This window comes from Streptomyces sp. NPDC030809 (assembly GCF_055572195.1).
On record NZ_JBVIDV010000024.1, the window covers coordinates 55689 to 111444 of the forward strand.

Below are 55756 nucleotides of genomic sequence, written 5' to 3' on the forward strand. Positions count from 1 at the left end.
CCCGAACGCGTGCCGGGGCCCGGCGGGGCCCGTTGATCACACCTGCGGGCGCAGCCGGGCCTTGTCGGCCCGGGTGTGGCCGTCGGGGGTGCCGCCCAGCAGGGCGCTGCCCTCGCGCCACTTCTTCCAGGGCACGTTCCAGTCGCCGAAGCCGTTCCCGAACGGGTCCATGTCCTCGCCGATGCTGTTGACGACCCGGACGATGTCGCCTTCGGTGATGTTCTCGTAGAACCAGGCGGCGTTGCCGGTGCTCATGCCGGTGCAGCCGTGACTGACGTTCTCGTAGCCCTGGGAGCCGACGGACCACGGCGCCGCGTGGACGTATTCACCACTCCAGGTGACGCGGGTGGCGTAGTAGACGGGCAGGTTGTAGTACTCGCTGCTGCCCTGGGAGATGCCGACGGTGTCCCCGCGCATCTGGACGTAGTACTGCTTGCCGAGGACCACCTTGTAGCCGTTGCGGGTGGAGAACCCGGGCTTGCCGGTGGTCACGGGGATGGTGTTGATCACTTCTCCGTTGCGCCGGAAGGTGAGCGAGTGGGCGGCGGCGTCGGTGACGACCTCCACCCGGTCGCCGATCTCCAGCTTCAGGGGCTTGCTGGCGGCCCCGTGGAGGCCGGGGGTGACCTGGATGCCCTCCAGGTTGCTGCGTACGGAGACGGTGGAGTGGGCGGGCCAGTACTCCTTGGGGCGGAAGTGCAGCTTCTTGTCGTCCACCCAGTACCAGGCGCCCTCGGTGCGGGGCGTGGACTCGACGACGAGGGCCCGTTCGACGACGGCCCGGGCGGCCTTGTCGGCGACGGGTTCGTTGAGCTCGGCGGTGATGGGCTGCCCGACCCCGTATTTGCCCGCGTCCGGGCCGAATTCGACCTTGAGGACCTTGTGGGCGGGGGTGGTGTCGAAGGACAGCGTGCGCTGCCCCGGGGCGCCGTCGCTGCGTTCGGTGCGGACGGTGACGGTGTAGCGGACGCCGGCGGCGAGCGGTGAGGTGCTGTGCCAGCGGTCGCCGTCCGCGGAGAGCTCGCCGGCGAGGCGGCGGCCGTGGGTGTCGACGGCGGTCACGTCGGTGATGCGCCCGTCCTTGCCCTTGACGGTCACCTCCAGCGGCCGGTCGGGATCGACGGGGCGGCTGCCGGCCTTCTGGTTGAACCCGACCTGCTCGGCCGCGTCATAGGGGCGGGCGGAGAGCGGGTTCCCCCGGGACCCGCACGCCGCGGCGCCGGCTCCGAGGGACGCGACCAGCATGGAGCAGCTGAGAACGGTCCAAAGACGCGGTGAGTGGCTCATGCCTCAAACGCTATGAAGATATGACTATTACTGCGCGCGGGGTGACTGCAAACGAGGGGCCCGGACTCCTCGTCACGAGGTGTCCGGGCCCCAACGCCTGGTGCCTGCGCGGCCCTCCGGCCGGGCCGGAACGGCTGCTCAGCCGGTGCTACTGGTTCTGGTTCTCACCGCGGTAGTACTCGTACACCCAGCCCCACAGACCCACGAGGATCACCGGAGCGGAGAAGTACAGCAGCCACCAGCCGAAGATGACGCCCATGAAGGCCAGGGCGCCGCCGATGGCCAGGGAGAGCGGCTGCCAGCTGTGCGGGGAGAAGAAGCCGAGCTCGCCGGCCTCGTCCGCGACATCGGCCTCCTTGTTGTCCTGGGCCATGGCGTCCACACGCTTGGCCGTGAAGGCCAGGTAGTAGCCGATCATGACGCTCAGGCCGAAGGCCAGGAAGAGCGCGGTGGTGCCCGCCGGCTCCTTCGACCACACGCCGTACACGACGGCCATGATCAGGATGAACGCGGAGAGCCAGAGGAACATCTTGCCCTGGATCTTCACTTGCCGGCCTCCTTGTCACCGGTGACGGCCTTGGCCGGCTCGCCGTGGCCCTCGAGGTGGTCGAGGGCGGCGATCTCCGGGTGGTGCAGGTCGAAGGCCGGGGATTCGGAGCGAATGCGCGGCAGCGTGAGGAAGTTGTGCCGCGGCGGCGGGCAGGAGGTCGCCCACTCCAGGGAGCGGCCGTAGCCCCACGGGTCGTCGACCTCGATCTTCTTGCCGTACTTGGCGGTCTTCCACACGTTGTACATGAACGGAAGCATCGACAGGCCGAGCAGGAAGGAGCTGATCGTCGAGATGGTGTTCAGCGCGGTGAAGCCGTCGGCGTCGAGGTAGTCCGCGTAACGGCGGGCCATGCCCTCCGCGCCGAGCCAGTGCTGCACCAGGAACGTGCCGTGGAAGCCCACGAACAGGGTCCAGAACGTGATCTTGCCGAGGCGCTCGTCCAGCATCTTGCCCGTGAACTTCGGCCACCAGAAGTGGAAGCCGGAGAACATCGCGAAGACCACGGTGCCGAAGATGACGTAGTGGAAGTGCGCGACGACGAAGTACGAGTCGGAGACGTGGAAGTCCATCGGGGGCGAGGCCAGGATGACGCCGGTCAGACCACCGAAGGTGAAGGTGATCAGGAAGCCGACGGCCCAGAGCATCGGGGTCTCGAAGGACAGCGAGCCCTTCCACATGGTGCCGATCCAGTTGAAGAACTTCACACCGGTCGGGACCGCGATCAGGAAGGTCATGAAGGAGAAGAAGGGCAGCAGCACACCGCCGGTGACGTACATGTGGTGGGCCCACACGGTCACGGAGAGGCCGGCGATCGCGATCGTCGCGGCGATCAGGCCGATGTAACCGAACATCGGCTTGCGCGAGAAGACCGGGATCACTTCGGAAATGATTCCGAAGAACGGCAGGGCGATGATGTACACCTCTGGGTGTCCGAAGAACCAGAAGAGGTGCTGCCACAGGAGTGCGCCGCCGTTGGACGCGTCGAACACGTGCGCACCGAACTTGCGGTCCGCCTCCAGCGCGAAGAGCGCGGCGGCGAGCACCGGGAAGGCGAGCAGGACCAGGACACCGGTCAGCAGCACGTTCCAGGTGAAGATCGGCATGCGGAACATCGTCATGCCGGGCGCGCGCATGCAGATGATCGTGGTGATGAAGTTGACCGAGCCGAGGATGGTGCCGAAGCCGGAGAAGGCCAGACCCATGATCCACATGTCGGCGCCGATGCCCGGCGAGCGGACGGCGTCCGACAGCGGGGAGTAGGCGAACCAGCCGAAGTCGGCGGCACCCTGCGGGGTGATGAAGCCGGCCACCGCGATGGTCGAACCGAAGAGGTACAGCCAGTACGCGAACATGTTCAGCCGCGGGAACGCCACGTCCGGCGCGCCGATCTGCAGCGGCATGATCCAGTTCGCGAAGCCCGCGAACAGCGGCGTCGCGAACATCAGCAGCATGATCGTGCCGTGCATCGTGAACGCCTGGTTGAACTGCTCGTTCGACATGATCTGCGTACCCGGACGGGCAAGCTCGGCGCGCATGAAGAGCGCCATGATGCCGCCGATGATGAAGAACACGAACGAGGTGACCAGGTAGAGCGTGCCGATCGTCTTGTGGTCGGTGGTGGTCAGCCACTTCACGACGACATTGCCCGGCTGCTTGCGCCGCACCGGCAGCTCGTTCTCGTACGAGGCGTCAGCTGCCGCGGCACCCTGAGGTTCGTTGAGGATGCTCACAGTTTGTTCGTCTCCGAGTTCCGGGCCGGGTTCGTCTGCTTGATACCGGCCGGGAGGTAACCGGTCTGCCCCTTCTCGGCCAGCTCCTTCAGGTGCGCCTGGTAGCGCTCCGGGGAGACGACCTTCACGTTGAAGAGCATCCGGGAGTGGTCGACGCCGCAGAGCTCGGCGCACTTGCCCATGAAGGTGCCCTCCTGCGTGGGGGTCACCTCGAAGACATTGGTGTGGCCGGGGATGACGTCCTGCTTGAACAGGAAGGGCACCACCCAGAACGAGTGGATGACGTCGTTGGACGAGAGGATGAAGCGGACCTTCTCGCCCTTGGGGAGCCAGAGGGTCGGACCCGGGTTGCCCGTCTGGGGGTTCCGGTCACCGGGGACGCCCTTGGTGTAGACGCCCTCGGCGCCCGCGGGGAAGTCCTTGGTGTACCTGTCCGGGATCGAGGCGAGCTCCTTGGGAACGCGCGGGGCCTCGGCCTCGCCCTTCCCGTGCTCCGCGCCCTCTTCCTCGGTGGCCGCAGGCAGCTTCGGAGTCGCGGCGTCGCCGTCGACGTCCTCGATGTAGTTGAAGCCCCAGCTCCACTGGAAGCCGACCACGTTGATGGTGTGCTTCGGCTTCTCGGAGAGGGTGAGGAGCTTCGACTCGTCACGCGCGGTGAAGTAGAACAGCACCGAGACGATGATGAGCGGGACCACGGTGTACAGCGCCTCGATCGGCATGTTGTACCGGGTCTGCGGCGGAACCTCCACCTTGGTGCGGCTGCGCCGGTGGAAGACGACGCTCCACAGGATCAGGCCCCAGACCAGGATGCCGGTGACGAGAGCAGCCGCCCAGGAGCCCTGCCACAGGGAGAGGATGCGCGGCGCCTCCTCGGTGACCGGGGTGGGCATTCCGAGGCGGGGGAAGTCTTTCCAGGTATACGAGCAACCAGTGGCGGTCGCCAGGACCATACCCGCAGTCAGCGCCTGCAGCAGCTTCCGCCGCATCGGGCGCCGCGGCGAGCGGTCGGAGCCGTAGGGACTCACGTAGCGCCTTCCCGAGAGTCTCGGCCCGCGTGACCGGCTGCGGCCGTCTCGCGGGTCGGTCGCCGGCCCTGACGCGGGCAGGGGTTTGGATGTTTATGCGGACCAAACCCTACTGGACGCTATTTGGGGTCGCGCGGGGAGGGTGCCCAACGCGCCGCGACAGCCCCCGAAGGGGTGGCTCCGCCTTCCGGGGGACACGCCCAACACCCCCGCAGGGCGGGCCCGGAGAGCCATCTGACGCCCCCTGACCCGGGGATGCGGGCAGGCGGGTTAGCGTGCGCGTATGCCGTACTTCGACTCCGCTTCCTCCGCTCCGCTGCACCCGGTGGCCCGCCAGGCCCTGGTGGCCGCGCTCGACGAGGGCTGGGCGGACCCGGCCCGGCTGTACCGGGAAGGGCGCCGGGCCCGGCTGCTCCTGGACGCGGCGCGGGAGGCGGCGGCGGAGGCCGTGGGCTGCCGCCCGGACGAGCTCGTGTTCACTCCTTCGGGGACACGCGCGGTTCACCTCGGCATGGCGGGGGTGCTCGCGGGGCGCCGGCGCGTCGGCGGGCATCTGGTCGTATCGGCAGTCGAGCATTCCTCCGTACTCCATGCGGCGGAGGCGCACGCGGCGGCCGGCGGGAGCGTCACGGAGGTGGCGGTGGACCGTTCGGGGGCGGTGGCGGCCGAGTCCTTCGCCGCCGCGCTGCGGGCGGACACCGCGCTGGCGTGCCTTCAGTCCGCCAACCACGAGGTGGGCACGGAGCAGCCGGTGGCGGAGGCCGCCGAGGCCTGCCGGGCGGCGGGGGTGCCGCTGTTCGTGGACGCGGCCCAGTCGCTGCCGTGGGGGCCGGTGCCGGGCGGGTGGTCCCTGCTGGCCGGGAGCGCCCACAAGTGGGGCGGGCCGGCCGGGGTGGGGCTGCTGGCGGTCCGCAAGGGGGTCCGGTTCGCGCCCCAAGGTCCCGTGGACGAGCGGGAGTCGGGGCGTTCGGCGGGCTTCGAGAACATCCCGGCCGTCGTGGCCGCGGCGGCCTCGCTGCGGGCGGTACGGGCCGAGGCCGAGGAGGAGGCGCGGCGGCTGCGGGTGCTGGTGGACCGGATCCGGCGCCGGGTGGCCCGGCTGGTCCCGGACGTGGAGGTGGTCGGGGACGCGGACCGGCGGCTGCCGCACCTGGTGACCTTCTCCTGCCTCTACGTGGACGGGGAGGTCCTGCTCCACGAGCTGGACCGGGCGGGCTTCTCCGTCTCGTCCGGCTCCTCGTGCACGAGTTCGACCCTGACGCCCAGCCATGTGCTCAAGGCGATGGGGGTGCTGTCGGAGGGGAACGTACGGCTCTCGCTGCCGCCGGGCACGACGGCGGAGGAGGTGAACCGCTTCCTGGAGGTGCTGCCGGGGGCGGTGGCGGGGGTGCGGGAGCGGCTGGGGGTGCCGGGGGCGGGCGAGCCGGTCCTGCCGCCGGCCGGGGAGTCGGCGGTGGTGGACGCGCTGGGGCTGCGGTGTCCGCAGCCGGTGATCGAGCTGGCGAAGGTGATCACCACGGTGCCGGTGGGCGGGGTGGTCACGGTCGTCTCGGACGACGAGGTGGCGCGGCTGGACATTCCGGCGTGGTGTGCGATGCGGGGGCAGGAGTACCTGGGCGAATCCCCTGCGGAGGGCGGGGGCGTGGCCTACCGGGTGCGGCGCCTGGTGTGACCCTGCGTGTGCGGCCGTGCGGGGCTCTCCCCCGCCGTCCCCTTCCCGGACGGGGGCTCCGCCCCGGACCCCGGCCCTCGAATGCCGGACGGGCTTCGTGTGCCGGCGAGGGGGGTCCGGGGGCGGAGGCCCCGGGGGTCAGACGGTCAGGTGGGCCTGGACCTCCGCGGCCGCTTCCTCGCCGTACGCCTTGGTGAAGCGCTCCATGAAGTGCGCCCGCGCGAGCGTGTACTCCTGGGTGCCCAGGGTCTCGATCACGAGCGTGGCCAGCATGCAGCCGACCTGCGCCGCGCGCTCCAGGCCGACGCCCCAACCGAGGCCGGTGAGGAAGCCCGCGCGGAACGCGTCGCCGACACCGGTCGGGTCCACCTTCGCGTTCTCCTCGGGGCAGCCGACGAGGATCGGCTCGTGGCCGGCCCGTTCGATCTTCACGCCCTGGGAGCCGAGGGTGGTGACCCGGGTGCCGACCTTGGCGAGGATCTCCTCGTCGGTCCAGCCGGACTTGGACTCGATGAGGCCCTTCTCGTACTCGTTCGAGAAGAGGAAGGTCGCGCCCTCCATCAGGGTGCGGATGTTCTCGCCGTCCATGCGGGCGATCTGCTGGGAGAAGTCCGCGGCGAACGGGATCTCCCGGCTGCGGCACTCCTCGGTGTGGCGCAGCATCGCCTCGGGGTCGTCGGCGCCGATCAGCACCAGGTCCAGGCCGCCGACCCGGTCCGCGACGGACTTGAGCTCGATGAGGCGGGCCTCGCTCATGGCGCCGGTGTAGAAGGAGCCGATCTGGTTGTGGTCCTTGTCCGTGGTGCACACGAAGCGGGCCGTGTGGAGCACCTCGGAGATGCGCACGGACTGGGTGTCGACGCCGTGCCGGTCGAGCCAGGCGCGGTACTCGTCGAAGTCGTAGCCTGCTGCGCCCACCAGGATCGGGCGGGCGCCGAGCTGCCCCATTCCGAAGCAGATGTTCGGGCCGACCCCGCCCCGCCGCACGTCGAGGTTGTCGACGAGGAAGGAGAGGGAGACCGTGTGCAGCTGGTCCGCGACGAACTGGTCGGCGAAGCGGCCGGGGAAGGTCATGAGGTGGTCGGTGGCGATGGAGCCGGTGACTGCGATACGCACGGCGTGGATGCTCCTGCGAGGGGCGGAAGGGGACGGTCAACGCTACCCGCTCCCGCCCGCCCGCGTGGACGGTGCGAAACTACCCCGTAGTAGCCCTTTCTCCGCATAGGCCCGCATGCATACCGTGCCCGCATGAGGACTTACCCCGACTCCGCCATGTCCACCGCCGAGCGAGCGGCCGGTTCCGGCCTCGCAGGCCTGATCGGCGAGGGTGCGCGGATGGCCCCGCACTGGGCCGCGCCGGCCGGCCCGGACCCCGTTCGGGTGACTCCCGACCGGATCCACGGGATCACCGTGCCCGCGTCCTCGGCCCGTCTCATCGCCGGCACGGCCGCGTACGGGTACTGACCGGCCGGGAACCGGATAGCCTCCGGCTCCGTCCCACCAGCACCACGGACGGCGAAGGAGCAATGCGGTGACCGGAGATTCCACCCCTCGGATGCGGCGGCGGCCCTCCACGGCCGTTGCCTCGATCGCGGCCGCGGTCCTGCTCGCGGGCGGCGGTACGGCGTACTGGGCGAGCACGGCCTACGGCGGCCAGGCCGCGCCCCGGAGCTCGGCGTCCGGCGCCCCCGTGCCGGGCCCCACCACTCCCCCGCCGGGCATCGCCCCCGGTGAGCCCGATCCCTCCGGGAACGGGGTGGTCTACAGGGCTGCCGTGAAGCTCCCGGAGGGGCCGGGGAAGGCGTACGCGTACCGGCTGACGGGCGAGGTGACGCAGGAGCGGGTGGCCCGGCTGGCCGCGGCGCTCGGCGTGGACGGCGCGCCCCGGCTGTCCGGGGGGCTGTGGCGGGCCGGGGTGTCCAAGGACTCCTCCGGGCCGCGCCTCCAGGTGGCCGCGCAGGCGCCCGGGGCCTGGTCGTTCACCCTCCACCAGACGGGCGGCGGGGACGACTGCGAGCGCGGGAAGGACACCTGCGGGCCGGCGGTGCTCCCGGAGGGCCCGGACGGGCCGTCCGGCGGCGGCCCGGTGAGCGAGGAGGCGGCGAAGGCGGCCGCGGCTCCGGTGCTGGAGGCCGCGGGGCTGTCCGGGGCGAAGCTGGACGCGAAGGCGGTGCTGGGCGCCGTACGGGTGGTCACGGCGGATCCGGTGGTCGGCGGGCTGCCCACGCACAACTGGTCCACGAAGGTGGAGATCGGCCCGGACGGCCGGGTGGCCGGCGGGAGCGGCGAGCTGTCGGCCCCGGTGCGCGGGGAGGGTCGGGACGTGGTGACGGCCGCCGAGGCGCTGGAGCGGCTGAACGCGGGCCCCGCCCGGCCGCCGATCGGCGGCTGCGCGACCCCGGTCCCGGACGCGGCCGCGGTGCCGGGCCATGCCGTGGACCTGGCGCCCTGCCTGCCGGAGGACCCCGGCCCGGGCGAGCCGGCGCGGACCGAGAGGGTCACGGGGGCGGTGCTGGGCCTGACGCCGTCCGCGGAGGGCGGCACCCGGCAGCTGGTGCCGGCCTGGCTGTTCCGCGTCGCGGGCCGGGACGGCGGGCCGGGGTACGTGGTGGCCCAGCCGGCCGCAGCAGGCGGGCAGACCCCGCCGAGGGCGCAGACGGTGCCGGGCTTCTCGTACGAGGAGAGCGGCCGGAAGCTGACGGTGCACTTCTGGGGCGGGGTGTGCAGCACGTACGCCCTGGAGGTGCGGGAGCACCCGCAGACGGTGACGGTGCGGGTCACGGACACCCCGAAGGACCCGGACCGGGCGTGCATCCTGATCGCGCAGGAGATGTCGCTCACGGCGACGCTGGACCAGCCGCTCGGCGGGCGGAAGGTGGTCGACGGGACCACGGGCGACCAGCTGCGCCGGCAGTAGCGGGCAGGGTCGGCGGGCCCGGAGCGGGGGCCGGGCAGGGGCCCCGGCGGCCCGTGGAAGCGCGCAGGGGCGGCACCGGAGGGATCCGGTGCCGCCCCTTTTCAGCGCGGTGGCGCGGGCCCTGCAGGCCCGGGCGCGGTTTAGCTGAAGGAGTCGCCGCAGGCGCAGGAGCCCGTGGCGTTCGGGTTGTCGATCGTGAAGCCCTGCTTCTCGATGGTGTCCACGAAGTCGATGGAGGCGCCGCCCAGGTAGGGGGCGCTCATGCGGTCGGTGACGACCTTGACCCCGTCGAAGTCCTTGACCACGTCGCCGTCGAGGGAGCGCTCGTCGAAGAAGAGCTGGTAGCGCAGGCCGGAGCAGCCACCGGGCTGGACCGCGACGCGGAGGGCCAGGTCGTCGCGGCCTTCCTGCTCCAGCAGGGCCTTGACCTTGGCGGCGGCGGCGTCGGACAGGAGGATGCCGTCGCTCACAGTGGTCTTGTCGTCCTGAACGGACATCTGCATTCACTCCCGAAGTGGGCGGCTCCCCGCGGGGCGGGGAAACGTCGGACTCTTGCCGTCGGTGGCAACCGACGGGGCCGCGGATTCATTCCGGGCCTGACGCTTGTTTCAGACATTCATGCTCGCACACCGGGACGGAGGGGTGGACCCCCTCTTGAGCGGCCTGCGAATTCGTCACATCGACACTTATCGGCATCGTCAAAGTGACGTGAAGCGGTTATGATAGATAACGTCAACTAGACGAGAAGTCGCGTAGTCGCAGACCACAGACTGAAGTCGCAGAACAGAAAGGGTGCGTGTCGTGACCACCGCCCAGCCTTTGGACGTCCAGCCGACGCCCCTTGCCCTGCTGCTGCTCGGCCGTGAGGCCGACCCCAAGAGCGAGCGGGGCGTGGAGTGTCCGGGCGACCTCCCCTCGCCGTCCGACCCGGACCTCGTGGCGCGCGCCCGCGCGGCCAAGGAGAAGCTCGGGGACAAGGTCTTCATCCTCGGCCACCACTACCAGCGTGACGAGGTCATCGAGTTCGCCGACGTCACCGGCGACTCCTTCAAGCTGGCCCGCGACGCCGCCGCCAAGCCGGAGGCGGAGTACATCGTCTTCTGCGGCGTGCACTTCATGGCCGAGTCGGCGGACATCCTGACCACCGACGACCAGAAGGTGGTCCTGCCGGACCTGGCCGCGGGCTGCTCCATGGCCGACATGGCCACCGCCGAGCAGGTCGCCGAGTGCTGGGACGTGCTGACCGAGGCGGGCGTGGCGGAGGTCACCGTCCCCGTCTCGTACATGAACTCCTCCGCCGACATCAAGGCCTTCACCGGCAAGCACGGCGGCACCATCTGCACCTCGTCGAACGCGAAGAAGGCCCTGGACTGGGCCTTCGAGCAGGGCGAGAAGGTGCTGTTCCTGCCGGACCAGCACCTGGGCCGCAACACCGCCGTCCGCGACATGGGCATGTCCCTGGACGACTGCGTGGTCTACAACCCGCACAAGCCGAACGGCGGCCTGACCGCCGAGGAGCTGCGCGCCGCGAAGATGATCCTGTGGCGGGGCCACTGCTCGGTGCACGGCCGGTTCAGCCTGGACTCGGTCAACGACGTCCGCGAGCGGATCCCGGGTGTGAACGTGCTCGTGCACCCCGAGTGCAAGCACGAGGTCGTGGCAGCCGCGGACTACGTGGGCTCCACGGAGTACATCATCAAGGCGCTGGAGGCGGCCCCGGCCGGCTCCAAGTGGGCCATCGGCACCGAGCTGAACCTGGTGCGCCGCCTGGCGAACCGTTTCGCCGCCGAGGACAAGGAAGTCGTCTTCCTCGACAAGACGGTCTGCTTCTGCTCCACCATGAACCGGATCGACCTGCCGCACCTCGTGTGGACCCTGGAGTCGCTGGCCGAGGGCAACCTCGTCAACCAGATCCAGGTGGACAAGGAGACCGAGAGCTTCGCGAAGCTGGCGCTGGAGCGCATGCTCGCGCTGCCGTAGCGGCTCCGCTCCCCCGGCCCGCCCGGGACCGCGCCGAAGGGGCGCCCCTCCTGCGAGGGGCGCCCCTTCGGCGTACGGCGGCAGGCCCGGCGGCCCCGGTGGCTACCGGTCCTGCCCCTGTTGCGGTACGGCCTCGCCGCGCGGCCGTACTAGGCCGGACTCGTAGGCGATGACGACGAGCTGGGCCCGGTCGCGGGCGGACAGCTTGGCCATGGCCCGGTTGACGTGGGTCTTGACGGTCAGCGGGCTGACCTCCAGGCGTCCCGCGATCTCGTCGTTGGACAGCCCGGCGGCCACGTGGACGAGGACCTCGCGCTCGCGGCCGGTGAGGGCTTCGAGGCGTTCGGCGTGGCCGGCGGCGTCCGGGGCGGGGCCGGGGCCGCCGCCCTGGGCGAGGAACCGGGCGATGAGCCCCTTGGTGGCGACCGGGGAGAGCAGGGCCTCGCCGGCGTGGGCGATGCGGATGGCGCCCAGCAGGTCCTCGGGCTCGGCCCCCTTGCCGAGGAAGCCCGAGGCCCCGGCGCGCAGGGCCTGGACCACGTACTCGTCCACCTCGAAGGTCGTCAGCATGACCACGCGGACCCCGGCGAGCTCCGGGTCGGAGCTGATCGCGCGGGTGGCGGTGAGGCCGTCGGTGCCGGGCATGCGGATGTCCATGAGGACCACGTCGGCCCGCTGCTCGCGGGCGAGTTCCACGGCCTGGGCGCCGTCGGAGGCCTCGCCCACGACCTCCATGTCGGGCTCGGAGTTCACGAGGATCTTGAAGGCGCTGCGCAGCAGGGCCTGGTCGTCGGCGAGCAGCACCCGGATGGGGCGGTCGTCGCTCATGCTTCCTCCCTGGCGTTGTCGAGGGGCAGGATCGCATGGACCCGCCAGCCGCCCCCGTAACGGGGTCCGGCGGCGCAGCTGCCGCCGAGGGCGCCGGCCCGCTCCCGCATGCCGAGCAGGCCGTGGCCGCCGCCGGGGTCGGCCGGGACGGCAGTGGCGGTGCCGCCGTCGTCGAGGACGGTGACCTCCAGGGCGGAGCCCACCCGGACCACGCTGACCTCGGCGCGGGCGTCGGCCCCGGCGTGCTTGCGGACGTTGGTCAGGGCCTCCTGGATGACCCGGTAGGCGGCCAGGTCGGCGCCGGCCGGGAGCGGGGGGCCGGCGGGGTCGAGGGCCACGTCCACGGGCAGGCCGGACTGCCGGAAGGTGTCGACGAGCTCGTCGAGCACGGCGAGGCCGGGGGCGGGTTCGGTGGGGGCCTCGGGGTCGCCGGACTGGCGCAGCAGGCCGACGGTGGCGCGGAGTTCGCCGAGTGCCGAGCGGCTGGCGTCGCGGACGTGGGCGAGTGCCTCCTTGGCCTGGTCGGGGCGCTTGTCCATGACGTGGGCGGCCACTCCGGCCTGGACGTTGACCAGGGCGATGTGGTGGGCGACCACGTCGTGGAGGTCGCGGGCGATGCGCAGCCGCTCCTCGGCCACGCGGCGGCGGGCCTCCTCCTCGCGGGTGCGTTCGGCCCGTTCGGCGCGCTCCCTTATGGCGTCGACGAACGCGCGGCGGCTGCGGACGGCGTCTCCGGCGGCCGCGGCCATGCCGGTCCAGGCGAAGATGCCGAGGTTCTCCTGCGCGTACCAGGGCATGGGGCCGGCGAGCATGGCGGCGGCGGTCAGGCCGGTCATGGTGAGCAGGCCGACCCGCCAGGTGGTGGGCCGGTCGGTGCGGGCGGCCACGGTGAACAGGGCCACCACCGCGCTCATGGCGACGGGGGCGCGGGCCGGGCCGGAGAGGAGTTCGACCAGGGTGACGGCGCTGGTCGCGGCCAGGACGGTGCGGGGGCGGCGGCGCCGGAAGGCGAGTGCGGCGGCGCCGAGCAGCATGAGGCCGAAGCTGGGCAGGTCGGGGGTGCGGGTGCCGAAGTTCGTTCCGTGCGGGTCGGCGAAGGATCCGACGACCATCGCGACGAGGACGGCCGACGCGAGCATGGCATCGGTCGCGGAGGGGTGCGCGCAGAGCCATGCGCGGATGCGGGCCGGTCGGGGGGCCTGGAGGGCCGGGGGTGTCGCCGTCACGACGGGCTACGGTACGCGCCCGGGCGGGCGGAGGAACCCCGGAGGGTCCTCGTCCGGTTCAGCCGCCCGCATCCCGCCGGAGTTTCTCCGGGCCGTCCGAGGGGGCGCTGCCGGTGCGTCCGCCGGGGTGCGGGGAGCCGCCCGCGGGGGCGGGCGGCCGGGCCGGGCCCCACTTGGTGCGGACCGCGCACACGGCGAGGACGGCCGCGATCGCCGCGAGGTGCTCCTTGCCCGCGAGGTTGTTCTTGACCAGCACCTCCGCGATCATGACGAGGACCACGAGGGTGCCGGTGAGGCGGGCCCGGTAGCGCCAGCAGACGTAGACGGCGAGGCCCACGACCGCGGCGGAGGGCCCGGTGTCGTTGACCAGGCGGTCCGAGTCGGGCAGGCCGAGCGGGTGGTCGGGGCCCAGGGCCAGGCCGATCCGCGCGTACGTGGTGCCCGCGAGGGTGGCGATGTAGCCGACGAGCAGGGTCCGCCACCAGCCGATGCAGATCTCGGCGATGCCGAAGACGAGCAGGATCTGCGCGAGCGCCCCCCAGACCGGGAGGTCCAGGGCGGGCACGAACAGGGACAGCGGGGTGCGCAGCAGGGCCAGCCAGAGCGGGTCGGTGGCCTTGACGGAGCCGAGGTTCTGGACGAACTGGAAGCCCCAGCTCTGGTTCTGCACGATCTGGAAGACCGAGGTGAGCGCGACCGCTCCCAGGGTCATGGGGACGGCCCGCCAGGTGCGCCGGACGAGTGCGTCCTTCAGGGTCCCGTAGAGGGGCCCCCACTCGCGCCGTGCGAAGCGGGCCGCCGCACCGTTGCTCAACGCTTGGTCTCCAGGTGTCTGCGGTGCAGCCACTTCGGCAGTCCGGGGGCTTCGAGGAAGCCTTCGGCCCGGCCCGCGGCGATCCCGATGCGCAGCAGGTCGGAGCTCTTCTCGAAGAGCATGAACCGCGGCTCCCAGATCGGGCGGTATTTGGCGTTGGCCCGGTAGAGGGATTCGATCTGCCACCAGCGCGAGAAGAAGCTCAGCAGGGAGCGCCACATCCGCAGGACGGGGCCGGCGCCGAGCCGGGAGCCGCGCTCGAAGACGGAGCGGAACATCGCGAAGTTCAGGGAGACCTGGGTGACGCCGATCTCCCGGGAGCGTTCGAGGAGTTCGATGACCATGAACTCCATGAGGCCGTTCTCGGAGTCGCGGTCGCGGCGCATCAGGTCCAGGGAGAGGCCCTTGGGGCCCCAGGGGACGAAGGAGAGCAGGGCCCGCAGGTCCCCCTCGGCGTCGGTGCACTCCAGCATCACGCACTGGCCGTCGGCGGGGTCGCCGAGGCGGCCGAGGGCCATGGAGAAGCCGCGTTCGGTGGCGCCGTCGCGCCAGTCGTCGGCCCGGCGCAGGAGTTCGTCCATCTCGGCGGCGGGGATGTCGGCGTGGCGGCGGATGCGGACCTCGTAGCCGGCCCGCCTGACCCGGTTGTAGGCCTGCCGGACGGTGCGCATGGCCCGGCCCTCCAGGGTGAACTCGGCGGTTTCCACGATGGCCTCGTCACCGAGTTCGAGGGCGTCGAGTCCGTGCCGGGCGTAGACGGTGCCCGCTTCCTCGCTCGCGCCCATGACGGCGGGGACCCAGCCGTGTTCGCGGGCCTCGGCCAGCCAGGGTTCGATGGCGCCGGGCCATGCCTCGGGGTCGCCGAGGGGGTCGCCGGAGGCCAGCGAGACCCCGCCGACCACGCGGTAGGTGACGGCGGCCTTGCCGGTGGGCGACCAGATCACGCTCTTCTCGCGGCGCAGGGCGAAGTAGCCCAGGGAGTCGCGGTCGCCCTGCCGGGCGAGGAGGGCGCGCAGCCGCTCCTCGTCCTCCTCGGTGATCGGGTCCACGGCCCGGCGCGAGCGGAAGGCCGCGAACAGCACCGCGAGGAGCAGCAGCATGGACAGGAAGTTGATGGCGACGTCCACCCAGGCGGGGGTGGAGATCCCCGGGTAGGCGGAGTCGTCGGCGGCCAGGGTGACCAGCCGCATCACGCCGTAGCGCCAGCGGTCCATGAAGGAGGAGCCGTCGCCGTGGGCCCGGTTGGCGGCGCCGACGAGGAGGGCGGCGACGAGGGAGGTGGCGAGCAGTCCGAACACGCCGACGGCGGCGGCCAGCCGGGGGTTGGAGCGGTCGCCCTTGGCGTAGAACTCGCGCCGGCCGAGCAGGAGGGCGAGGACGAACAGGCCGGTGAGGAGCAGTGAGACCCAGTTCTGCGGGTGCTCGCGGATCCCCGGGAACTTGAACCCGTAGCCGAGCAGGAGCAGCAGCAGTCCGCCCAGGACCAGGTTGAGGATCCAGGCGGCCCGCTTGCGGCGGCCCATGGTCACGGCGAGGAGCAGGGTGAAGAGTCCGGAGGCGAAGCCGGCCGTGAGCATGTACGGGGTGTAGTAGTCGTCGATGTTGTGCCGGCGCAGGTCCTGCCCCAGCGACACCCAGACGGCGCTCAGGAAGTTGACGAAGGTGACCGCCCGCAGGTACCAGACGGCGAAGGCGGCGCTGCGGCGCGAGCGGACGGTGCTGCGGTCCGCGGCGCGGTCGGGCGCGCGCTCGGGCGTGCGGTCGCTGCTGCGGCCGGGGGCTTCCCGGCCGTCCCCCCGGCCCGGTTCCCGGCCGGTGTCCCGGCCGGGCTCTCGGCTCGATTCGACGGTAGCCAAACGGACTTCTCCCATGAAAAACGATGATATGGGGCATCGCAGTCCACAGAAGAGCAGGGGCGCGGCGTGGTCAGGGCCGTCCCCGAAGCTCAGACCGCCGGCTCTGCCGTCCCGTCCTCCTCGCGGAGCGGCAGCTCCGCCGCGAGCGCGGCAGCCGCCTGGACGAGCGGGAGCGCCAGCAACGCCCCGGTTCCTTCGCCCACTGAGACGCCGTGGTCGAGCAGAGGGTTGAGTGCCATCCGGTCGAGGGCCTTCGCCTGGCCCGGTTCGCCGCTCGTCTGGCCGGCCAGCCACCAGTCCGGGGCCCGGAACGCGGCCCGCTGCGCCACCAGGGCGCAGGCCGCGGCGACCACTCCGTCGAGGATCACGGGCAGCCGGCGCACCGCGCACTGGAGCAGGAAGCCGGTCATGGCGGCCAGGTCGGCGCCGCCGACCGCGGCCAGCAGCTCCAGCTGGTCCCCCAGCACGGGCCGGGCCCGGCGCAGCGAGTCGCGGATCGCCGCGCACTTGCGCATCCAGGCCAGGTCGTCGATGGGGGCGCCGCCGCGGCCGGTGACCACGGACGCGTCGGTCCCGCACAGGGCGGCGACGAGGGTGGCGGCGGCCGTGGTGCCGCCCACGCTGAGGTCGCCGAGGACGACCAGGTCGGTGCCGGAGTCGGCCTCCTCGTCGGCGATCCGCATCCCCAGCCGCAGGGCGGCCTCGGCCTCGTCCGCGGTCAGCGCGTCCTCGATGTCGATGCGGCCGCTGCCGCGGCGCACCCGGTGGCGCACGACCTCCTCGGGCAGCAGCTCCGGGTCGCAGTCCAGGCCCGCGTCGATCACGCGGATCCCGGCGCCGAACCGGCGGGCCAGCACGGCGACCGGGCTCTCCCCGTCGAGAACGGCGCGCACCAGCAGGTGGGCGGAGCCGGCCGGGCGGGCGGAGACGCCCAGGCTCGCGATGCCGTGGTCGGCGGCGAAGAGCAGCACCCGGGGGCGCTCGACGGGGCGCACCGGTACGGAGCCCTGGGCGGCGGACAGCCATTCGGCGAGCTCGTCGAGGCGGCCCAGGGAACCGGCGGGCACGGCCAGCCGTTCGCGGCGTTCTTCGGCGTCACGCCGCACCCCTGCGTCGGGGCGTTCGATCAGGTCGGAGAAGTCGTCGAGGTTCAGCCTGTCCATCTGCCGAACAGTACAGGCGGCCGGGGCGGGTTCCGGCCCCCGGCCGGGAGTCCGTCCCGGCTCCCGTGGCCGGGCCCGCACGGCCGCCCGTCCTCCCGCGCGGCCCGCCGCCCTGCCGTGCGGTCGGCCGTCCCGGCGTGCGGTCGGCCCTGTTCGCGAGCGGCCGGCCCTCCTCGCGTGCGGTCAGCCGTCCTTGAGTACGAGGGCCTGCCCGGCGACGACCAGCAGGACGTGCTCGCACTCGGCGGCGACGGCCGCGTTCAGCCGTCCCAGCTCGTCGCGGAACCGGCGGCCCGAAGCGGTCGCGGGGACCACCCCGGACCCCACCTCGTTGCTGACGGCCACCACCTGCCGGGAGGTGGCGCGCAGCGCGGCCACCAGCTCCGCGGTGCGCTCGGCCAGCCGGGCCCGGCCGCCGGCCGCCCAGGTCTCGTCGTCCCAGGCCCCGGCCCGGTCCATGGCGTCGGTCAGCCACAGCGCCAGGCAGTCGACGAGCAGCGGCGGCCCGTCCTGGGCGAGCAGCGGGACCAGCTCGCAGGTCTCGGTGGTGCGCCAGCTGCCGGGGCGGCGGTCCCGGTGCAGGGAGACCCGGGCCGCCCAGTCCGGGTCCCCCTCGCGGGTGCCGCCGGTGGCCGCGTACTCGACCTCGGGGAAGGCCTCCAGCCGGCGTTCGGCCTCCACGGACTTGCCGGAGCGGGCGCCGCCGAGCACCAGGGTGCGGCGGGGCAGGTCGGGCACCGCGCGGTAGTCCCCCACCACCAGCGTGCTGCCGTCGGGCACGGCACGGGCCCCGGCCGCCGCCAGCCGCCGGTCGAGCTCCCGGCCCGGCGGGACGTCGTGGTCGAGGTGGACGGCGACCACGTCGGTGGTCGGCCCCACCGCCCCGGTGGCGCGCAGCAGGGCGAGGGCGTCGGGCCGCCCGGTGACGTCCGCGAGGACCATGTCGTACGGGGTGGCGGTCCGCCGGTCGCGGGCCCCCGCCGGGGAGCCGCCGGGCGGCAGGTACAGCAGCCGGTCCCCGTCGGGGCCGGTGACCTCGTAGCCGGTGCCGGGGCCGTCCATCGGCACGGCCCGCACCCGGTGCCCGCTGATCACCGCGAGCTCCCGGCCGTCGGGCACCCGCACGGCGGCGGGCAGTCCCGGCGGGAGTTCCACGGCGGGCCCGTCGTGCGGATGGGTCAGCAGCACCTGGCGCACCCCGCCCAGGGAGTGCCCGGCGCGGGCCGCGGCCAGGACCGCGCCGGGGGTCAGGTCGAGCAGCACGGCGCCGTCGACGAGGAGGGCGGTCGCGGCGCGGCTGCGGCCGCCGACGGAGGCGGCGCACGCGGCGCAGGGGCAGCCGGGACGGGGGAGGCCTTCCGGGGCGCCGGTGCCGAGCAGAGTCAGTTCCACGAGGAAGATCCTCCCGCGTCGCCGCGAGTGATGCGCGCCCGGCTACGCTGCGGGGCAGTCTTACGGCTGAGACGACTGGACCTGAGGAGGCGGACATGGCGTGGACGTGGCGGTTCGAGACGGCCGACGGAGCGGAGACCTCGCCGGCGGTGGAGCCGGAGGAGTTCAGCACCCAGGGGGACGCGGAGTCCTGGATCGGGGAGGTCTGGCGGGAGCTGCTGGACGGCGGAGTGGAGCAGGTGAAGCTCTCCGACGACGCCGGGGCCGAGATCTACAAGATGAGCCTGCGCGAGGCCCTGGACGCCTGAGGCGCCGGGATCCGGGGACGGGCCGCGTGCGAGCGGCGGCCCGGGCCCCGGTGCGGACGGCCCCCTGCCGCGTGTGCGGCGGGGGGCCTTCGCCGTGTCCGGGCCGTCGCCGGGTCGCGCCCGTGCCGTCCGGGTCCCGCCCGGTGCCGTCGCCGGTGGTCCCGGCGCCGTCCCCGCGCTCGGCTGCGCGCCGGCGGCTGCGGCCGGTGGACCCGCACCGCGGACGGGTGGGCGGCTTCAGCCGCGTACGCCGCACAGGTGCAGGAGGGCGGCCACCGCCCGGTACGGGTCGGTGCGGCCCGCGCGGTCCTCGGCGGCCAGCAGCCGGTCCAGCTCGTCCTGCGGGGGCAGGGCGGCGCCGTCCTCGGCGGTGTCCGTGAAGACGCGCACGCCGTACCAGGACTGGAGCGGGGCCCCGATCCCGGCCAGGGTGGCGGTGAGGGCACCGAGCCGGTCGGCGCGCACCGGCAGGCCGAGCCGGTTGGTGTACTCGGCCGAGTCGAAGGCGGCGTTCGCGGTCTCCCAGTCCCCGGCGAGACCGGCCCGCATGGCGAGCGCGTCCCCGTTGCGGACGAGCAGGGACAGCAGGCCGCCCGGGGCCAGCATGCGGGCGAGCCCGGCCAGCATGGCGTCCGGTTCCGGCACGTACATGAGCACGCCGTGGCAGAGGACCACGTCGAAGCTGCCCGGCAGGAAGTGCGCGCCGGTCTCCCGGCCGTCGCCCGCCATCAGGCGGACCCGGTCGCGGATCCCGGCCGGCTCGCCGGCCAGCGCCTCCTGGGCGGCGGCCAGCATCTCGGGATCGGACTCCAGGCCGGTCACGAGGTGCCCGGCGCGGGCCAGGCGCAGCGCCTGGGTGCCCTGCCCCATGCCGACGTCGAGTATCCGCAGCCGCTGCCCCACGGGGAAGCGCTGCCCGATCTGCTCGTCGACCTGCCGGGCGACGAGCTCCTGGCGGACGGCATTGCGGAGGCCGCCGAGACCCGACAGCCAGGGGCCTGCGCCCCCCGCGAAGCCGTCCGCTCCGCTCAGGGCCGCTCTCCGCGCTTGACCTGCGGCTTGGGCAGCCGCAGCCGGCGCATCTGGAGGGTGCGCATGAGGCCGTACGCGACGGCGCCGCGCTTCGGCTCGTCCGGGAAGCGCTGGTTCAGGGCCTTGCGCAGGCGGAACACGATGCCGATGGAGTCGACGATGATCAGCGCGATCACCGCGAGCCACAGCAGCAGGGCGATGTTCTGGAGGGCGGGCACGCGGATCATGCTCAGGACGAGGATGACCACGGCCAGCGGCAGGAACAACTCGGCCACGGTGAAGCGGGAGTCCACGTAGTCGCGGACGAAGCGGCGGACCGGGCCCTTGTCGCGGGCCGGCAGGAAGCGCTCGTCTCCGCTGGCCAGGGCCTCGCGCTGACGGGCGAGCTCCGTCCGGCGCCGCTCGCGGGCGCGCTTGGCGTCCTCCTTGCGGTCGCCGGTCGAGGCCGCCACGCTGCGGCGCTGCGACTGGGCGACGGCGCGCTTCGGTGTGGGGCGGCCCTTCGGGGCCTGCGGGTCACGGGGCTGCTTGGAGAGGTCCGGGGTCACCTTGTCGGTGGGGACCTTCTCTTCCTTGGAGGAACGGCTACCAAACACAGAACCCAAGGGTACGGGGTGTGCGGCATGGACCCCACCCCTGCGGGGAACGATCCGGCAACGGCGGGCGTCTTCACCACTGCGTCTGCGGGCCGACTGCGGGTGACACCTACTCCTCAGGCCGGAGGGGAAGGGCGTCGCACTCGTCCTGGAGGAGGAGCGCAGAAGCGCAGGAAGAGTGAGCTAATGGAAGCAGCGCCCGCGTACTGTGGGAGCTGTTCGAGTCCGAGCCGGTGTCCGTCGAGAAGGGGGCGCGCGAAGCCCATGAGCGGTGTCATGAAGCGTATGGGGATGATCTTCCGCGCGAAGGCGAACAAGGCCCTTGACCGGGCCGAGGACCCTCGCGAGACCCTGGACTACTCGTACCAGAAGCAGCTTGAGCTCCTGCAGAAGGTGCGCCGCGGGGTGGCGGACGTCGCGACCTCGCGCAAGCGGCTGGAACTCCAGCTGAACCAGCTCCAGGGCCAGTCCGCCAAGCTGGAGGACCAGGGCCGCAAGGCGCTGGCGCTCGGCCGCGAGGACCTGGCCCGGGAGGCGCTCAGCCGCCGCGCCTCGCTCCAGCAGCAGGTCAGCGACCTGGAAGTGCAGCACCAGACCCTCCAGGGCGAGGAGGAGAAGCTGACCCTGGCCGCCCAGCGCCTCCAGGCCAAGGTCGACGCCTTCCGCACCCGCAAGGAGACCATCAAGGCCACCTACACCGCGGCCCAGGCGCAGACCCGGATCGCGGAGTCCTTCTCCGGCATCTCCGAGGAGATGAGCGACGTCGGCCTCGCCATCCAGCGGGCCGAGGACAAGACGGCCCAGCTCCAGGCCCGCGCGGGCGCGATCGACGAGCTGCTCGCCTCGGGCGCCCTCGACGACCAGTCCGGTCTCGGGGCCAAGGACGACATCCAGGCCGAGCTGGACCGCCTCTCCGGCGGCACCGACGTGGAGCTGGAGCTCGCGCGGATGAAGGCCGAGCTGGCCGGCGGGTCCGCGCCGCAGGCCATCGAGGGCGGGCAGAACGGCGGGGCGCAGCAGACGCGTCCGCAGCACCGCTTCGACAAGCAGTAGGAACGGGGCCCGTCATGATTGTCCGCATCATGGGGGAAGGCCAGGTCAGGCTGGACGACGCGCATTTCGCCGAGCTGAACCGGCTGGACGACGAGCTCCTCGACGAGATGGAGCAGGGCGACGGGGAGGGCTTCCGGCACACCTTGACGGCGTTGCTGGACAAGGTGCGCGAGCTGGGCTCCCCGCTCCCCGATGATGCGCTGGAGCCCTCGGAGCTGATCCTGCCGGCGCCGGACGCGAGCCTGGACGAGGTCCGCGCCATGCTCAATGACGACGGTCTGATCCCCGGCTGAGGTCCGGCCCTGCGCCGCCCTGGCCGGTGCCCCCGTCCGGGCCCGCCCCGGGGCCGGCCGGAGCCGCGGGGGCCGGCTCCCGGTCCGGGGCTCCGCCGATCCAGTCGTGGATCTTGCGGCCGGGCGCCGCCCAGCGGCGGTCGTGGTGGTAGGCGCGCAGGGCGGCCCGGGCCCGTGCCCGCGGCCGGTTCGCGTAGAACTTCCTGGCGTACGGGGACCCCGGCCGGGCCAGCCGGATCGCGCCCACCAGGGCGACGAACGGAATGACGGTGCCGAAGAGCGCCGTCCGCGCCTTGCCCTTCCAGAGGGCGATCAGGGCGAGGAAGAAGTTCGTGGCCGTGTTGATCACGACCACCCCCCGGTTGTGGCGCTCCTCCGCGGACAGCTCGTTCACGCCGAAGGGGAGGAAGCCGCCGAGGACCAGGGCCACCAGGGCGGCGGTGAGCACCACGATCTCCACGCTCTTGCGGCCCTGCTCGCTCCAGTACACGTCGTCCAGGTGCAGGACGAGGGCGAACTCGTCGAGCACCAGCCCCGCGCCGAGGCCGAAGAGCACGGCGGAGAGCAGGGCCCCGAAGCTGTGGTGGGCGCTGCCGATGGCGCCGAACCCGCCGATGACGGTGAGGATCACCCCGGGGACCACGTGGTGGACGTGCAGACCGCCCGGCGTGATGTTCTTGAACGGACCGCGGCCTGCCCGGATCAGCCGGGTGATGGTCCGCGTGACCAGGAAGGACATCACGAAGGAGACGAGCGCCAGCAGCAGCGGGAGCTTCCCCGGTTCCACGATGTTGCGATACCACCAGTGACCCATACCACCAGCTCCTGTTTTGGTGCCCATGGGGAAAGTTACCTGCCCGGGCGGCCCGGTAGCGTTCGCCGCGATGACCGAGACACCCCCGCCCCCGCCCCCGCCGGCCGGTCGGCCCGCTCCCCCGCCCGGGGAGCGCGCCCGCCTGTCCGACGGCCTCCGCTTCGCCTTCGGCACCCTGACCGTGCTGCCCGCCCGCATCACCCGCTGGGACCGGCCGGCCGCCCGTACCGGCATGCTGTGCGCCCCGCTGGCCGGGCTGGTCGTGGGCCTGTGCGCGGCCGCGCTGGGCTGCCTGCTGCTGCTCCTCGGCTCGGGGCCGCTGCTCGCGGCCGTGGCCACGGCCGCGGTGCCCGCGGCGCTGACCCGCGGTCTGCACCTGGACGGGCTGGCCGACACCGCCGACGGGCTGGGCAGCGCCAAGCCCGCCGAGGACGCCCTGCGCATCATGAAGGCGTCCGACATCGGCCCGTTCGGGGTCATCGCGGTGCTGCTGGTGCTCGGTCTGCAGACCGCGGCCCTGGCCGAGCTGTACGGGGAGGGCTGGGCCCGGGGCGGGTTCGCGGCGGTGCTGGCGGCGGTCGCCGCCCGGCTGGCGCTGACCCTGGCCTCGCGCGCGGGCGTGCCCCCGGCCCGGCCGGAGGGGCTGGGCGCGGCGGTGGCCGGGGCGGTGCCGGTGCGCTCGGCGGGCGTGGCGGCGGCGCTGGTGACGGCCGGGGGCGCGGCGGCGGCGCTGCCCTTCGGGGTGCCGGCGGCGGTGCGGGCCGCGGCCGCCGTGCTGGTGGGGCTGGCCGTGGCGGAGGGAGTGCTGCGGCGGTGCGTGGGACGGTTCGGCGGGGTGACCGGGGACGTGTTCGGGGCGACCGCGGAGAGCGCGGCGGCCGCCGCCCTGGTGGTGCTGACCTTCGGCTGAGGCCCGGCGGCCGCGGCCCGGGCCGGGCGGGTACGGGGCTCAGCAGGTGCGGCGCCAGGGGCCCAGCTCGTACCGCTTGAGCAGGGAACTCAGGCCCAGTCGGCGGCTGGTGGGGCAGAAGCGGGCGGTGGGCAGCTCGTACTCGGCGTGGAAGACCGCCTTCCCGGCGCGGAGGAAGGGGAGCAGCCGGTCGCACTCCCCGTATTCGGCGCACTGCTCGTTGACGGCGAAGTCGAAGTCGGCGACGAGCTGCGGGATCTGGTCCAGGTCGTTCTTGAGTCCGACGGCGAGTCCGCGCTCGTGGGCGAGGCGGGCGATCAGCCGGTTGTAGCGGAGCTGGTCGGCGGCGGTCAGGGGGAAGCCGGTGCGGTTGCGGTAGCCGTCCATGTTGTCCGGCTCGACCGCGTCGAAGCCCTTGCCGCGGCACATGTCGAGGCGGCGGGCCATGAGCGGGGCGAGCACGTCGGTGCGGCGGATGTCGAGCCAGCGCTCGCCCTCCCAGCCGTTGCCGCGGCCGAGGACAGCCGCCGGGAACCGTGCGGCGTCGGGGCGGAACTCCTCCCAGGCGCCGGTGGACAGGTAGCAGACGGCCTTGCGGCCGTCCCGGTGCAGGGCGGCCACGTCGGCGGCGGTGTTCTCGAACCCGTCGATGTCGTAGACGGGTACGTCGGCGGAGCGGTCGAGCCGGCCGCTGAGCTGCCACTGCCAGGCGAGCCCGGGGCGCGGCTGCCAGCGGCCGGTGCTGTGGACGGGGCCGGGGGCCTCGCCGGTGGCGGTGCCGCCGCCCGCGGTGCTCGTGGCACCCGGCGTGCTCCCGGTGCCCGGCCGGGGGTCGGCGCGGTCCGGCGGCGGGGCGGTGCACGCGGACAGGAGCAGGGCCGCCAGCAGGAGGGGGACGGCCGGCCCTCCGCGCCGCCTCAACGGACGGGCTCCAGGGCGTGCGGCAGGGTGCCCCAGGGGTGCGCGCCGGCCCCCGGTACCGCGCAGTGCACCGCGGCCCGCCGGGCCAGGGCGAGTTCGGCGGCCGGGGCGCCCGCGGGCACCGCGTACACGAGGTGGCAGAACCGCTCGGCGGGGTGGCCGGCGGTCCACTCCGGGACCACCGCGTCCCGGTAGGCGTCCCAGGGGCCCTCGAACGTGACCAGCAGGTCGGCGAGTTCCGCATAGCCGGGGTGCGGGTGGGTGCCGTGGTTGAGGACGAGCGTGGCGGCGCCCGCGGCCCGGGCGGCCACCGCCAGCCGGCGGTAGTGGGGCAGCAGCTCCCCCTCGGCGGCCACCTGGTCGAGGAAGGCCCCGTCGGCCCCGTACCAGTCCCGGTGCTGCAGCAGGTCGCGCACGACCTCGGCGTGCGTGCGGCGCCCGTAGTCGGTGTCGGTGTAGCCGAGCACGGGCACGCCGGACCCGCGCAGCCTGGCCGCCACCTCCGCGAACCGCTCGTCGGGGGCGGCGCCCGGACCGCTGTCGGGGTTGAGCACGACCGCGTACAGCCGGCCGGCCCCGCGGATCAGGGCCTCCCAGGCCTCGGGCCGGTCGGCGGGGTGCTCGTAGAGCGGCACCAGCAGCATGGCGTCCTTCTCCGTCTGCTCGTTCAACTGTCGTCGTTCGTCTGCCGGTCCGCGCCGGTCTGCGCCGGGCATCGGGCTCCGGTCCTAGGCCGTGTCTTCCGGATCTTGCCTGACCGGCAATATCCGAAAGACACGACCTAGCGGTGGGCCGTGGCGCGGCCGAGGAGGGTGCAGACCAGGGCGGACAGCACTGCGGCCGCCCCGCCCGCCACCAGTACCTGCACCAGTCGCGGACTGCCGGCGCCGGTGAGGAACGCGGCGCTCTGCGCGGCCGCCGCGAGGGCGCACACGCCGGCCGCGAGCCGGACCGCTCCGAAGGACTGGAGCAGCAGCCCGGTCCACATGACGGCGCCGAGCAGCAGGAGGGTCAGCACCCGGGCCCCGCCGAGACCGGGCGCCCCCGGCCACAGCAGGGTGCCGGCGACGCCCAGCAGGAGCAGCACCGCCAGATAGGCCGTCAGGCAGCGGGCCAGGGTGAGCGCCATCTGCCGCCGGAACCCGGCGGGGGTGCGGGCCGAGCGCAGTCCGGCCAGGCTGCCGCTGCGGAATCGGTGCAGCAGCCATTCGGCCGGGCCCATGCTGAGGGTGAGGGCCACTGCGGAGGGCGCGGCGGCGGCCTCGGCCGGACCGCCGGCGAGGACCTCCCCCAGCGCCGCGTACAGCACGAGCACGCCGGTGCCGAGGCCGAACAGCCCGTACGGGAGCGAGTCCGCGAAGCGGGGGCCGCGCGGCACGAACTCCTCCTCGGGGCCGCGCAGCATCCGCCAGCGCACCGCCCCGCCCGTCCCCCGGTGGGCCCGGCGGCCGCGCACCCGGGCCGCGGCGGCCCGCAGCCCTGCGGCGACGGGCAGTTCGCGCACGGCGAGGGTGCAGGCGGCGAGCAGGGAGAGGGCCAGCAGGGTGACGCGTACCGGGAGCGGCAGGCCGACGGCGAGGGCCACGAGGGAGCCGGCGGCCATGGGGGTGAGGGCGCAGAGCAGCAGCCGCTCCCGGCCGAGGACCAGCAGCACGGTGGCCGCGCCGACGTAGCAGGCCTGTCCGGCGGCGAAGGCGGCGGAGAACCCGGGCCCGGGCACGGCCAGCGCGGCGGCGCCGCCGAGCAGGGCTCCGGCGGGGGCTCCGACGAGCAGGGTGCGGCCGGCGGCGGCCCGGTCGCCCAGGCCCAGCCAGGAGTACGCCCGGTGGGAGAGGGTCTGGTCCCAGACCCAGCCGATGAGGGCGCCGGCCAGCAGGGTGAGGGTGCCGTTGGGCAGGCCGAGCCGGTCCGGGGGGCCTTCGAGGAGCGGGGCGCCCAGCACGTACGCGAGTCCGGGGAGGGCGAAGACCACCCCGCGCAGCAGGCAGGCGACGAGGGAGACCCGCCAGGGGTCGGCGGCGCCCTCCGGCTCCGGGAAGGCGCGCGGGACCTTCGCGTAGAGGGCCTCGGCGAGGGCGAAGGAGTCGGGGCGGCCGTACGTGAGCCGGATGTGCTCGTCGGTCATGCCGTCGGACTCCAGGACGGCGGCGATCTCGTCCGGGTGGACGGCCGCCGCGACGAGGGGCTCCAGCCGGCCGGCGAGTTCCTCCATGGGGTCCGCGGCGGGGGGACCGCTGCGGCGCGGGCGCGGGATGCGCGGCAGGGTGTCCTGGCCGGACCGGGCGCCCGGGGTGAGCCACAGTCCGCCGCTCACCAGGCACTTCCATCGGCTGCGAGCTCGCGGTACCAGGGGTCGGCGGTGGTCCAGGGCTCCCGGGCGGGCTGCGGCGGGAGGGCGGGGAGCGGCCCGCGGGCCAGTTCGCGGTAGATGTGGCGGAAGCCGTCGACCGAGCGGTGCAGGGTGAACTGCTCGACGACCCGCTGCCGGGAGAGCCGGCCGAGTTCGGCCCGCCGGGCGTCGTCGCGGAGCAGGGCGAGGGTGGCGCGGGCCATCAGCTCGGGTTCGCGCGGCGGGACCACGAGGCCGGTGTCCCCGACGGCCTCGCGGACCCCGCCGACGTCCGTGGAGACGGTGGTGCGCCCGCAGGACATGGCTTCGATGATGCTGAAGGGGAAGCCCTCGCTGATGCTCGACAGCATGACGATGCTGCCGGCCGCGTAGGCCTTGGCGACCTGGCTGATCCTTCCTTCGTACGTGATTCCGTCGCTCACGCCGAGTTCGGCGGCGAGCTTCTCCAGGCGGGTGCGGTAGTCCTCGCAGCCGGCCGGGACCGGGCCGAACAGCCGCAGCCGCAGGGCGGGGAGTTCGGCGCGCATCAGGGCGTAGGCGCGGATGAGGGTCTCCAGGTCCTTGATGGGGTCGATGCGGCCGCACCAGCTGAGGGTGGGCACGTCCGGCTCGGGGCCGGCGTCGGGGAAGGCGTGCGGGTCGACACCGTTGTAGACGGTGCGGATCCGGTCGGCGGGCGCGCCGCCGCGCTCTTCCCAGCGGCGGTTGTAGCGGTTGCAGGGGGTGATGAGGTCGGCCTGCCGGTACCCCTCGGAGTTGAGGGCGCGGTAGAAGCCGAGCATCAGGGCCTTGACGGGCCAGCGCTGGGCGGCGCTGCGGTAGCCGAGGTAGCGCTCGCGGAGGTAGATGCCGTGCTCGGTGAGCAGGAAGGGCACTCCGTCGAGGTGCTTGGCGGCGAGTGCGGGCAGGGTGGCCAGCCCGCTGCTGACGGCGTGCGCCACGCAGTCCGGCGGGATGCGGACGGCCAGCGGCCGCAGGGCGTGCTCCAGCAGGTCGGTGGCGGTCAGCGCGTCGTGGAGGGTGGGGCGGGCGGCGGCGGTGGGCAGTCCGGGCCGCAGCCACGCGGTCATCAGGACGCGCAGGACGGCTTCGGAGCGCAGGGCGGCGGAGAGCCGGCCGGCCCGGGCCAGCCGGGCGAGGTCGTAGAGGGCCGCCGAGAAGGCCTCGCCGGCGGGGTCGTACGCGGGGTCGAGCAGGCAGGTCAGGAAGCGCTCGTAGGTCTCGGTGAAGCGGCGGTGGGCGCGGCCGCGGAGGGCGGCGCGGCGGCCGGGGTGCGGGGGCGGCCCCCACAGCGGGACGGCGGTGTGCCGGTAGACGTTGCGGGGCAGCTCCCAGGTGACCGGTTCGCGGCCGGTGCCGGTGAGGGCGACTACGTTGAAGTCGACCTCCGGCATGCCGCGGACCAGCTGGTCGCACCAGGTGCTGACGCCCCCGTGGACGTGCGGGTAGGTGCCTTCGGTGAGCATGGTGACGTGGCGCCCATGGCTCATTGCGGTGTGTCCCCCCAGAGAACTGGCTGTGAAGTGCGGTGCGCGCAGGGCTGACGGCCGAGCGGGCGCGGTGGCCCGCTCGGCCGTGGGAGAGCGGGTCGGGTCAGCCGGGCAGGCGGAGGGTGACGGCCGACTGGAGCAGCTCGGGCGAGGTCCACGCGGAGCGGGCGCCCGCGTAGGCGGTGCCGTAGGCGGCGGTGCCGAGGAGCAGCTGCTTGCGGGTGCCCTCGGGGGCGGTGACCGGGGCCGGCACCCCGGCGGGGGCCTTGACGGTGACGGCGGTGCCGATGCGGTAGGCGGTGACCTTGCCCTCGGCGAGCGCCCGGTCCCAGGCGGCGCGGCGGTCGAGTTCGGCGCCGGTGTCGCGCTGGCGCTGGTTCACCAGCGGGGTGTTGGCGGCGAAGAGGGTGCGGTAGGTGTCGATGACCTCGTCGAGCACCGGGTAGAGGATGCGGTCCTCGGCCAGGTTCGACTGGTGCACGTAATGCGGGCGCGGGTCGTTGGCGAGCACGTGCCGCAGGGCGGTGCGGGCCTCCTGCGGGACGATGTACGCGAGGTAGCCGGTGGCGGTGTCGAGCGGCTCGGGCAGGCAGGTGGAGGCCGGGTTGGACTCGCAGACGCCGCTGCCGCCGTCCTCGGTGCTGGTGTAGACCCAGTTGTACTCGTCGGCCATCTCGGAGCGGCGGCCGGTGTTGTAGTAGATGTTCATCGGGTGGCGCGGGACGGTCTGCGCGCTGCCCACGGGCCGCTGCTGCGGCTCGCGCGAGTTGTCGCTCGCGATCCACTTGACCCCGTTGTCGGCGAGGGCGCCGGCCAGGTGGGGATTGTCCGCCGGCTGCTGGGGCAGGGTCCTGAGGCCGGAGTGCTCGCCGGTGACGAGCTCGCCGCGGTCGACGGAGATGCCCTTGGCAGCGGCCCAGTCGTGGTTGTCGCGGATCTGCGCGGAGATCTCGGCGCGGCCCATCCACAGGGTGGCCCCCTGCGCGTCCTTCGCACAGGTCCACGGCACGGTGGCGGTGTCCTGGACGCAGCCGAGGAAGGGGTGGGTGTAGGTGTGGTTGATCCAGCGGTAGCGGGCCCGGTCGGCGACGAGCCGGGCGGCGAGCGCGTCGGTGCCGCCGTTCTCGGCCTTCCACTCCTCGCCGGCGCCCGCGTTGTAGACCATGTCGAGGGTGAAGCCCTTGGCCTGCTGCCACTGGGCGGCGTACTCGGCGTCGGCGGCCGTCATGCGGATGGTGCTGCCCGCGCCCTCGCCGCCGGCGCAGTCGTAGTCCCCGGGGGTGCAGTCGAGTTCGGGGTCCCAGCGGGCGTCGGGGGCGAAGACGTCGTCCACGTGGACGGCGAAGTAGTTGCGGCTCTGGCCGAGGTGCACCCCCTGGGTGAGCCACTCCACCATGCCGCGGGCGAGCAGCCGGAACTGCCGCTGGTACTGGTTGTAGCCGAAGGTGACGACGAGTTCGCTGCGCCCGTCGTGGACGTACTCGCCCACCAGCGAGGCCCGTCCGGAGCCCGCGGGCGCGTCCAGGTAGCTGGTGTAGCCCGGCCGCGGCCGGCCCATGAACCCGTAGCTCTCGGGGATCAGGGCCGAGTTGTCCTCGAAGGCGACCTGCCCGCCGAGGTAGCCGAACGGGCCGGAGGCGCCGGCGGCTGTGACGGCGGCCGCGGTCCCGTCGAGGGTGCCGGCGTAACCGCCGTTGTCCGTGTAGTCGAGGCCGACGCCCGGGTGCGCCCACGTGTACGCGTCGATCTGCCGGATGCCGAACGTGCGCTCGTAGGCGGCCAGGGCGGCCATCTCGGCGGAGCCCGCGCCGAACGGGTCCTCGTTGGGCAGGACCACGCCCTGGTACTTGGCGCGCGGCCGGCCGTCGACCGTGTCGCTCAGGAAGGCGGCGTCCACGACCGGACGGCCCTCCTGCCCGAGCTCGACCCGGGTGTACGGGACCCCGGTGTCGCGGAGCTCGGCGGTGAGGGCCTCGACCGCGCTGCCGCCGTCGTCGACGACCAGCACCTTCAGGTCGATCCGCGGCGTGAGGGCGTCCTCCGCGGCACGCGCCGTGGCCGCGGGTGCGGCGAGCGAGACCAGGGCCGCCGCAAGGCAGGCGGCTGCGCGCCGGTTCATCCGGTTCCTGTGGACCATCGTGGCCTTTCCCCCCGCAGGCGCCCCGGCCCGCGGCCGTGGGGGGCCGTATGGGTGAGGCTCTGTGGAAATCGTGCAAAGGAACCCCGCGTCCCCTTGCGAGAGTGGCTCGAGTGTTGCGGACGGCTCTTCGGGTCGGCGGCAAACCTGGAGCAGTGACCACAGATGGGTGAACCATGTGATGCACAGGTCGAACAACCTGGCCAACCTTCGAGTGGCGTACGGATGAGTCCTGACGCGTAGGCTCGTGTCGGGCGGCCGCGGGGCCCGAACTACGATCGCGACTACGGCCGGCCACCCCCACGGCCTTCACAACAACGGAAGAGAGACTTCACCACCGTGACTGCTCTGACTCTCAGCACTGCCGGCGCGGCGACGCTGCGCGCCGACGCCCTCGTCGTCGGTGTCGCGAAGGGCGCCAAGGGCCCCGTCGTCGCCCCCGGCGCCGAGGCCGTGGACGAGGCGTTCGACGGCAAGCTCGCCGCCGTGCTCGACGCCCTGGGCGCCTCGGGCGCCGACGGCGAGGTCACCAAGCTCCCGGCCCCCGCCGGGCTGAAGGTCCCGGTCGTGCTGGCGGTCGGCCTCGGCTCCGTCCCGGAGAAGGACGAGTCCTACGACGAGGACGCGCTGCGCCGCGCCGCCGGTGTCGCCGCCCGGGCGCTCGCCGGCACCAAGAAGGCCGCGTTCGCGCTGCCGCTGGAGGACGCCTCCGCGGTCACCGCCGTCGCCGAGGGCGCGCTGCTGGGCGCGTACGCCTTCACCGCCTACCAGGGCGGCGCCAAGAAGGGCGCGAAGGCCGACTCCGGCAAGCTCCCGCTGGCCGAGGCCGCCCTGCTGGGCGCCAAGCCGCGCGACAAGGAGCACAAGGCCGCCGTCGAGCGCGCCCGGATCGTGGCCGGCGAGACCAACATCGCCCGCGACCTGGTCAACACCCCGCCGAACGAGCTGACCCCCGAGGCCTTCGCCGCCGTCGCCTCCGCGACCGCGAAGGAGCTCGGCGTCAAGGTGCAGGTCCTCGACGAGAAGGCCCTGGTCAAGGGCGGCTACGGCGGCATCATGGGCGTCGGCAAGGGCTCCGAGAACCCGCCGCGCCTGGTCAAGATCTCCTACACCCACCCGAAGGCGGAGAAGCACCTCGCCTACGTGGGCAAGGGCATCACCTACGACTCGGGCGGCATCTCCCTGAAGCCGGCCGGCCACAACGAGACGATGAAGTGCGACATGGCCGGCGCCGCCGCCGTGTTCAGCTCCGTCGTCGCCGTGGCCCGGCTGGGCCTGGAGGTCAACGTGACCGGCTGGCTCGCGCTCGCCGAGAACATGCCCTCCGGCAGCGCCACCCGCCCCGGCGACGTGCTGCGCATGTACAACGGCAAGACCGTCGAGGTCCTGAACACGGACGCCGAGGGCCGCCTGGTGCTCGGCGACGCGCTGACCAAGGCCTCCGAGGAGAACCCGGACGCGATCGTCGACGTGGCGACCCTGACCGGCGCGATGGTGCTGGCCCTGGGCAACCGCACGTTCGGCATCATGGCGAACGACGACGCGTTCCGCACCTCGATCCACGAGATCGCCGAGGAGGTCGGCGAGGCCTCCTGGCCGATGCCGCTCCCCGCCGACCTGCGCAAGGGCCTGGACTCCCCCACCGCCGACCTCGCCAACATGGGCGAGCGCATGGGCGGCGGCCTGGTGGCCGGCATCTTCCTCCAGGAGTTCCTGGGCGAGGGCATCACCTGGGCGCACCTCGACATCGCCGGCCCGGCCTTCCACGAGGGTGCGCCGTACGGCTACACCCCGAAGGGCGGCACCGGCTCCGCGGTCCGCACTCTGGTCCGCCTCGCCGAGCGCACCGCCACCGGCGACCTGGGCTGATCTGCCGATCCGCACGTTTTGTCGTGAACACGGCCCCGGACCGAAGACGGTCCGGGGCCGTGTTCACTCTCGACGAAATCCGCAGGTTTCCCCCCGGCGGTGACCCCTCCTTCGGGCCGAACCGCCCGCTGCACCCCGGGCCCGGCGTCCCGCGTTCCCTCGACAAATGCGAAGATGGGTTCTCGGCAGGACAGGGCCCCCACCACAGGGCCGAAGAAACAGCGGCCGAATACCAGCCGCCGCCCGGTCACAGAGGACCGGTGCCCGGCGCACATGCATGGAGGACGTGACGTGGCGAACGACGCCAGCACCGTTTTCGACCTAGTGATCCTCGGCGGTGGCAGTGGCGGTTACGCCGCGGCGCTGCGCGCCTCCCAGCTGGGTCTGGACGTTGCCCTGATCGAGAAGAACAAGCTCGGCGGCACCTGCCTGCACAACGGCTGCATCCCCACCAAGGCTCTGCTGCACGCCGGAGAGATCGCGGACCAGGCCCGCGAGGCCGCTCAGTTCGGTGTCAAGGCCTCCTTCGAGGGCATCGACATCGCGGGCGTCCACAAGTACAAGGACGACGTGATCGCCGGCCTGTACAAGGGCCTGCAGGGTCTGGTCGCCTCCCGCAAGGTGACCTACATCGAGGGTGAGGGGCGGCTGTCCTCCCCGACCTCCGTCGACGTGAACGGCCAGCGCATCCAGGGCCGCCACGTCCTGCTGGCGACCGGCTCCGTGCCGAAGTCGCTGCCGGGCCTGGCCATCGACGGCAACCGGATCATCTCCTCGGACCACGCGCTGGTCCTGGACCGCGTGCCGGAGTCCGCGATCATCCTCGGCGGCGGCGTCATCGGCGTCGAGTTCGCCTCGGCGTGGAAGTCGTTCGGCACCGACGTCACGATCATCGAGGGTCTGAAGCACCTCGTCCCGGTCGAGGACGAGAACAGCTCCAAGATCCTTGAGCGCTCCTTCCGCAAGCGCGGCATCAAGTTCAACCTCGGCACCTTCTTCGACAAGGCCGAGTACACCGAGAACGGCGTGCGGGTCACCCTGGCCGACGGCAAGACCTTCGAGGCCGAGGTGCTGCTGGTCGCCATCGGCCGCGGCCCGGTCTCCCAGGGCCTGGGCTACGAGGAGCAGGGCGTCGCGATGGACCGCGGCTACGTCCTGGTCGACGAGTACATGCAGACCAACGTGCCGACCATCTCGGCCGTCGGCGACCTCGTCCCGACCCTCCAGCTCGCGCACGTCGGCTTCGCCGAGGGCATCCTCGTGGCCGAGCGCCTGGCCGGCCTGAAGGCCGTCCCGATCGACTACGACGGCGTTCCGCGCGTCACGTACTGCCACCCCGAGGTGGCCTCCGTCGGCATCACCGAGGCCAAGGCCAAGGAGATCTACGGCGCGGACAAGGTCGTCGCCCTCAAGTACAACCTGGCGGGCAACGGCAAGAGCAAGATCCTGAAGACCGCGGGCGAGATCAAGCTCGTCCAGGTCAAGGACGGTGCCGTGGTCGGCGTCCACATGGTCGGTGACCGGATGGGCGAGCAGGTCGGCGAGGCCCAGCTGATCTACAACTGGGAAGCCCTGCCGGCCGAGGTCGCGCAGCTCATCCACGCGCACCCGACCCAGAACGAGGCCCTGGGCGAGGCCCACCTGGCCCTGGCCGGCAAGCCGCTGCACGCCCACGACTAGCAGTCCCTCGGGCGCGACGACCACTTCCGCAATTCGTAAGGAGCAACAGAAACCATGGCGGTTTCCGTAACCCTTCCGGCGCTCGGCGAGAGCGTCACCGAGGGCACTGTCACCCGCTGGCTCAAGGCCGAAGGCGAGCGCGTCGAGGCCGACGAGCCGCTTCTCGAGGTGTCGACCGACAAGGTCGACACCGAGATCCCGGCCCCGGCCTCCGGCATCCTCGCCTCCATCAAGGTGGCCGAGGACGAGACCGTTGAGGTCGGCGCCGAGCTGGCCATCATCGACGACGGCACCGGCGCCCCCGCGGCCGCCGCGGCGCCCGCCGCCGAGACGGTCGCGGCTCCGGCCCCGGTCGCCGAGGCCCCCGCGGCTCCGGCGCCCGTCGCCGAGGCCCCGGCCGCCCCCGCCGCCGCGGCCCCCGCCGCGTCCGGCACCGACGTGGTGCTGCCCGCCCTGGGCGAGTCCGTCACCGAGGGCACCGTCACCCGCTGGCTGAAGTCGGTCGGCGACAGCATCGAGGCCGACGAGCCGCTGCTCGAGGTCTCGACCGACAAGGTGGACACCGAGATCCCGGCGCCGGTTTCCGGCACCCTGCTGGAGATCCTGGTCGGCGAGGACGAGACCGCCGAGGTCGGCGCCCGTCTCGCCGTCATCGGCACCGCCGGTGCGGCTCCCGCGGCCCCGGCCGCCCCCGCCGCCCCGGCTCCGGCGGCCGCTCCGGCCCCGGTCGCCGCTCCGGCTCCGGTCGCCGCCCCGGCCCCCGTGGCCGCCCCGGCTCCGGTCGCCGCCCCGGCCGCCCCGGTCGCCCCGGCCCCCGTGGCCGCTCCGGCCCCGGTCGCCGCGCCGGTCGCCCCGGCCGCCCCCGCCGCCCCGGTCTCCGCCGGTGGCGAGGGTGCCTACGTGACCCCGCTGGTCCGCAAGCTGGCCTCGGAGTCGGGCGTCAACCTGTCGCAGGTGCAGGGCACCGGCGTCGGCGGCCGCATCCGCAAGCAGGACGTCATCGCCGCTGCGGAGGCCGCCAAGGCCGCCGCCGCTCCGGCTGCCGCCGCCCCCGCCGCGGCAGCCCCGAAGGCCGCGGCCGTCGAGGCCTCCCCGCTGCGCGGCCAGACGGTCAAGATGACCCGCATGCGCAAGGTCATCGGCGACAACATGATGAAGGCGCTGCACTCGCAGGCCCAGCTGACCTCCGTGGTCGAGGTGGACATCACCAAGATCATGAAGCTGCGGGGCAAGGCCAAGGACGCGTTCCTGGCCCGCGAGGGCGTCAAGCTCTCCCCGATGCCGTTCTTCGTCAAGGCCGCTGCCCAGGCGCTGAAGGCCCACCCGGTCGTCAACGCCCGGATCAACGAGGACGAGGGCACCATCACCTACTTCGACTCGGAGAACATCGGCATCGCCGTGGACTCCGAGAAGGGCCTGATGACCCCGGTCATCAAGGGTGCGGGCGACCTCAACCTGGCCGGCATCTCCAAGGCCACGGCCGACCTGGCCGGCAAGGTCCGCGGCAACAAGATCACGCCGGACGAGCTCTCGGGCGCGACCTTCACCATCAGCAACACCGGCTCGCGCGGCGCGCTGTTCGACACGGTCATCGTGCCGCCGAACCAGGTCGCGATCCTGGGCATCGGCGCCACGGTCAAGCGTCCCGTGGTCGTCGAGACCCCCGAGGGCACGGTCATCGCCGTGCGCGACATGACCTACCTGTCGCTCTCCTACGACCACCGCCTGGTGGACGGCGCGGACGCCGCCCGCTACCTGACGGCAGTCAAGGCGATCCTCGAGGCCGGCGAGTTCGAGGTCGAACTGGGCCTCTGACCGGCCCCGTTGTAACGATCCTCACGTCGGCGCCCCCGCCCGGAGCACTTCCGGGCGGGGGCGCCGCCGTATTGTCTACGCTCAGGCCAGCACCACGATGCCGCCCCTGCCCCTGCGCGCCCCAGGAGATGAAGCCCCGATGATCACCCCACCCGTCGTGCACTCGCTGCGCGAGCAGATCCGCGAGCACATCGTGGAGGGGATCGTCAGCGGCCGCTGGAAGCCCGGCGAGCGGATCGTGGAGCGCCGGATCGCGGTCGAACTGGCGGTGAGCCAGACCCCCGTACGGGAGGCACTGCGCGAGCTGGAGACCCTCCGGCTGATCGAGTCGGCCCCGAACAAGGGCGTACGCGTCCGCAACCTCACCGCGTCCGACCTGGACGAGATCTACCCGGTGCGCGCCGGCCTGGAGCAGATCGCCGCGGAGCTGGCCGCTCCCCGGCTGGCCTCGGACGCCGCCCTGCTGGACCGGCTGCTGGAACCGCACGTGGTGGCCCTGCGGGAGGCCGACCGGCTGGAGGACAGCACGGCCCAGGTGCGCCACACGGTGGCCTTCCACCGCGCGATGGTGGGCGCGGCCGGCAACAGCGTGCTGCTCCACACCTGGGAGAGCCTGGGCATCGAGGTGTTCACGGCCCTGTCGATCCGGTGGCTGGGCACGGTCCAGAAGGCGTTCGCCGAGGAGCACGAGATGCTCGTCGAGGCCTTCCGGCGCAACGACCCGGAGATCGGCCTGCTGGTCAGGCGGCACGTGCTCGGCTGCGCCCCGCGGGCCTGATCCGCCCGGCCGACCCCCCGGCCGACCACGCGGTCGGACCGCCCGGCCGGACCGCCGGGTCAGGACTTGTACGGGTCCTGACCCCCGCCGGCCGGGGGCCGCCGACCCCGCTCGGAGCCCGCCCTCCCGCACAGCGGGATGTCCGGCTTTGCCTTCATATGCCCTGGCACCCGGTGCCCCGTTAAGCGGCACGCAATGCCGACTTTGCCAATTCGAGTAAATTTCCACGTCAATCGTTTGATCGATCATCGATCAGGGATTTACAGTCTTCCGCGGACCACAACCAGGTCCGCCTGCCCTGTCCTGCCCGTCAGGGACCCCCATCTCCACCCCCGTTTCCAGTCCGGAAGGCGGCGCACACCGATGTCCGACCCCGTAGCCAAGCTTCCGAGCGAGCTCGACCAGCTCCCGGACCGCGACAGCGAAGAGACCGCCGAATGGGCGCAGTCGCTCGACGCCGTTGCGAAGGCCGCCGGCACCCGCCGTGCCGAGTACCTGCTGCGCCGTACGCTCCACCACGCCGAGGCCGCCGGGCTCGCCCTGCCGAAGCTGCTGGAGACGGACTACGTCAACACCATCCCCACCTCCGCCGAGCCCGAGTTCCCGGGTGACGAGGAGATGGAGGCCCGGATCACCGCGTGGAACCGCTGGAACGCGGCCGCCATGGTGACCCGCGGCTCCAAGTACGGCGTCGGCGGCCACATCGCCACCTTCGCCTCGGCGGCCTGGCTCTACGAGACCGGCTTCCAGCACTTCTTCCGGGGCAAGGAGGCCGACGGCTCGGGCGACCAGCTCTACATCCAGGGCCACGCCTCCCCCGGCATCTACGCCCGCGCCTTCCTCGACGGGCGCATCTCCGAGCAGCAGCTCGACAACTTCCGGCAGGAGTCGGGCGGCAACGGCCTGCCCTCCTACCCGCACCCGCGGCGCCTGCCCTGGCTGTGGGAGTTCCCCACGGTCTCCATGGGCCTCGGCCCGCTCTCCGCGATCTACCAGGCGCGCTTCAACCGCTACCTGCAGAACCGGAACATCAAGGACACCGCCAACTCGCACGTCTGGGCCTTCCTGGGCGACGGCGAGATGGACGAGCCCGAGTCGACCGCCGCCCTGGCCCTGGCCTCCCGCGAGCAGCTCGACAACCTGACGTTCGTCATCAACTGCAACCTGCAGCGCCTCGACGGCCCGGTCCGCGCCAACTTCCGCGTGGTCCAGGAGCTGGAGGCCCAGTTCCGCGGCGCCGGCTGGAACGTCATCAAGACCCTGTGGGGCTCCGCCTGGGACGAGCTCTTCCAGCTCGACACCACGGGTGCCCTGGTCCGCCGCCTCCGCGAGGTCCCGGACGCGCAGTTCCAGACGTACGCGACCCGCGACGTGGCGTACATCCGCGACCACTTCTTCGGGGTCAACGCCGAGCTGGTGCAGCTCGCGGGCGTGCTGTCCGACGCGAAGATCGCCGAGTGCTTCCACACCTCGCGCGGCGGCCACGAGCCCCGCAAGGTCTACGCCGCGTACAAGGCCGCGCTGGAGCACAAGGGTGCGCCGACGGTCATCCTCGCGCAGACCGTCAAGGGCTACACCCTGGGTGCCGGGTTCGAGTCGAAGAACGCGAACCACCAGATGAAGAAGCTGACGATCGACGAGTTCAAGAGCATGCGCGACAAGCTCGGACTCCCGATCCCGGACAGCGCCTTCGCCGACGGCCAGGTCCCCTACGGCCACCCGGGCGCGGACAGCCCCGAGGTCCGCTACCTGAACGAGCGCCGCGCGGCCCTCGGCGGCCCGGCCCCGGCCCGCAAGGTCCACCACGTGGCCCTGCCCGCCCCGGCGGACCGTTCCTTCGCCCCGCTGATCAAGGGCTCCGGCAAGCAGGAGATGGCCACCACCATGGCCTTCGTCCGGCTGGTCAAGGACCTGATGCGGGACAAGGAGACCGGCAAGCGCTGGGTGCCGATCGTCCCCGACGAGGCGCGCACCTTCGGCATGGAGTCGCTCTTCCCGTCGGCCGGCATCTACTCGCCGCTGGGCCAGACGTACGAGCCGGTCGACCGCGACCAGCTGATGTACTACAAGGAGGCCAAGGACGGCCAGATCCTCAACGAGGGGATCACCGAGGCCGGCGCCATGGCCGACTTCATCGCCGCCTGCACGTCGTACGCGACGCACGGCGAGCCGATGATCCCGTTCTACATCTTCTACTCGATGTTCGGCTGGCAGCGGACCGCCGACCAGATGTGGCAGCTCGCCGACCAGCTCGGCAAGGGCTTCATCGTCGGCGCCACCGCCGGCCGCACCACGCTGACCGGTGAGGGCCTCCAGCACGCGGACGGCCACTCGCACCTGATCGCGTCCACGAACCCGGCCTCGCTCAACTACGACCCGGCCTTCGCGTACGAGATCGCCGTCATCGTCAAGGACGGTCTGCGCCGCATGTACGGCGAGACCCCCGAGGACGTCTTCTACTACCTGACGGTCTACAACGAGCCGAAGGTGCAGCCCGCGATGCCCGAGGGCGTCGAGGAAGGCATCATCAAGGGCCTGTACCGCTTCAACCGGGCCTCGGACCTGGAGAACGCGCCGGCCGCCGAGGCCCCGAAGATCCAGCTGATGGCGTCCGGCACGGCGATCCACTGGATCCTGGAGGCCCAGCAGCTGCTGGCCGCCGACTGGAACGTGGCCGCCGACGTCTGGTCCGCCACCTCGTGGGGCGAGCTGCGCCGCGACGCGCTGGAGTGCGACGAGGCCCTGCTGCGCGGCGAGGAGCGCACCCCGTACGTCACCCGCGTGCTGGAGGGCGCCCCGGGCCCGGTGCTCGCGGTCTCCGACTGGATGCGCCAGGTTCCGGACCAGATCAGCCAGTGGGTCCCGGGCGACTACACCTCGCTGGGCACGGACGGCTTCGGCCTCTCCGACACCCGCGAGGGTGCCCGCCGCCACTTCGGCGTGGACGCCCCGTCGATCGTCGTCGCGGCGCTGGCCCAGCTGGCCCGCCGCGGCGAGGTCCCGGCCTCCGCGGTCAAGGAGGCCCGGGAGCGCTACGGCCTGTAAGGCGCGGCGCCCCGTGAGCGCGAGCGGTCGCACCCCCGGGGGAGGGGTGCGGCCGCTCGTTCCGTTGCGGGTCCGTACGGGTCCGCGGCGGGGCTCGGCCGGGGACCGGTCCTCAGCGGTACTCGTCCGGGGAGCGGTCGGCGCCGCCGATCTCGACTTCCCGGATGTACGCCCAGGCGTCCGGCCGGCTGCCGTCGGCGTCGGTGAACCCGTAGACCCGGGCCAGCTGCCCGCTGGAGAGGGACTGGCCGTTCCAGCGGGAGACGTCCGGGTCCGCGGCCAGGGCGGCGACCGCGCGGGCCACGTACACGGGGGACTCGGAGACCCCGAAGCCGGGGACCTTGGCGACGGCGTCGCGCCAGTTCGCCTCGGTGACCCCGAAGGCCTCCAGCATCTGTTCCGAGCGGAGCCAGCCGGGGGTGACGGACACCGCGTGGCAGCCGGTGCCCTGCAGGTCGTGGGCGAGGGTGCGGGCCATCCGGATCGGGCCGTTCTTGGCCAGGTCGTAGAAGAAGTTCTCGCGGAAGCGCTCGTTGGTCTCGGCCGTACCGTCGGTGATCTCCACGACGAGCCCGCCGGGGTTGCGGACCAGCAGCGGCAGGGCGTGCCAGCTGGTGAGGATGTGGCTCTTGACGCCCAGTTCGAGCATGCGCAGGCCCTGGTCGAGGTCGGTCTCCCAGATCCGCTTGCCGAAGACCACCAGGTGCTCCCCGCCCCAGAGGTCGTTGACGAGCAGGTCGAGGCGGCCGTGGCCGGCGTCGATGCGCTCGACCACGCCGCGCACCTGCTCCCGGTCGAGGTGGTCGGCCACCAGGGCGATGCCCTCGCCCCCGGCGGCGGTGACCAGTTCGGCCGTCTCCTCGATGGTCTCGGTGGTGCGGCCCACCTCACTGGCGCGGGCCGGTCCGGTGCGGCTGGTCCGTCCGGTGCAGTAGACGGTGGCGCCGGCCGCGCCCAGTTGCACGGCGATGGCCCGGCCCGCGCCCCGGGTGGCCCCGGCCACCAGGGCGACCTTTCCGCGGAGTGCTCCGGCCGCGGCGGGCGCGGGCCGGGGTGCTTCTCCGGGCGTTCCCCCGCGCGTGTCCTTCTCGGTGTCCGGCTGAGTTCCCATACGACGGATTCTCGCGGTGGCGGGGCACCCGTGCAGCGGTGATGCTGGACGCTGTGATGGACGAGACGGAGTTCTGGGAGATCGTCGACAGCACCCGCGAGGCCGCCGAGGGCGACCCCGAGGACCATGCCGACCTGCTCGTCGAGCGGCTGCTGCAGCTCGACCCGGACTCCGTCCTGGACTTCGCCCGGCATTTCGAGGCCCGGTACAACCGGGCGTACACCTGGGACCTGTGGGGGGCGGCCTGGGTGCTCCTCGACGGGGCGAGCGACGACGCGTTCGACTTCTTCCGGTGCTGGCTGATCGGGCAGGGCCGCGAGGTGTTCGAGGGGGCCCTGCACGAGCCGGACCGGCTGGCCGAGCTGCTGGGCGAGTTCGACGAGGCGGTGGACGGGGACGGGGAGGAGCTGGGGTACGCGGCCGACGAGGCGTACGAGCAGCTCACGGGGGCGGTGGCGCCGGACCTGGGGGTGCCGCTGCAGGCGGCGGAGCCGGAGGGGACTGCGCTGGACTTCGAGAACGAAGCCGTGCTCGCGGAGCGCTTCCCCCGGCTGTGGGACCGCTTCCGGTCCTGACCGCCGCCTGCGGGCTCGGTCAGTAGTGGGTGCCGCCGTCGATGCGGATCTCGGTGCCGGTGATGAAGGCGCCGTCCTCGGAGCCGAGCATGGCGACCACGCCGGCGACGGTCTCCGGGCCGGCGAAGCCCTGTCCGATGGCGGGGGCGAGCTTGGCGAACAGCGACCAGTCGGTGTCCTCGGGCAGGCCGGGGCCGTGGCCGGTGGTCATGCCGCTCTCGATGGAGCCGGGGGCCACGCAGACGACCCGGAGGCCCTGCTTGCTGTACTCGGCGGCCAGGGCGTGGCTCATGGACTGGATGCCGCCCTTGGAGGCCGCGTACGCCGACATGTAGGGGTGGGCGAACGAGGCCGAGGTGGAGCTGAAGTTGACGATGACGGGCCGGTCCCCGGCGAGCAGGGCGGGGAGGGACTCGCGGACCATCAGGAAGGTGCCGGTCAGGTTGACCGAGATCACCGCGTTCCACAGGTCCAGGGTGGTCTTGTGGGTGTGCTCGGAGCGGAGGATTCCGGCCGCGTTGACGAGTACGTCGATGCCGCCGAGGGCGTCCACGGCGGCCGCCACGCCCGCCGTGACCGCGGCCTCGTCGGAGATGTCGAGGAGGGCGGTGGTGAGCCGGTCGGCCGTGCCGGCGGCCTCGGCCTGCTCGGCGGTGGTCTTGAGTCCGGCCTCGCTGACGTCGGCGGCGTGGACCCGGCCGCCTTCGGCGAGGATGCGGTGGACGGTGGCCCGGCCGATGCCGGAGCCTGCTCCGGTGATCAGGACGCGGCGGCCTTCGTAGCGGTTCATGGGTTCTCCGTGGCGGTGGGGTGGGACGGGGTCCGGCCCTTCGAGCGTACCGAGAAACTGGCACGTTTTGCCAGAGTGTCATTTCACGCCATCCGAGGGAGCGGCGGCGTAGGCTTCCGGGGTGAAGTCCCCGCGCCCCTACACGCCCAGCGCCGGTCCCGGCCCGCAGTCCCTGACCGAGCGCCGCAAGGCCGCCACCCAGCTCGACATCGCGCGCGCCGCGTGCGCGCTGTTCGCGGAGCACGGTCCGGACGGGACCACCGCCGAGGACATCGCGCACGCGGCGGGGGTGGCCCTGCGCACCTTCTACCGCTACTTCCGCAGCAAGCAGGACGCGGTGGCCCCGCTGCTGGCGCGCGGCGGCGACGCGTGGCGGGGCCTGCTGGAGGCCGCCGAGCCGCGCGGCCCCGGCGCGCCCCTGCGGGAGGCGCTGGAACGGGCCGTGGCCGAGGCGCTGACGGTGCCGCCGGAAGGGGAGGAGGCGCTGCGGTGGACCCGGGGGCTGCTGCGGGCAGCCGCGGACGATCCGGCGCTGCGGGCGGTCTGGTACCGGGTGAACCAGGATTCCGAGGAGCGGTTGGTGCCGGTGCTGGGGCGGTTGGCGGGGGGTGGTGCCGACCCGCTGGAGGTGCGGCTGCTCGCGGCCGCGGCCACGGATGCGATCCGGATCGCGCTGGAGGTCTGGGCGGTGGGGGACGCCCCGACCGCCGGCCCCGGTTCCCCCGCGGACCTGGCCCTCCATTGCCTCGCCCGCCTCACGGGCGGCCTCGCGCTGCTGTCCTGACCGCCGCACGCCCTTCGGGGGCTTCCGCCCCGCACCCCCGGTCCTCGAACGCCGGACGGGCGGTGCTTCGCCCCCGCCGGGCCTTCACCTGCGGGCCGAAGTTACTGCGGACCAGGATCAAGCCCCGCCGGCGCTTGAGGCGCGGGGATCCGGGGGCGGAGCCCCCGGGGCAGGGTCGCGCGAGAGGACGAGCAGGGCCACGTCGTCCGTGAGGCCGTCCGTGAAGCGGGTCAGGTCGCGCCAGACGGCACCCGCAAGGTCGGCCCCCTCCGCCAGGAGGAAGGGAAGCCGCAGCAGCAGCGGATAGAAGGCCCCGCCCGCATCCCGCGCCTCCGTGATCCCGTCCGTGTGCAGCAGCAGCCGGTCCCCCGGCAGCAGCGGCACCGTGGCCACGCCCGCCGGCGCCACTCCCGCCAGCCCCAGCCCCAGCGGCACCCCCGTGTCCGCCGCCACCTCCCCCGCCGTCCGACCCCGCACCAGCACCGCCGGCGGATGCCCGCAGCACAGCACCCGTACGGCCCGCTGCCCGGGCGGGAACTCCAGCAGCACGGCCGTCGCGAAGAGCTCCGCGTGCGGCACCCCTGCCGAGTCGGTGACGAGCCGCCGGTCCAGCCGGGCCGCCACCGCGGTCAGTTCGGCGTCGTCGAGGACCCCTTCGCGGAAGGCGCCGAGCAGTGCGGCCACGGTGCCCACCGCCGCCAGCCCGTGCCCCTGCACGTCCCCGACCAGGGCCCGCACCCCGTAGGGCCCGTCCCGTACGTCGTACAGGTCCCCGCCGACGAGCGTGCCGCGCTGCGCCGCCCGGTAGAGCCCCGAGCAGCGCACCGGACCCACCCGTTCCGGCAGTGGGGGCAGCACCGCGAGCTGGGCCGCCTCGGCGACCGTCCGTACGCTCACGAGCTGCTGGTCCCGGCGCCGCCGCACCCAGGACAGGACCACGCTCAGCAGCCCCACCGCGGCCACCGTCGCCAGGTCGGTGCCGCGGGCGTGCGCCACCCTCAGGTGCGGGACGCCCAGCAGGACGAGCACCACGCCCGCGAACACCGAGGTGCCGGCCGCACCGTACGAGAAGGCCGCGACCGGGGGCACCGCCGCGAGGAAGAAGCCCAGCTCCACGCTGGCGGGGGTGAGCAGCTGGGCGGCCGAGAGCAGCACCAGCGCGACGACCGGCGCCACCCGGGCCCACCGGGGCGGCGGCGCCCCGCGCAGCCAGCCCGGCTCCGCCGCTCGGCGCCTGATCCTCACCCCCTCACCCTCGTACGCCCGCGCCGCCCGCGCACCCCGGGTGGCCCCGGACGGGCGCGGACCCGACAGTGGTCCCGTGACGGAAGCGAACCGGCCCGGGGCGATGAGCACCCGGCTGAACTGGCTGCGCGCCGGGGTGCTCGGCGCGAACGACGGGATCACCTCGACCGCGGGCCTGGTCGTCGGCGTGGCGGGCGCCACCACCTCCCGCGCCTCGCTGCTCGCGGCCGGGGTGGCCGGGCTGCTGGCCGGCTCGCTGTCGATGGCGGCGGGCGAGTACGTGTCGGTCAGCTCGCAGCGCGACTCGGAGCGGGCCGCGCTGGACGCCGAGCGGCAGGAGCTGGCGGCCGATCCCGAGGCGGAACTCGACGAGCTGGCGGACCTGCTGCAGGAGCGCGGGCTGAGCCGGGAGGTGGCCCGCGAGGCCGCCGAGCAGCTGAGCGCGCGGGATGCGCTGCGCGCGCACGCGCGGGTGGAGCTGGGCATCGAGCCGGACGAGCTGGCCAATCCCTGGCACGCCGCGGCCGCCAGTTTCCTGGCCTTCACGGCCGGGGCGCTGCTGCCGCTGCTGGCGATCCTGCTGCCGCCGGCCCGGCTGCGGGTGCCGGTGACGGTGGCCGCGGTGCTGGCCGCCCTGGCCGTGTGCGGGCTGGTCAGCGCGCAGCTGGGAGCCGCCCCGCGGCTCCGGGCGGTGCTGCGCAACGCGGCGGGCGGGGCCCTGGCGATGGCCGTGACGTACGTGGTCGGCCGCTGGATCGGCGCGTAGCCGGCCGAGCCGCCCCGGTCCGGCGTGCGGGCGGGCAGGATGGGGGCATGCGTATTGCGGTCACCGGCGCGTCCGGGCTCATCGGCAAGGCACTGGTGCGGTCCCTGCGGGCCGACGGGCACGAGGTGGTCCGGATGGTGCGGCGGCCGCCGCACGGGCCGGACGAGGCGGCGTGGAACCCGCAGCGGGGCACCGTGGATCCGGCCGGGCTGGCGGGCTGCGCCGCGGTGGTGCACCTGGCGGGCGCGGGCATCGGGGAACACCGCTGGACGGAGGCGTACAAGCGGGAGATCAGGGAGAGCCGGGTGGCGGGCACCACGGCCCTGTCCCGGGCGATCGCCGCCATGGACGAGCCGCCCGCGGTCCTGGTGAGCGCCTCCGGGGTGGGCTGCTACGGGGACGCCGGGGACCGGGTGCTGGACGAGGACTCCCCGCTGGGCCGGGGGTTCCTGCCCGAGGTGTGCGCCGCCTGGGAGGGGGCGACGGCCCCCGCCGCGGCGGCCGGGGTGCGGGTGGTGCTGGCCCGCAACGGCCTGGTGGTGTCGCGCACGGGCGGCGCGTGGGGGCGCATGTTCCCGCTGTTCCGGGCGGGGCTCGGGGGGCGGCTGGGCAACGGCCGGCAGTACTGGAGCTTCATCTCGCTGTACGACGAGGTCGCCGCGCTGCGCCACCTCGTCGACACGCCCGCGCTGTCCGGTCCCGTGAACGTGGTGGCGCCGGAGGCCCTGACGAACCGTGAGATCACCGCGGCCATGGGCCGGGTCCTGCACCGGCCGACGGTGTGCGCGGTGCCGGAGGCCGCCCTGCGGCTGGCGCTGGGCGAGCTGGCCCAGGACGTGCTGGGCAGTCAGCGGGCGGTGCCCCGGCGGCTGCTGGAGTCGGGTTTCCGCTTCACCTTCCCGGAGATCGACGACGCCCTGCGGGCCGCCCTGGCTGCGGCGGAGCGCTGAACTCCGGCCCGGGGGCGCACCGGCGCGACTTCGGCAGGTAGACCGAAAGCGACCGTTGTGCGACCGTCGTGCGACCACATGCGACCGGACTTGCGCCCACCCGGGGAGCGAACTCGGGTATTCCCGGGGGTGGTTGGGGGAAGGAGGATCCCCACCAGCCGCGCCGACCTCGGGGAGGGGCACGTGCTCAGCAGCGCACACCACGCGGACGTCGTCATTGTGGGAGCCGGAGTCTCGGGACTGTCGGCGGCACACCACCTCATCAACGCCGGAATATCCGTCACCGTCCTGGAGGCGGCCCCCCGGCCGGGCGGCCGGATGGCCACCGACGAGGTGGACGGCTTCCGGCTCGACCGCATCGGACACCTGCTCAACACCTCGTACCCGGAGCTCGGCAGCACCTCCGCCCTCGCGGAGCTGCGGCTGAAGACCTTCGCGCCCGGGGTGCTCGTACACGGCGAGGGCCGCCGTCCGGTGGTCACGCCGGCCGGCGGCCGGGGGCGGGTCGGCCCGGGGGCCCGGACCGCCGCCCGGGCCCTGGCCACCCGCTCCCTGGACCAGGCCCGGCTGAGCGCGGCCCTCGGCCGGCTCGCCGCCACCCCGGAGGAGCGACTGCTGGCCCGGCCCGACCGGACCGCGGCCGCCGCCCTGCCCCGCACCTTCAACGGGGTGCTGCGCCCCCTGCTGGCGGCCCTGCTCTCCGATCCGGAGCTGAGCACCTCCCGGCGGTGCGCCGACCTGGCGCTGCGCTCCTTCGCGCTGGGCCGGCTCGCGGTGCCGGAAGGCGGCGCGGCCGCCCTGCCGGACCTGCTGGCCGCCGGGCTGCCGCCGGGCACCCTGCACACCGGGGTCCGGGTGCGGTCGGTGTCCACGAGCGTGGTCACCACCGAGGAGCACGGCGAGTTCCGCTGCCGTTCGGTGCTGCTGGCCACCGGGGCCCGGGCGGCCGCGGAGCTGCTGCCCGGGCTGCGGGTGCCGGAGTTCCACCCCGTGACCGTGCTGCACCACACCGCTCCGGCCGCCCCCGCGGGGCCCGCGGCCGAGACCGCCCTGCTCCTCGACGGGGAGGGGCGCGGGCCCGTCGCGCACACGGCGGTGATGAGCGCGGTCGATCCCGCCCGGGCGCCCCGGGGGCGGGTCCTGGTCACGTCCACGGTCCTGGGGGCCGCGCAGCCGTCCGAGCGGGCGGTGCGCACCCACCTGGCGGAGCTGTACGGGACCCCGACCACGGACTGGGAGCTGCTGGCCGTGCACCACACCCCGGAGGCGGTGCCGGCCATGCCCCCGCCGCAGGACGTGTACCGGCGGGTGCGGGTGCTGGCCGGGCTGTACGTGTGCGGGGACCACCGGGACCTCAACAGCGTGCAGGGCGCGCTGCACTCGGCCCGCCGCGCGGCCCGCTCGGTCCTGCGCGACTTCGGTGTCCCGGCCGTCCCACCGCGCCTGGCGGTCCCGGCCGCAGCCTGAACCCGGGCCCGACCCGGGCACGGCCCGACCCGAACGCGGGCGGCCGTCCGGCCCTCCCCCACCTGCGGGCGGGAGGCTCGACGGCCGCCCGCCCCGCACCCCCGCACGCAACCTGCGCGCCGGGTCCCCCTACAGCAGCGCCGCCACCCGGTCCCGGTACGTCCGTACCGCGGCCGCGTCCCGGTAGGGCTCCAGGCGCCGTTCGAAGTCCCGTACGTACTCCACCGCGCGTGCCGAGCGCATCTCCAGCGCCTGCTGTGCGGCCTCGGCGCCCAGCGTGCACGCCTGGTCCAGCTCGCCCAGCCCGAGCCGGGCCGTGGCCAGCACGATCCGGCAGAACAGCCGGGAGCGCGCATAGGCGGGCGAGCGCAGCTGGAGCGAGCGCTCGGCGTGCTGGGCGGCGGCCCGGTACTGCTGGAGGTCACGGTGGCAGTGCCCGAACTCGTCCGCGAGCTGGGCCTCGTCGAAGGCCCGCGCCCAGTGCGGGGTGTCGTCGCCCGGCCGGGCCGCACCGAGCGCCCGCTCGGCCCGGACCAGCGAGGCGGTGCAGGCCCGCACCTCGCCGAGCACCCCGTGGCCGCGCGCCTCGGCCGCGTGCAGCAGGGCCTGGACCACCGGCGGCGCGCCGGAGCCCACCCCCTGCTGGGCCACCCGGGCCAGCTGCACCGCCTCCCGCCCGTGCCCCAGGTAGACCGCCTGCCGGCTCATCGTGACCAGCACGTACGCCCCGTACGCCCGGTCCCCCGCGGCCTGGGCCAGCCGCAGGGCCTGGACGTAGTACCGCTGGGCGAGCCCGTGGGCGGCGATGTCGTACGAGGTCCAGCCCGCGAGCCGGGTCAGGTCGGCAGCGGCCGCGAACAGCCGCCGCCCGGTGGTCTCCCCGTAGGTGCCGCGCAGCATGGGCTCGGCCTCGTGCTCCAGGTACCGCACGAGGGCCTGCCGGGCGTGGCCGCCGCCGTAGGCGTGGTCGAGGGCCCGGAACAGCTCGGACACCGAGCGCAGGGCGGCGATGTCCCCGCCGGTGACCCGCTGGCCGGGGCCGCGGTCGATCTGCCGCTGCCGGGGCACGGCGGCGGTGCGGGGCTGCCCGGGCACCCGCGGGCCGGCCGGTGCCTCGCCGCGGCCCACCCGCTCGTCGGCCCGCCCGATCAGCCAGTCCCGGCTGGGGACCACCAGTCCGGCCGGGGTGAAGGCGATCTTCCGCAGCTCGGCGTGGCTCCCGGAGTCCTTGCGCCACAGCCCGCTGGCGATGTCCACGGCCTCCTCGGGGGTGGCCGCGAACTCCAGCCCGGCGTAGACCGGGGCGCACGCGTCGAGGCCCAGGTCCTGGGCCGAGAGCCGGCGGCCGAGCCGGCGGGTGAAGACCTCGGCGATCAGGGCGGGGGTGGTGCCGCGGGGCTGCTGGCCGCGCAGCCACCGGGTCACCGAGGTTTTGTCGTACCGCAGGTCCAGACCGTGTTCGAGGCCGAGCTGGTCGACCCGGCGGGCGAGCCCGGCATTGGAGAAACCCGCTTCTGCGATCAGCGCCGCGAGCTGCCGGTTGGGGACGCGCTGCGGAGGTCGTTCCGTCATCGGCTACACGGTCTCCTGACTTACCGGACCGGACTCCCGGCCCTGATGAACGGCGTGAATGTAGCGGCCAACTCCCCGGTTACCGCCCCCTCTGCCCCACATTCATCCGATCGTGCGAAGAACGGGGAGGGGCCTTTACGGATCACCCCCGATGCCCTGCGTAGGCTGCCCGGCATGACCCCGCACGATCCGACCGACCCCCTGCCCGCCCCGGAGATCACGGAGGCGGAGTGCCGCCGCTGCGGGACGCTGATCGCGGGGCTCGACGGCCGGTACGCCTGCGGGGTGTGCGGCTGGGTGAACGACCACTCCGAGGGCCACCGGCGGCTGCCGCGGGCCGACGAGGACCCGGACCGGCCCCGCGGCCGCGCGGCCCGCGCCACCCCCGGCACGAAGAACCGCCAGGTCAGGAGGGCGTAGAAGACCCGCCTGCCTGCCGCCGGAGCGCCGCCGTACCCTTGCTGGAGTGCGTTACATGCACACAGCAGGTTCTACGAGGAGGCGCTGCAGTGGCTGAGCTGCGGTTTGTCCGTCTGGGCTTCGGGCCGGACGCCGTCGAGTACACCGAGGCGTGGGAAGAGCAGCGCCGGGTGCACGCGGCCCGGTTCGCCGACGAGATCGAGGACACCTGCCTGCTGGTGGAGCACCCACCCGTGTACACGGCAGGCCGGCGCACCGCCGACAGCGAGCGCCCCCTCGACGGCACCCCCGTCGTGGACGTGGACCGCGGCGGCAAGATCACCTGGCACGGCCCGGGCCAGCTGGTCGGCTACCCGATCATGAAGCTGCCGCGGCCGGTGGACGTGGTCGCCCACGTGCGCCGCCTGGAGGAGGCCCTGATCCGCACCGCCGCCGAGTTCGGCGTGGAGACCACACGGGTCGAAGGCCGCAGCGGGGTCTGGGTGCTGGGCGACGCGACCGAGGGCACGGACCGGCGGTCCCTCGGGGGCCTCTCGCTCGACTTCGACCCGCGGCTGACGGACGAGGAGTTCGACCCGCGGCTCAACGGCCCCGAGTACGCGCCCTCCAACGCCGGCCAGCGCCGCGAGGACCGCAAGCTCGCCGCCATCGGTATCCGCGTGGCCAAGGGCGTCACCATGCACGGCTTCGCGCTGAACGTGAACCCCGACAGCACCTGGTTCGACCGGATCATCCCGTGCGGGATCCGCGATGCCGGTGTGACCTCCCTCGCAGCCGAGCTGGGCCGCGAGATCACGATCGAGGAGGTCCTGCCGGTGGCCGAGCGCCACCTGAAGGACGTCCTGGAGAACGCCGACCTGCGCCCCCGCACGGTCGAGCCGGCCGCGAGCGCCTGACCCTCCGGGGGCCGGTCCGGGAAAGCACCGGGCCAGTCCCAGGTTGGCCGAGCGTAAGAGCGTACGAATTACGGGCGTACCCTGGTGGGCGCCGAGGAATCGAAGAGTCACAGGGAGCCGGTCGTGTCCGCAGTCGCACCCGACGGACGCAAGATGCTGCGCCTGGAGGTCCGCAACAGCCAGACCCCCATCGAGCGCAAGCCCGAGTGGATCAAGACCCGGGCGAAGATGGGTCCCGAGTACACGAAGATGCAGAACCTCGTGAAGGGCGAGGGGCTGCACACGGTGTGCCAGGAGGCCGGCTGTCCGAACATCTACGAATGCTGGGAGGACCGCGAGGCCACCTTCCTCATCGGCGGCGACCAGTGCACCCGGCGCTGCGACTTCTGCCAGATCGACACGGGCAAGCCCGAGGCCCTGGACCGGGACGAGCCCCGCCGCGTGGGCGAGTCCGTGGTCACCATGGACCTGAACTACGCCACGATCACCGGCGTCGCCCGCGACGACCTGGCGGACGGCGGCGCCTGGCTGTACGCGGAGACCGTGCGCCAGATCCACCAGCAGACCGCGGGCCGCGAGGGCGGCCACACCAAGGTCGAACTGCTGGCCCCCGACTTCAACGCGGTGCCGGAGCTCCTGGAGGAGGTCTTCGCCTCCCGCCCCGAGGTCTTCGCGCACAACGTCGAGACCGTCCCGCGCATCTTCAAGCGGATCCGCCCCGGCTTCCGCTACGAGCGCTCCCTGGACGTGATCACCAAGGCTCGCGAGTACGGCCTGGTCACCAAGTCCAACCTGATCCTCGGCATGGGCGAGGAGCGCGCGGAGGTCAGCGAGGCGCTGAAGGACCTCCACGAGGCGGGCTGCGAGCTCATCACGATCACGCAGTACCTGCGCCCCTCCCCGCGGCACCACCCCGTGGAGCGCTGGGTGAAGCCCGACGAGTTCGTGGAGCTCGCGAAGGAGGCCGAGGAGATCGGCTTCTCCGGCGTGATGTCGGGCCCGCTGGTCCGCTCCTCGTACCGGGCCGGGCGGCTGTACCAGCAGGCGATGGAGAAGCGGACCCAGGTCTGAGGCTTCCCCCGCGCGGCGTGTGAATTCGCGCACAAGAAGCTACTTTGCAGTAGCAGCGTGTCGAGGCGGCCCGCACCGAACCCTCCCAGGTGGGAGGGGCCGGGGCGGGCCGCTTCCGCGTGTCGGGAGCCCCAACACCGTCCGATCAAGCTTTCATCACCGTTTGACCGGCCGGTCACGCGCTGGTAACACCAATCAGTGACGCTAGCTGCACGCACCGCACACCCCCGGCTGCGCAGCTCCGAGAAGGGATCGACACCATGCAGGCCGCGCCTGTACACGCCATCGCCATCCCGAGAGTCTCCGACGCCTTCCGCGCCGTGGAATCGCTGCTCATGCGCACGGCCCGCCGCAACGCCTGGACCGCCGTCCTGGAGGACCGCCGCCGGGCCCACGACCGGGTCGAAACCGAGCACGTACTCGAGGCCGCGGCTTCCCGTACGCCGTAGGCCACGTAAACTTCGCTACATGGCGAGGAAGGCAAACGCAGCTGCCGCTGCGAACCCCGGGCGACTCAAGCAGATCGCCCTGACGTACAAGATGACCCGCAAGGCCGACCCCAAGGTCGGGCTCATCGTCGCGGGCATCGGCATCATCACCCTCGGCGTCTTCCTCGGGATCGGCTTCCTGATCGGGCACCCGGTGTACCTGGGCATCCTGGGCTTCCTGGTGGCCTTCCTGGCGATGGCGATCGTCTTCGGGCGGCGCGCCGAGCAGGCGGCCTTCGGGCAGATGGAGGGCCAGCCGGGCGCGGCCGCGGCGGTGCTGGAGAACGTCGGCCGGGGCTGGAGCACGACCCCCGCCGTCGCGATGAACCGCAGCCAGGACATCGTCCACCGCGCGGTCGGCAAGGCCGGCATCGTCCTCGTGGCCGAGGGCAACCCGAACCGGGTGAAGAGCCTGCTGGCCGCCGAGAAGAAGAAGATGGCCCGCATCCTGCCCGAGATCCCGGTGCACGACATCATCGTCGGCAACGGCGAGGGCGAGGTGCCGCTCAAGAAGGTCCGCACCACGCTGCTGAAGTACCCGCGCGTGCTGGCCGGCCCGCAGGTCACCACGGTCAACGACCGGCTGCGCGCCATGGGCGACCTGATGAGCAACATGCCGCTGCCGAAGGGCCCCATGCCGAAGGGCATGAAGATGCCCCGCGGCGGAAAGATGCGCTGACCTGCCGCTCGCGCTCGGCAGCTGACCCGCTTCGCGTACGAGAGGGGCCCCGCACCGTGACGGTGCGGGGCCCCTCTCGTACGCGTCGCGTCCCGGTCTCGTACGCGCCCGGTCCCGGGTGCGCTAGATGCGGACCTGGACGGCGCGGGCGAGGCGGTCGTGCAGGCCGCGGCCGTCGCGGTCCCAGATGACCGCGGGGATCACCAGGGCCAGCAGCACGGTGCGCAGGACCACGCGGAGGAAGCCGAGCCGGCCGCCGCCTTCGGCGACCACCCGCAGGCCCATGATCCGCTTGCCGGGCGTGGAGCCGACGGTGCCCACGGTCAGGACGACGAGCGCGACGAAGAGCGGGAGGGTCCAGTTGCCCGTGGCGCTCATGTCACCGCCGGTGATCAGCCCGTATGCGATCAGCTGGCAGGCGACCCAGTCCACGGCGAGGGCCGCGGCCCGGCGGCCGAAGCGGGCGACCGACCCGGGGCCCTGCTGCGGCAGCCCCAGGCGCTCCCCCGGGTACCCGAAGTCGACGCCCATCTCCTCGGCGGTCGAGCGGGGGCCGGAGAGCCAGGATCCGATTGCTTGCCTGTTGTCCACCCGTCCACGGTACCCGGACGCCGCACGCGCCCTTCGGGCGCCCTCGACGGGGCGCCGGTTAACTTGTGCGAAACAAATGGGTCATGCTTGAGAAATCCCGCCTGCTTATGGTCGGGACCAGCGTGCGCCACCGCACTGACGCACCACGAGCTATGCAGCCCGCCCCTGCCCGGGGGGTCGGGAGTAGGAGGAGTTGGATGTTCCAGAACGCCGACGACGCGAAGAAGTACATCGCGGACAACGACATCAAGTTCGTTGATGTCCGTTTCTGCGACCTGCCCGGTGTGATGCAGCACTTCAGCATCCCGGCGGCGGCGTTCGACCCGTCCGAGGAGCTCGCCTTCGACGGGTCCTCGATCCGCGGCTTCCAGGCGATCCACGAGTCGGACATGGCCCTGCGCGCCGACCTGTCGACCGCGCGCCTGGACCCGTTCCGCCGCGACAAGACGCTGAACATCAACTTCTTCATCCACGACCCGATCACGGGCGAGGCCTACAGCCGCGACCCGCGCAACATCGCGAAGAAGGCCGAGGCGTACCTCGCCTCCACCGGCATCGCCGACACCGCGTACTTCGGCCCCGAGGCCGAGTTCTACGTGTTCGACTCGGTGCGCTTCGCCACCTCCGCGAACGAGGGCTTCTACCACATCGACTCCGAGGCCGGCGCCTGGAACACCGGCAAGGAGGAGAACAACCGCGGCTACAAGGTCCGCTACAAGGGCGGCTACTTCCCGGTCGCCCCGGTCGACCACTTCGCCGACCTGCGCGCCGAGATCTCCCTCGAGCTGGACGCCCAGGGCCTCCAGGTCGAGCGCCAGCACCACGAGGTCGGCACCGGCGGCCAGGCCGAGATCAACTACAAGTTCAACACGCTGCTCGCCGCGGCCGACGACCTGATGCTCTTCAAGTACATCGTGAAGAACGTCGCCTGGCGCAACGGCAAGACCGCGACCTTCATGCCGAAGCCGATCTTCGGCGACAACGGCTCGGGCATGCACGTCCACCAGTCGCTGTGGCAGGGCGGCGAGCCGCTCTTCTACGACGAGACCGGCTACGCGGGCCTGTCGGACACCGCCCGCTACTACATCGGCGGCATCCTCAAGCACGCCCCGTCGCTGCTGGCCTTCACCAACCCGACGGTGAACTCCTACCACCGCCTGGTGCCGGGCTTCGAGGCCCCGGTCAACATGGTGTACTCGCAGCGCAACCGCTCCGCCGCCATGCGCATCCCGATCACCGGCTCGAACCCGAAGGCCAAGCGCGTCGAGTTCCGTGCGCCGGACCCGTCCTCCAACCCGTACCTGGCCTTCTCGGCGCTGCTGCTGGCCGGCCTCGACGGTGTGAAGAACAAGATCGAGCCGATGGAGCCGATCGACAAGGACCTCTACGAGCTCGCCCCCGACGAGCACGCGGCCGTCCCGCAGGTCCCGACCTCCCTGGACGCGGTGCTCACCGCCCTGGAGAACGACAACGAGTACCTCCAGGCCGGCGGCGTCTTCACCGCGGACCTCATCGAGACCTGGATCGACTACAAGCGCACGCACGAGATCGCCCCGATCCAGCTGCGCCCGCACCCGCACGAGTTCGAGCTGTACTTCGACCTTTAAGCCGGACGCGCGGTAGTCGCGCAGTCGCCGCCGGAGCCCCGGCACCCTCCGCGAGGGTGCCGGGGCTCCGGCCGTTGCGCGGGGTCAGGCCTGCAGGCCGGTGATCAGGTTGCGCACGAGCCGGCACGTCGTGTTGGACGGGCGGCGGATGCCGGTGCGGGCGGCCATGGTGCGGATCTTGCGGTTGGTGGCCCGCTTCGCGTCGTACGTGCCGGTGTCGAGCAGGAATATCGCCAGGCGCATCGCCTTGAGGCGACGGTTGTGCGTCTCGTACCACTCACGGGGCAGGCCCGCCGGCAGGGGCTTCTTCTGCGGCGGGGAAACGGATACGGCAGCGGTCATCGGCAGCCTCCCGAAGGGTGGTGTCGGACTGTTTGTTGCTGCTTCGATTTTACGGCGGGGCACTGACAAAAGGCCCTGGCCAGCGGCCACTTCGGAAGGCCCGCGGGTACCGTGGGGGCATGGAGATCTGGATCAATCCCGCGTGCTCGAAGTGCCGCAGCGCCCTGCACCTGCTGGACGAGGAGGGGGCGTCGTACACGGTGCGCCGCTACCTGGAGGACGTGCCGTCCGAGGAGGAGATCCGGGCCGTGCTGGAGCGGCTCGGGCTGGAGCCGTGGGACATCACGCGCACGGGGGAGGCGGCGGCGAAGGAGGCGGGGCTGAAGGACTGGCCGCGGGATGCGGGGGCGCGGGGGCGGTGGATCGCGGAGCTGGCGCGGCAGCCGAAGCTGATTCAGCGGCCGATCATCACTGCGGACGACGGCAGTGCCGTCGTTGCGCGGACGCCGGAGGCGGTGCGGGAGGCGCTGGCGCGTTCCGCGGACTGACTTCGGGGCTCCGCCCCGGACCCCGGTCCTCAAACGCCGGACGGGCTGGATTTCGCCCCGCCGGACGGCGCCCCGCCGGACGGCAGGCGACGCGATTTCGCCCCGCCGGAGATCGGGGCGCCGGGGTCCGGGGGTGGAGCCTTCGGAAGCGGTACGTTGGCGGGCGGCGGAAGGAGGCCCGTTGGGCGGGCAGGCGGTTGCGGGGCGGCCCAGGCCGCCGGTGGCGCGGCACGGCGCCGACTGGATGTTCGGCGGTGTGTACGGGACGGTCCTGGCGAGCGCCCTGCTGGCCGCGCTGCAAGGTGATTCCGGGCCGTACACCCCGTACTACGACGCCGCCTGGGTCCTGGTGACCGCGGGCGCGGCCGGTCTCGCCCACGGTT

52 protein-coding genes (1 of these 52 running past the window's edge) are annotated in these 55756 nt (G+C 73.2%); 26 read left to right on the forward strand and 26 right to left on the reverse strand.

Features of this window, described 5'->3' with window-relative positions; translation table 11 throughout:
- Positions 1–36: 36 nt before the first annotated feature.
- The 4 genes from ACZ407_RS27915 to ctaC all read right to left on the reverse strand — a co-directional run bounded on the left by ACZ407_RS27915 (position 37) and on the right by ctaC (position 4592).
- Positions 37–1287, reverse strand: coding sequence for a L,D-transpeptidase (locus ACZ407_RS27915; RefSeq protein WP_468132951.1), 1251 nt, complete (start codon positions 1285–1287; stop codon positions 37–39).
- Between the two features lie 148 nt (positions 1288–1435).
- Positions 1436–1834: a cytochrome c oxidase subunit 4 gene (locus tag ACZ407_RS27920; RefSeq protein WP_468132953.1), complete on the reverse strand. Its 399-nt coding sequence runs from the start codon at positions 1832–1834 to the stop codon at positions 1436–1438.
- Positions 1831–3567: an aa3-type cytochrome oxidase subunit I gene (gene ctaD, locus ACZ407_RS27925; protein ID WP_468132955.1), complete on the reverse strand. Its 1737-nt coding sequence runs from the start codon at positions 3565–3567 to the stop codon at positions 1831–1833. The genes ACZ407_RS27920 and ctaD overlap by 4 nt, the downstream gene beginning before the upstream one ends.
- Positions 3564–4592 (reverse strand): aa3-type cytochrome oxidase subunit II, encoded by a 1029-nt coding sequence (gene ctaC, locus ACZ407_RS27930; protein WP_468132957.1) that lies wholly within the window; start codon positions 4590–4592, stop codon positions 3564–3566. Before ctaC ends, ctaD begins: the two co-directional genes overlap by 4 nt.
- A 283-nt stretch (positions 4593–4875) precedes the next feature.
- Between ctaC and ACZ407_RS27935 the strand changes: the two genes are divergently transcribed.
- A complete protein-coding gene (locus ACZ407_RS27935) occupies positions 4876–6264 on the forward strand; it encodes an aminotransferase class V-fold PLP-dependent enzyme (protein ID WP_468132959.1) in 1389 nt (462 codons plus the stop codon).
- Between the two features lie 138 nt (positions 6265–6402).
- On the opposite strand, the gene ACZ407_RS27940 is transcribed toward ACZ407_RS27935, so the two are convergent.
- On the reverse strand, positions 6403–7380 hold the full coding sequence (locus ACZ407_RS27940) for a carbohydrate kinase family protein (RefSeq protein WP_468132961.1): 978 nt from the start codon (positions 7378–7380) through the stop codon (positions 6403–6405).
- 132 nt (positions 7381–7512) lie between these two features.
- Between ACZ407_RS27940 and ACZ407_RS27945 the strand changes: the two genes are divergently transcribed.
- A complete protein-coding gene (locus ACZ407_RS27945) occupies positions 7513–7728 on the forward strand; it encodes a hypothetical protein (protein ID WP_468132963.1) in 216 nt (71 codons plus the stop codon).
- A gap of 67 nt (positions 7729–7795) precedes the next feature.
- Entirely contained in the window at positions 7796–9181 is a 1386-nt protein-coding gene (locus ACZ407_RS27950) for a hypothetical protein (RefSeq protein WP_468132965.1), read from the forward strand.
- A gap of 140 nt (positions 9182–9321) precedes the next feature.
- Here ACZ407_RS27950 and ACZ407_RS27955 read toward each other — a convergent pair whose 3' ends face one another.
- Positions 9322–9678: a HesB/IscA family protein gene (locus ACZ407_RS27955; protein WP_125640545.1), complete on the reverse strand. Its 357-nt coding sequence runs from the start codon at positions 9676–9678 to the stop codon at positions 9322–9324.
- Positions 9679–9973: 295 nt separating this feature from the next.
- Here ACZ407_RS27955 and nadA point away from each other — a divergent pair, with 295 nt between their 5' ends.
- Positions 9974–11161 carry a quinolinate synthase NadA gene (gene nadA / locus ACZ407_RS27960; RefSeq protein ID WP_468132967.1) on the forward strand — a complete coding sequence of 396 codons (1188 nt, stop codon included), beginning with the start codon at positions 9974–9976 and terminating at the stop codon, positions 11159–11161.
- Between the two features lie 102 nt (positions 11162–11263).
- Here nadA and ACZ407_RS27965 read toward each other — a convergent pair whose 3' ends face one another.
- The 6 genes from ACZ407_RS27965 to ACZ407_RS27990 all read right to left on the reverse strand — a co-directional run bounded on the left by ACZ407_RS27965 (position 11264) and on the right by ACZ407_RS27990 (position 18440).
- Positions 11264–11989, reverse strand: coding sequence for a response regulator (locus tag ACZ407_RS27965; RefSeq protein WP_468132969.1), 726 nt, complete (start codon positions 11987–11989; stop codon positions 11264–11266).
- A complete protein-coding gene (locus ACZ407_RS27970; RefSeq protein WP_468132971.1) occupies positions 11986–13215 on the reverse strand; it encodes a sensor histidine kinase in 1230 nt (409 codons plus the stop codon). Before ACZ407_RS27970 ends, ACZ407_RS27965 begins: the two co-directional genes overlap by 4 nt.
- 58 nt (positions 13216–13273) lie before the next feature.
- Positions 13274–14029 (reverse strand): hypothetical protein, encoded by a 756-nt coding sequence (locus ACZ407_RS27975; protein ID WP_468132973.1) that lies wholly within the window; start codon positions 14027–14029, stop codon positions 13274–13276.
- Complete coding sequence (locus ACZ407_RS27980; RefSeq protein WP_468132975.1) at positions 14026–15885, reverse strand: phosphatidylglycerol lysyltransferase domain-containing protein; 1860 nt, start codon at positions 15883–15885, stop codon at positions 14026–14028. Before ACZ407_RS27980 ends, ACZ407_RS27975 begins: the two co-directional genes overlap by 4 nt.
- 89 nt (positions 15886–15974) lie before the next feature.
- Positions 15975–17048 (reverse strand): nicotinate-nucleotide--dimethylbenzimidazole phosphoribosyltransferase, encoded by a 1074-nt coding sequence (gene cobT, locus ACZ407_RS27985; protein ID WP_468132977.1) that lies wholly within the window; start codon positions 17046–17048, stop codon positions 15975–15977.
- Between the two features lie 183 nt (positions 17049–17231).
- Complete coding sequence (locus tag ACZ407_RS27990; RefSeq protein WP_468132979.1) at positions 17232–18440, reverse strand: bifunctional adenosylcobinamide kinase/adenosylcobinamide-phosphate guanylyltransferase; 1209 nt, start codon at positions 18438–18440, stop codon at positions 17232–17234.
- 95 nt (positions 18441–18535) lie between these two features.
- On the opposite strand from ACZ407_RS27990, the gene ACZ407_RS27995 reads away from it, so the two are divergent.
- The gene (locus tag ACZ407_RS27995; RefSeq protein WP_468132981.1) at positions 18536–18748 is read left to right on the forward strand and encodes a hypothetical protein; all 213 of its coding nucleotides are present in this window, start codon (positions 18536–18538) and stop codon (positions 18746–18748) included.
- Between the two features lie 237 nt (positions 18749–18985).
- Here the strand turns inward: ACZ407_RS27995 and ACZ407_RS28000 are convergent, their stop codons facing one another.
- A complete protein-coding gene (locus ACZ407_RS28000) occupies positions 18986–19738 on the reverse strand; it encodes a methyltransferase domain-containing protein (RefSeq protein ID WP_468133075.1) in 753 nt (250 codons plus the stop codon).
- 38 nt (positions 19739–19776) lie between these two features.
- Positions 19777–20376 carry a DUF3043 domain-containing protein gene (locus ACZ407_RS28005; protein ID WP_468132983.1) on the reverse strand — a complete coding sequence of 200 codons (600 nt, stop codon included), beginning with the start codon at positions 20374–20376 and terminating at the stop codon, positions 19777–19779.
- A 264-nt stretch (positions 20377–20640) separates the two neighbouring features.
- On the opposite strand from ACZ407_RS28005, the gene ACZ407_RS28010 reads away from it, so the two are divergent.
- Positions 20641–21429 carry a PspA/IM30 family protein gene (locus tag ACZ407_RS28010; RefSeq protein WP_468132985.1) on the forward strand — a complete coding sequence of 263 codons (789 nt, stop codon included), beginning with the start codon at positions 20641–20643 and terminating at the stop codon, positions 21427–21429.
- Between the two features lie 14 nt (positions 21430–21443).
- On the forward strand, positions 21444–21722 hold the full coding sequence (gene pspAA / locus ACZ407_RS28015) for a PspA-associated protein PspAA (protein ID WP_468132987.1): 279 nt from the start codon (positions 21444–21446) through the stop codon (positions 21720–21722).
- Here the strand turns inward: pspAA and ACZ407_RS28020 are convergent.
- Positions 21694–22536, reverse strand: coding sequence for a hypothetical protein (locus ACZ407_RS28020; RefSeq protein ID WP_468132989.1), 843 nt, complete (start codon positions 22534–22536; stop codon positions 21694–21696). The two genes, pspAA and ACZ407_RS28020, sit on opposite strands and share 29 nt — an antisense overlap.
- A gap of 70 nt (positions 22537–22606) precedes the next feature.
- Here ACZ407_RS28020 and ACZ407_RS28025 point away from each other — a divergent pair, with 70 nt between their 5' ends.
- The gene (locus tag ACZ407_RS28025) at positions 22607–23446 is read left to right on the forward strand and encodes an adenosylcobinamide-GDP ribazoletransferase (RefSeq protein ID WP_468132991.1); all 840 of its coding nucleotides are present in this window, start codon (positions 22607–22609) and stop codon (positions 23444–23446) included.
- A 39-nt stretch (positions 23447–23485) separates the two neighbouring features.
- Here the strand turns inward: ACZ407_RS28025 and ACZ407_RS28030 are convergent, their stop codons facing one another.
- The 5 genes from ACZ407_RS28030 to ACZ407_RS28050 form a co-directional block, all read right to left on the reverse strand.
- A complete protein-coding gene (locus ACZ407_RS28030) occupies positions 23486–24367 on the reverse strand; it encodes an endo alpha-1,4 polygalactosaminidase (RefSeq protein WP_468132993.1) in 882 nt (293 codons plus the stop codon).
- Positions 24364–25011, reverse strand: coding sequence for a spherulation-specific family 4 protein (locus tag ACZ407_RS28035; protein WP_468133077.1), 648 nt, complete (start codon positions 25009–25011; stop codon positions 24364–24366). Before ACZ407_RS28035 ends, ACZ407_RS28030 begins: the two co-directional genes overlap by 4 nt.
- A gap of 137 nt (positions 25012–25148) precedes the next feature.
- Entirely contained in the window at positions 25149–26681 is a 1533-nt protein-coding gene (locus tag ACZ407_RS28040; RefSeq protein ID WP_468132995.1) for a hypothetical protein, read from the reverse strand.
- Positions 26678–28207, reverse strand: coding sequence for a GT4 family glycosyltransferase PelF (gene pelF / locus ACZ407_RS28045; protein ID WP_468132997.1), 1530 nt, complete (start codon positions 28205–28207; stop codon positions 26678–26680). The genes ACZ407_RS28040 and pelF overlap by 4 nt, the downstream gene beginning before the upstream one ends.
- A 103-nt stretch (positions 28208–28310) precedes the next feature.
- Complete coding sequence (locus ACZ407_RS28050; protein ID WP_468132999.1) at positions 28311–30344, reverse strand: hypothetical protein; 2034 nt, start codon at positions 30342–30344, stop codon at positions 28311–28313.
- A gap of 339 nt (positions 30345–30683) precedes the next feature.
- Here ACZ407_RS28050 and ACZ407_RS28055 point away from each other — a divergent pair, with 339 nt between their 5' ends.
- From ACZ407_RS28055 to aceE, 5 genes are all read left to right on the forward strand, one after another.
- The gene (locus ACZ407_RS28055) at positions 30684–32213 is read left to right on the forward strand and encodes a leucyl aminopeptidase (RefSeq protein ID WP_468133001.1); all 1530 of its coding nucleotides are present in this window, start codon (positions 30684–30686) and stop codon (positions 32211–32213) included.
- Between the two features lie 291 nt (positions 32214–32504).
- Positions 32505–33893, forward strand: coding sequence for a dihydrolipoyl dehydrogenase (lpdA, locus tag ACZ407_RS28060; protein ID WP_468133003.1), 1389 nt, complete (start codon positions 32505–32507; stop codon positions 33891–33893).
- A gap of 54 nt (positions 33894–33947) precedes the next feature.
- A complete protein-coding gene (sucB, locus tag ACZ407_RS28065) occupies positions 33948–35708 on the forward strand; it encodes a 2-oxoglutarate dehydrogenase, E2 component, dihydrolipoamide succinyltransferase (RefSeq protein ID WP_468133005.1) in 1761 nt (586 codons plus the stop codon).
- Positions 35709–35850: 142 nt separating this feature from the next.
- A complete protein-coding gene (locus tag ACZ407_RS28070) occupies positions 35851–36486 on the forward strand; it encodes a GntR family transcriptional regulator (RefSeq protein WP_468133079.1) in 636 nt (211 codons plus the stop codon).
- A 363-nt stretch (positions 36487–36849) separates the two neighbouring features.
- Positions 36850–39531 carry a pyruvate dehydrogenase (acetyl-transferring), homodimeric type gene (gene aceE, locus ACZ407_RS28075; RefSeq protein WP_468133007.1) on the forward strand — a complete coding sequence of 894 codons (2682 nt, stop codon included), beginning with the start codon at positions 36850–36852 and terminating at the stop codon, positions 39529–39531.
- A gap of 112 nt (positions 39532–39643) precedes the next feature.
- On the opposite strand, the gene ACZ407_RS28080 is transcribed toward aceE, so the two are convergent.
- Entirely contained in the window at positions 39644–40642 is a 999-nt protein-coding gene (locus tag ACZ407_RS28080; protein WP_468133009.1) for an SDR family oxidoreductase, read from the reverse strand.
- Positions 40643–40698: 56 nt separating this feature from the next.
- Between ACZ407_RS28080 and ACZ407_RS28085 the strand changes: the two genes are divergently transcribed.
- On the forward strand, positions 40699–41217 hold the full coding sequence (locus tag ACZ407_RS28085) for a DUF4240 domain-containing protein (RefSeq protein ID WP_468133081.1): 519 nt from the start codon (positions 40699–40701) through the stop codon (positions 41215–41217).
- A gap of 19 nt (positions 41218–41236) precedes the next feature.
- Here ACZ407_RS28085 and ACZ407_RS28090 read toward each other — a convergent pair whose 3' ends face one another.
- On the reverse strand, positions 41237–42007 hold the full coding sequence (locus ACZ407_RS28090) for an SDR family NAD(P)-dependent oxidoreductase (RefSeq protein WP_468133011.1): 771 nt from the start codon (positions 42005–42007) through the stop codon (positions 41237–41239).
- A 121-nt stretch (positions 42008–42128) separates the two neighbouring features.
- Here ACZ407_RS28090 and ACZ407_RS28095 point away from each other — a divergent pair, with 121 nt between their 5' ends.
- Positions 42129–42791: a TetR family transcriptional regulator gene (locus ACZ407_RS28095; protein WP_468133013.1), complete on the forward strand. Its 663-nt coding sequence runs from the start codon at positions 42129–42131 to the stop codon at positions 42789–42791.
- Positions 42792–42908: 117 nt separating this feature from the next.
- On the opposite strand, the gene ACZ407_RS28100 is transcribed toward ACZ407_RS28095, so the two are convergent.
- A complete protein-coding gene (locus ACZ407_RS28100) occupies positions 42909–44036 on the reverse strand; it encodes a PP2C family protein-serine/threonine phosphatase (RefSeq protein ID WP_468133015.1) in 1128 nt (375 codons plus the stop codon).
- Between the two features lie 103 nt (positions 44037–44139).
- Between ACZ407_RS28100 and ACZ407_RS28105 the strand changes: the two genes are divergently transcribed.
- The 3 genes from ACZ407_RS28105 (at position 44140) to ACZ407_RS28115 (ending at position 47219) form a co-directional block, all read left to right on the forward strand.
- Positions 44140–44802 (forward strand): VIT1/CCC1 transporter family protein, encoded by a 663-nt coding sequence (locus ACZ407_RS28105; protein ID WP_468133083.1) that lies wholly within the window; start codon positions 44140–44142, stop codon positions 44800–44802.
- Positions 44803–44849: 47 nt separating this feature from the next.
- Entirely contained in the window at positions 44850–45752 is a 903-nt protein-coding gene (locus ACZ407_RS28110; RefSeq protein WP_468133017.1) for a TIGR01777 family oxidoreductase, read from the forward strand.
- Positions 45753–45935: 183 nt separating this feature from the next.
- Positions 45936–47219 carry an NAD(P)/FAD-dependent oxidoreductase gene (locus ACZ407_RS28115; RefSeq protein WP_468133019.1) on the forward strand — a complete coding sequence of 428 codons (1284 nt, stop codon included), beginning with the start codon at positions 45936–45938 and terminating at the stop codon, positions 47217–47219.
- 129 nt (positions 47220–47348) lie between these two features.
- On the opposite strand, the gene ACZ407_RS28120 is transcribed toward ACZ407_RS28115, so the two are convergent.
- Positions 47349–48791 carry a regulator gene (locus ACZ407_RS28120; protein ID WP_468133021.1) on the reverse strand — a complete coding sequence of 481 codons (1443 nt, stop codon included), beginning with the start codon at positions 48789–48791 and terminating at the stop codon, positions 47349–47351.
- Positions 48792–48965: 174 nt separating this feature from the next.
- Here ACZ407_RS28120 and ACZ407_RS28125 point away from each other — a divergent pair, with 174 nt between their 5' ends.
- The 5 genes from ACZ407_RS28125 (at position 48966) to ACZ407_RS28145 (ending at position 52345) form a co-directional block, all read left to right on the forward strand.
- Positions 48966–49211, forward strand: a complete 246-nt coding sequence (locus tag ACZ407_RS28125) for a hypothetical protein (protein ID WP_468133023.1) — start codon at positions 48966–48968, stop codon at positions 49209–49211.
- A gap of 89 nt (positions 49212–49300) precedes the next feature.
- Complete coding sequence (gene lipB, locus ACZ407_RS28130; protein WP_468133025.1) at positions 49301–50107, forward strand: lipoyl(octanoyl) transferase LipB; 807 nt, start codon at positions 49301–49303, stop codon at positions 50105–50107.
- Between the two features lie 123 nt (positions 50108–50230).
- On the forward strand, positions 50231–51178 hold the full coding sequence (lipA, locus tag ACZ407_RS28135) for a lipoyl synthase (protein ID WP_468133027.1): 948 nt from the start codon (positions 50231–50233) through the stop codon (positions 51176–51178).
- Positions 51179–51438: 260 nt separating this feature from the next.
- Positions 51439–51627, forward strand: a complete 189-nt coding sequence (locus ACZ407_RS28140; RefSeq protein ID WP_468133029.1) for an SCO2195 family GlnR-regulated protein — start codon at positions 51439–51441, stop codon at positions 51625–51627.
- Between the two features lie 19 nt (positions 51628–51646).
- Positions 51647–52345, forward strand: a complete 699-nt coding sequence (locus tag ACZ407_RS28145; RefSeq protein ID WP_468133031.1) for a DUF4191 domain-containing protein — start codon at positions 51647–51649, stop codon at positions 52343–52345.
- A gap of 123 nt (positions 52346–52468) precedes the next feature.
- Here the strand turns inward: ACZ407_RS28145 and ACZ407_RS28150 are convergent, their stop codons facing one another.
- Positions 52469–52936, reverse strand: coding sequence for an RDD family protein (locus ACZ407_RS28150; protein ID WP_468133033.1), 468 nt, complete (start codon positions 52934–52936; stop codon positions 52469–52471).
- A 197-nt stretch (positions 52937–53133) separates the two neighbouring features.
- Here ACZ407_RS28150 and glnA point away from each other — a divergent pair, with 197 nt between their 5' ends.
- Positions 53134–54543 carry a type I glutamate--ammonia ligase gene (gene glnA / locus ACZ407_RS28155; protein WP_468133035.1) on the forward strand — a complete coding sequence of 470 codons (1410 nt, stop codon included), beginning with the start codon at positions 53134–53136 and terminating at the stop codon, positions 54541–54543.
- Between the two features lie 84 nt (positions 54544–54627).
- Here the strand turns inward: glnA and ACZ407_RS28160 are convergent, their stop codons facing one another.
- Complete coding sequence (locus ACZ407_RS28160; RefSeq protein ID WP_468133037.1) at positions 54628–54885, reverse strand: hypothetical protein; 258 nt, start codon at positions 54883–54885, stop codon at positions 54628–54630.
- A gap of 119 nt (positions 54886–55004) precedes the next feature.
- Between ACZ407_RS28160 and ACZ407_RS28165 the strand changes: the two genes are divergently transcribed.
- Positions 55005–55373 carry an ArsC/Spx/MgsR family protein gene (locus ACZ407_RS28165; protein WP_468133039.1) on the forward strand — a complete coding sequence of 123 codons (369 nt, stop codon included), beginning with the start codon at positions 55005–55007 and terminating at the stop codon, positions 55371–55373.
- A 181-nt stretch (positions 55374–55554) separates the two neighbouring features.
- Positions 55555–55756, forward strand: partial view of a hypothetical protein gene (locus ACZ407_RS28170; protein ID WP_468133041.1) — the 5' end (the start) only. The gene runs 320 nt beyond the window's last position; 202 of the gene's 522 nt are visible here — the first part of the coding sequence; it begins with the start codon at positions 55555–55557; its stop codon lies off the right edge, out of view.

Excerpts from the sequence above, each read along its gene's own strand:
- ACZ407_RS28085 (WP_468133081.1), top strand. The coding sequence starts at position 40,699 with ATGGACGAGACGGAGTTCTGGGAGATCGTCGACAGCACCCGCGAGGCC.
- ACZ407_RS27965 (WP_468132969.1), bottom strand. The coding sequence starts at position 11,989 with ATGAGCGACGACCGCCCCATCCGGGTGCTGCTCGCCGACGACCAGGCC.
- ACZ407_RS28010 (WP_468132985.1), top strand. The coding sequence starts at position 20,641 with ATGAGCGGTGTCATGAAGCGTATGGGGATGATCTTCCGCGCGAAGGCG.
- ACZ407_RS28025 (WP_468132991.1), top strand. The coding sequence starts at position 22,607 with ATGACCGAGACACCCCCGCCCCCGCCCCCGCCGGCCGGTCGGCCCGCT.
- ACZ407_RS28110 (WP_468133017.1), top strand. The coding sequence starts at position 44,850 with ATGCGTATTGCGGTCACCGGCGCGTCCGGGCTCATCGGCAAGGCACTG.
- sucB (WP_468133005.1), top strand. The coding sequence starts at position 33,948 with ATGGCGGTTTCCGTAACCCTTCCGGCGCTCGGCGAGAGCGTCACCGAG.
- ACZ407_RS28145 (WP_468133031.1), top strand. The coding sequence starts at position 51,647 with ATGGCGAGGAAGGCAAACGCAGCTGCCGCTGCGAACCCCGGGCGACTC.
- pspAA (WP_468132987.1), top strand. The coding sequence starts at position 21,444 with ATGATTGTCCGCATCATGGGGGAAGGCCAGGTCAGGCTGGACGACGCG.
- ACZ407_RS28050 (WP_468132999.1), bottom strand. The coding sequence starts at position 30,344 with ATGGTCCACAGGAACCGGATGAACCGGCGCGCAGCCGCCTGCCTTGCG.
- ACZ407_RS27995 (WP_468132981.1), top strand. The coding sequence starts at position 18,536 with ATGGCGTGGACGTGGCGGTTCGAGACGGCCGACGGAGCGGAGACCTCG.
- ACZ407_RS27935 (WP_468132959.1), top strand. The coding sequence starts at position 4,876 with ATGCCGTACTTCGACTCCGCTTCCTCCGCTCCGCTGCACCCGGTGGCC.
- ACZ407_RS27945 (WP_468132963.1), top strand. The coding sequence starts at position 7,513 with ATGAGGACTTACCCCGACTCCGCCATGTCCACCGCCGAGCGAGCGGCC.
- ACZ407_RS28140 (WP_468133029.1), top strand. The coding sequence starts at position 51,439 with ATGCAGGCCGCGCCTGTACACGCCATCGCCATCCCGAGAGTCTCCGAC.
- ACZ407_RS28090 (WP_468133011.1), bottom strand. The coding sequence starts at position 42,007 with ATGAACCGCTACGAAGGCCGCCGCGTCCTGATCACCGGAGCAGGCTCC.
- glnA (WP_468133035.1), top strand. The coding sequence starts at position 53,134 with ATGTTCCAGAACGCCGACGACGCGAAGAAGTACATCGCGGACAACGAC.
- ACZ407_RS28020 (WP_468132989.1), bottom strand. The coding sequence starts at position 22,536 with ATGGGTCACTGGTGGTATCGCAACATCGTGGAACCGGGGAAGCTCCCG.
- cobT (WP_468132977.1), bottom strand. The coding sequence starts at position 17,048 with ATGGACAGGCTGAACCTCGACGACTTCTCCGACCTGATCGAACGCCCC.
- ACZ407_RS28125 (WP_468133023.1), top strand. The coding sequence starts at position 48,966 with ATGACCCCGCACGATCCGACCGACCCCCTGCCCGCCCCGGAGATCACG.
- ACZ407_RS28080 (WP_468133009.1), bottom strand. The coding sequence starts at position 40,642 with ATGGGAACTCAGCCGGACACCGAGAAGGACACGCGCGGGGGAACGCCC.
- pelF (WP_468132997.1), bottom strand. The coding sequence starts at position 28,207 with ATGAGCCATGGGCGCCACGTCACCATGCTCACCGAAGGCACCTACCCG.
- ACZ407_RS28165 (WP_468133039.1), top strand. The coding sequence starts at position 55,005 with ATGGAGATCTGGATCAATCCCGCGTGCTCGAAGTGCCGCAGCGCCCTG.
- aceE (WP_468133007.1), top strand. The coding sequence starts at position 36,850 with ATGTCCGACCCCGTAGCCAAGCTTCCGAGCGAGCTCGACCAGCTCCCG.
- ACZ407_RS28160 (WP_468133037.1), bottom strand. The coding sequence starts at position 54,885 with ATGACCGCTGCCGTATCCGTTTCCCCGCCGCAGAAGAAGCCCCTGCCG.
- ACZ407_RS28105 (WP_468133083.1), top strand. The coding sequence starts at position 44,140 with ATGAGCACCCGGCTGAACTGGCTGCGCGCCGGGGTGCTCGGCGCGAAC.
- ACZ407_RS27955 (WP_125640545.1), bottom strand. The coding sequence starts at position 9,678 with ATGTCCGTTCAGGACGACAAGACCACTGTGAGCGACGGCATCCTCCTG.
- ACZ407_RS27915 (WP_468132951.1), bottom strand. The coding sequence starts at position 1,287 with ATGAGCCACTCACCGCGTCTTTGGACCGTTCTCAGCTGCTCCATGCTG.
- ACZ407_RS28120 (WP_468133021.1), bottom strand. The coding sequence starts at position 48,791 with ATGACGGAACGACCTCCGCAGCGCGTCCCCAACCGGCAGCTCGCGGCG.
- ACZ407_RS28035 (WP_468133077.1), bottom strand. The coding sequence starts at position 25,011 with ATGCTGCTGGTGCCGCTCTACGAGCACCCCGCCGACCGGCCCGAGGCC.